51 protein-coding genes and 1 tRNA gene (2 of these 52 only partly in view) are annotated in these 57,376 nt (G+C 64.8%); 30 read left to right on the top strand and 22 right to left on the bottom strand.

The genetic code is table 11. The annotated features are described in order from the left end of the window. Positions 1-1,369: the 3' portion of a CHASE2 domain-containing protein gene (locus P6U31_RS33230; RefSeq protein ID WP_407185826.1), read on the top strand. It extends 863 nt beyond the left edge of the window; the window shows 1,369 of its 2,232 coding nt (coding positions 864-2,232); its start codon lies beyond the left edge, outside the window; the stop codon is at positions 1,367-1,369. Between the two features lie 150 nt (positions 1,370-1,519). On the opposite strand, the gene P6U31_RS33225 is transcribed toward P6U31_RS33230, so the two are convergent. Beyond that, positions 1,520-3,115: an ABC transporter substrate-binding protein gene (locus tag P6U31_RS33225; RefSeq protein WP_407185825.1), complete on the bottom strand. Its 1,596-nt coding sequence runs from the start codon at positions 3,113-3,115 to the stop codon at positions 1,520-1,522. 199 nt (positions 3,116-3,314) lie between these two features. Between P6U31_RS33225 and P6U31_RS33220 the strand changes: the two genes are divergently transcribed. The 13 genes from P6U31_RS33220 (at position 3,315) to P6U31_RS33160 (ending at position 17,658) form a co-directional block, all read left to right on the top strand. Then, entirely contained in the window at positions 3,315-4,976 is a 1,662-nt protein-coding gene (locus P6U31_RS33220) for an ABC transporter substrate-binding protein (RefSeq protein ID WP_407185824.1), read from the top strand. A gap of 199 nt (positions 4,977-5,175) precedes the next feature. After that, entirely contained in the window at positions 5,176-6,129 is a 954-nt protein-coding gene (locus P6U31_RS33215; protein ID WP_128928118.1) for an ABC transporter permease, read from the top strand. 240 nt (positions 6,130-6,369) lie between these two features. Beyond that, a complete protein-coding gene (locus P6U31_RS33210) occupies positions 6,370-7,272 on the top strand; it encodes an ABC transporter permease (RefSeq protein ID WP_407185823.1) in 903 nt (300 codons plus the stop codon). Between the two features lie 187 nt (positions 7,273-7,459). Continuing rightward, positions 7,460-8,521, top strand: a complete 1,062-nt coding sequence (locus tag P6U31_RS33205; protein WP_407185822.1) for an ABC transporter ATP-binding protein — start codon at positions 7,460-7,462, stop codon at positions 8,519-8,521. After that, a complete protein-coding gene (locus tag P6U31_RS33200; RefSeq protein ID WP_407185821.1) occupies positions 8,518-8,715 on the top strand; it encodes a hypothetical protein in 198 nt (65 codons plus the stop codon). Before P6U31_RS33205 ends, P6U31_RS33200 begins: the two co-directional genes overlap by 4 nt. Beyond that, on the top strand, positions 8,712-10,127 hold the full coding sequence (locus P6U31_RS33195; RefSeq protein WP_407185820.1) for an amidase: 1,416 nt from the start codon (positions 8,712-8,714) through the stop codon (positions 10,125-10,127). Before P6U31_RS33200 ends, P6U31_RS33195 begins: the two co-directional genes overlap by 4 nt. Beyond that, positions 10,124-11,101 carry an ABC transporter ATP-binding protein gene (locus P6U31_RS33190; protein WP_407185819.1) on the top strand — a complete coding sequence of 326 codons (978 nt, stop codon included), beginning with the start codon at positions 10,124-10,126 and terminating at the stop codon, positions 11,099-11,101. The genes P6U31_RS33195 and P6U31_RS33190 overlap by 4 nt, the downstream gene beginning before the upstream one ends. 113 nt (positions 11,102-11,214) lie before the next feature. Beyond that, positions 11,215-11,484: a GlsB/YeaQ/YmgE family stress response membrane protein gene (locus P6U31_RS33185; RefSeq protein WP_407185818.1), complete on the top strand. Its 270-nt coding sequence runs from the start codon at positions 11,215-11,217 to the stop codon at positions 11,482-11,484. 324 nt (positions 11,485-11,808) lie between these two features. Next, positions 11,809-13,557: a type I secretion system permease/ATPase gene (locus P6U31_RS33180; RefSeq protein ID WP_407185817.1), complete on the top strand. Its 1,749-nt coding sequence runs from the start codon at positions 11,809-11,811 to the stop codon at positions 13,555-13,557. Continuing rightward, a complete protein-coding gene (locus P6U31_RS33175) occupies positions 13,554-14,888 on the top strand; it encodes an HlyD family type I secretion periplasmic adaptor subunit (RefSeq protein WP_407185816.1) in 1,335 nt (444 codons plus the stop codon). Before P6U31_RS33180 ends, P6U31_RS33175 begins: the two co-directional genes overlap by 4 nt. Before the next feature lie 161 nt (positions 14,889-15,049). Then, positions 15,050-16,519, top strand: coding sequence for an AMP nucleosidase (locus tag P6U31_RS33170; RefSeq protein WP_407185815.1), 1,470 nt, complete (start codon positions 15,050-15,052; stop codon positions 16,517-16,519). Positions 16,520-16,637: 118 nt separating this feature from the next. Continuing rightward, positions 16,638-17,252 carry a tetratricopeptide repeat protein gene (locus P6U31_RS33165; RefSeq protein ID WP_407185814.1) on the top strand — a complete coding sequence of 205 codons (615 nt, stop codon included), beginning with the start codon at positions 16,638-16,640 and terminating at the stop codon, positions 17,250-17,252. Positions 17,253-17,382: 130 nt separating this feature from the next. Then, positions 17,383-17,658 (top strand): DUF1488 family protein, encoded by a 276-nt coding sequence (locus P6U31_RS33160; protein WP_407185813.1) that lies wholly within the window; start codon positions 17,383-17,385, stop codon positions 17,656-17,658. A 164-nt stretch (positions 17,659-17,822) separates the two neighbouring features. On the opposite strand, the gene P6U31_RS33155 is transcribed toward P6U31_RS33160, so the two are convergent. Continuing rightward, complete coding sequence (locus P6U31_RS33155) at positions 17,823-18,305, bottom strand: CinA family protein (RefSeq protein WP_407185812.1); 483 nt, start codon at positions 18,303-18,305, stop codon at positions 17,823-17,825. A 142-nt stretch (positions 18,306-18,447) separates the two neighbouring features. Between P6U31_RS33155 and P6U31_RS33150 the strand changes: the two genes are divergently transcribed. From P6U31_RS33150 to P6U31_RS33140, 3 genes are read left to right on the top strand one after another with little or no spacing between them, the layout of a single operon-like run. Next, the gene (locus P6U31_RS33150; RefSeq protein WP_407185811.1) at positions 18,448-19,506 is read left to right on the top strand and encodes an amidohydrolase family protein; all 1,059 of its coding nucleotides are present in this window, start codon (positions 18,448-18,450) and stop codon (positions 19,504-19,506) included. Between the two features lie 25 nt (positions 19,507-19,531). Further along, positions 19,532-20,641: an amidohydrolase family protein gene (locus P6U31_RS33145; RefSeq protein WP_407185810.1), complete on the top strand. Its 1,110-nt coding sequence runs from the start codon at positions 19,532-19,534 to the stop codon at positions 20,639-20,641. Continuing rightward, a complete protein-coding gene (locus tag P6U31_RS33140; protein ID WP_407185809.1) occupies positions 20,641-21,054 on the top strand; it encodes a Rieske (2Fe-2S) protein in 414 nt (137 codons plus the stop codon). Before P6U31_RS33145 ends, P6U31_RS33140 begins: the two co-directional genes overlap by 1 nt. 239 nt (positions 21,055-21,293) lie before the next feature. Here P6U31_RS33140 and P6U31_RS33135 read toward each other — a convergent pair whose 3' ends face one another. After that, complete coding sequence (locus tag P6U31_RS33135) at positions 21,294-22,193, bottom strand: transcriptional regulator GcvA (protein WP_407185808.1); 900 nt, start codon at positions 22,191-22,193, stop codon at positions 21,294-21,296. A 110-nt stretch (positions 22,194-22,303) separates the two neighbouring features. On the opposite strand from P6U31_RS33135, the gene P6U31_RS33130 reads away from it, so the two are divergent. Further along, the gene (locus tag P6U31_RS33130; protein WP_407185807.1) at positions 22,304-22,507 is read left to right on the top strand and encodes a DUF1127 domain-containing protein; all 204 of its coding nucleotides are present in this window, start codon (positions 22,304-22,306) and stop codon (positions 22,505-22,507) included. 66 nt (positions 22,508-22,573) lie between these two features. After that, complete coding sequence (locus P6U31_RS33125) at positions 22,574-23,197, top strand: GNAT family N-acetyltransferase (RefSeq protein WP_407185806.1); 624 nt, start codon at positions 22,574-22,576, stop codon at positions 23,195-23,197. A gap of 72 nt (positions 23,198-23,269) precedes the next feature. Here P6U31_RS33125 and P6U31_RS33120 read toward each other — a convergent pair whose 3' ends face one another. Both P6U31_RS33120 and P6U31_RS33115 read right to left on the bottom strand, forming a co-directional pair. After that, positions 23,270-24,100 (bottom strand): enoyl-CoA hydratase, encoded by an 831-nt coding sequence (locus P6U31_RS33120; protein ID WP_407185805.1) that lies wholly within the window; start codon positions 24,098-24,100, stop codon positions 23,270-23,272. Positions 24,101-24,217: 117 nt separating this feature from the next. Next, complete coding sequence (locus tag P6U31_RS33115; protein ID WP_407185804.1) at positions 24,218-24,919, bottom strand: SDR family NAD(P)-dependent oxidoreductase; 702 nt, start codon at positions 24,917-24,919, stop codon at positions 24,218-24,220. Between the two features lie 230 nt (positions 24,920-25,149). On the opposite strand from P6U31_RS33115, the gene P6U31_RS33110 reads away from it, so the two are divergent. Together P6U31_RS33110 and P6U31_RS33105 are read left to right on the top strand one after the other, a co-directional pair. Then, complete coding sequence (locus P6U31_RS33110) at positions 25,150-26,934, top strand: acyl-CoA dehydrogenase family protein (protein ID WP_407185803.1); 1,785 nt, start codon at positions 25,150-25,152, stop codon at positions 26,932-26,934. A gap of 174 nt (positions 26,935-27,108) precedes the next feature. Beyond that, complete coding sequence (locus tag P6U31_RS33105) at positions 27,109-28,197, top strand: Zn-dependent alcohol dehydrogenase (protein WP_407185802.1); 1,089 nt, start codon at positions 27,109-27,111, stop codon at positions 28,195-28,197. 101 nt (positions 28,198-28,298) lie between these two features. Here the strand turns inward: P6U31_RS33105 and P6U31_RS33100 are convergent, their stop codons facing one another. The 8 genes from P6U31_RS33100 to P6U31_RS33065 form a co-directional block, all read right to left on the bottom strand. Further along, positions 28,299-29,771 carry an amidase gene (locus P6U31_RS33100; RefSeq protein ID WP_407185801.1) on the bottom strand — a complete coding sequence of 491 codons (1,473 nt, stop codon included), beginning with the start codon at positions 29,769-29,771 and terminating at the stop codon, positions 28,299-28,301. A 90-nt stretch (positions 29,772-29,861) separates the two neighbouring features. Then, positions 29,862-30,392: a cytochrome b gene (locus tag P6U31_RS33095; RefSeq protein ID WP_407185800.1), complete on the bottom strand. Its 531-nt coding sequence runs from the start codon at positions 30,390-30,392 to the stop codon at positions 29,862-29,864. A gap of 26 nt (positions 30,393-30,418) precedes the next feature. Continuing rightward, complete coding sequence (gene mbfA, locus P6U31_RS33090; protein WP_407185799.1) at positions 30,419-31,390, bottom strand: iron exporter MbfA; 972 nt, start codon at positions 31,388-31,390, stop codon at positions 30,419-30,421. 67 nt (positions 31,391-31,457) lie between these two features. After that, positions 31,458-32,606, bottom strand: coding sequence for an alpha/beta fold hydrolase (locus P6U31_RS33085; RefSeq protein WP_407190026.1), 1,149 nt, complete (start codon positions 32,604-32,606; stop codon positions 31,458-31,460). A 70-nt stretch (positions 32,607-32,676) separates the two neighbouring features. Then, a complete protein-coding gene (locus P6U31_RS33080; RefSeq protein WP_407185798.1) occupies positions 32,677-33,546 on the bottom strand; it encodes an MBL fold metallo-hydrolase in 870 nt (289 codons plus the stop codon). 100 nt (positions 33,547-33,646) lie between these two features. After that, positions 33,647-34,258, bottom strand: coding sequence for a glutathione S-transferase family protein (locus tag P6U31_RS33075; protein WP_407185797.1), 612 nt, complete (start codon positions 34,256-34,258; stop codon positions 33,647-33,649). A gap of 168 nt (positions 34,259-34,426) precedes the next feature. Then, entirely contained in the window at positions 34,427-35,269 is an 843-nt protein-coding gene (locus P6U31_RS33070; RefSeq protein WP_128922277.1) for a fumarylacetoacetate hydrolase family protein, read from the bottom strand. Between the two features lie 84 nt (positions 35,270-35,353). Then, entirely contained in the window at positions 35,354-36,202 is an 849-nt protein-coding gene (locus tag P6U31_RS33065) for an MBL fold metallo-hydrolase (protein WP_407190025.1), read from the bottom strand. A gap of 114 nt (positions 36,203-36,316) precedes the next feature. Between P6U31_RS33065 and P6U31_RS33060 the strand changes: the two genes are divergently transcribed. Next, positions 36,317-36,793 carry a DUF3775 domain-containing protein gene (locus tag P6U31_RS33060; RefSeq protein ID WP_407185796.1) on the top strand — a complete coding sequence of 159 codons (477 nt, stop codon included), beginning with the start codon at positions 36,317-36,319 and terminating at the stop codon, positions 36,791-36,793. Positions 36,794-36,961: 168 nt separating this feature from the next. On the opposite strand, the gene P6U31_RS33055 is transcribed toward P6U31_RS33060, so the two are convergent. Then, entirely contained in the window at positions 36,962-37,744 is a 783-nt protein-coding gene (locus tag P6U31_RS33055) for an SDR family oxidoreductase (RefSeq protein WP_407185795.1), read from the bottom strand. Positions 37,745-37,873: 129 nt separating this feature from the next. Beyond that, the gene (locus P6U31_RS33050; protein WP_128928084.1) at positions 37,874-38,386 is read right to left on the bottom strand and encodes a CvpA family protein; all 513 of its coding nucleotides are present in this window, start codon (positions 38,384-38,386) and stop codon (positions 37,874-37,876) included. 108 nt (positions 38,387-38,494) lie between these two features. On the opposite strand from P6U31_RS33050, the gene P6U31_RS33045 reads away from it, so the two are divergent. Further along, on the top strand, positions 38,495-39,256 hold the full coding sequence (locus P6U31_RS33045) for an SDR family oxidoreductase (protein WP_407185794.1): 762 nt from the start codon (positions 38,495-38,497) through the stop codon (positions 39,254-39,256). A 115-nt stretch (positions 39,257-39,371) separates the two neighbouring features. On the opposite strand, the gene P6U31_RS33040 is transcribed toward P6U31_RS33045, so the two are convergent. Both P6U31_RS33040 and P6U31_RS33035 read right to left on the bottom strand, forming a co-directional pair. Then, positions 39,372-40,964: a GMC family oxidoreductase gene (locus P6U31_RS33040; protein ID WP_407185793.1), complete on the bottom strand. Its 1,593-nt coding sequence runs from the start codon at positions 40,962-40,964 to the stop codon at positions 39,372-39,374. Between the two features lie 101 nt (positions 40,965-41,065). Next, entirely contained in the window at positions 41,066-42,442 is a 1,377-nt protein-coding gene (locus tag P6U31_RS33035) for a coniferyl aldehyde dehydrogenase (protein ID WP_407190024.1), read from the bottom strand. A gap of 371 nt (positions 42,443-42,813) precedes the next feature. Here P6U31_RS33035 and P6U31_RS33030 point away from each other — a divergent pair. The 3 genes from P6U31_RS33030 (at position 42,814) to P6U31_RS33020 (ending at position 43,807) form a co-directional block, all read left to right on the top strand. Further along, positions 42,814-42,890 (top strand) — tRNA-Met (locus P6U31_RS33030). 106 nt (positions 42,891-42,996) lie between these two features. Beyond that, complete coding sequence (locus tag P6U31_RS33025) at positions 42,997-43,380, top strand: nucleotidyltransferase family protein (protein WP_407185792.1); 384 nt, start codon at positions 42,997-42,999, stop codon at positions 43,378-43,380. After that, positions 43,370-43,807, top strand: a complete 438-nt coding sequence (locus tag P6U31_RS33020) for a DUF86 domain-containing protein (RefSeq protein WP_407185791.1) — start codon at positions 43,370-43,372, stop codon at positions 43,805-43,807. Before P6U31_RS33025 ends, P6U31_RS33020 begins: the two co-directional genes overlap by 11 nt. Positions 43,808-44,345: 538 nt before the next feature. On the opposite strand, the gene P6U31_RS33015 is transcribed toward P6U31_RS33020, so the two are convergent. After that, a complete protein-coding gene (locus P6U31_RS33015; protein ID WP_407185790.1) occupies positions 44,346-44,837 on the bottom strand; it encodes a hypothetical protein in 492 nt (163 codons plus the stop codon). A gap of 282 nt (positions 44,838-45,119) precedes the next feature. Here P6U31_RS33015 and P6U31_RS33010 point away from each other — a divergent pair, with 282 nt between their 5' ends. The 3 genes from P6U31_RS33010 to P6U31_RS33000 all read left to right on the top strand — a co-directional run bounded on the left by P6U31_RS33010 (position 45,120) and on the right by P6U31_RS33000 (position 50,227). Beyond that, complete coding sequence (locus tag P6U31_RS33010) at positions 45,120-48,173, top strand: ATP-binding protein (RefSeq protein WP_407185789.1); 3,054 nt, start codon at positions 45,120-45,122, stop codon at positions 48,171-48,173. Positions 48,174-48,474: 301 nt separating this feature from the next. Beyond that, positions 48,475-49,692 (top strand): OpgC domain-containing protein, encoded by a 1,218-nt coding sequence (locus P6U31_RS33005; RefSeq protein ID WP_407185788.1) that lies wholly within the window; start codon positions 48,475-48,477, stop codon positions 49,690-49,692. A 46-nt stretch (positions 49,693-49,738) separates the two neighbouring features. Then, entirely contained in the window at positions 49,739-50,227 is a 489-nt protein-coding gene (locus P6U31_RS33000) for a DUF2059 domain-containing protein (protein WP_407185787.1), read from the top strand. Between the two features lie 16 nt (positions 50,228-50,243). Here the strand turns inward: P6U31_RS33000 and P6U31_RS32995 are convergent, their stop codons facing one another. The 4 genes from P6U31_RS32995 to P6U31_RS32980 form a co-directional block, all read right to left on the bottom strand. Then, positions 50,244-51,356, bottom strand: a complete 1,113-nt coding sequence (locus tag P6U31_RS32995) for an ABC transporter permease (protein ID WP_407185786.1) — start codon at positions 51,354-51,356, stop codon at positions 50,244-50,246. A 2-nt stretch (positions 51,357-51,358) separates the two neighbouring features. Beyond that, entirely contained in the window at positions 51,359-54,130 is a 2,772-nt protein-coding gene (gene rbbA / locus P6U31_RS32990) for a ribosome-associated ATPase/putative transporter RbbA (RefSeq protein WP_407185785.1), read from the bottom strand. After that, positions 54,127-55,194: an HlyD family secretion protein gene (locus tag P6U31_RS32985; RefSeq protein ID WP_407185784.1), complete on the bottom strand. Its 1,068-nt coding sequence runs from the start codon at positions 55,192-55,194 to the stop codon at positions 54,127-54,129. The genes rbbA and P6U31_RS32985 overlap by 4 nt, the downstream gene beginning before the upstream one ends. Before the next feature lie 243 nt (positions 55,195-55,437). Next, a complete protein-coding gene (locus P6U31_RS32980) occupies positions 55,438-56,643 on the bottom strand; it encodes an ABC transporter substrate-binding protein (protein WP_407185783.1) in 1,206 nt (401 codons plus the stop codon). Positions 56,644-56,851: 208 nt separating this feature from the next. Between P6U31_RS32980 and P6U31_RS32975 the strand changes: the two genes are divergently transcribed. Continuing rightward, on the top strand, positions 56,852-57,376 hold the beginning of the coding sequence (locus P6U31_RS32975) for an acyl-CoA synthetase (protein WP_407185782.1). Its footprint extends 1,089 nt past the window's final position; 525 of the gene's 1,614 nt are visible here — the first part of the coding sequence; the start codon lies at positions 56,852-56,854; the stop codon falls past the right edge of the window.

Below are 57,376 nucleotides of genomic sequence, written 5' to 3'. Positions count from 1 at the left end.
CTCGATTTATGTCTCGGCAGCCGACGTCCTCGACAACAGCGTGTCGCCGAACAAGATCGCCGGCAAGCTGGTGCTGGTCGGCACCTCCGCCGGTGGGTTGAACGACATCAAGACCACGCCGGTGTCCTCGACCATGCCCGGTGTCGAGATCCACGCCCAGGTCCTGGAGAGCGTGCTGAGCGGCGCGGTGGTTTCCCAGCCGAACAATGCAATCGTCACCGAGCTGCTCGCAGCACTCGTGATCGGCCTGCTTGTCATCGTCTTCACGCCGAATCTCGGGCCCGTGCGCCTCGTGCTGGCGGGCGCGATGTTCGCCGCCATTCTGGTCGGCGTGTCCTGGTTCTTCTATGCGCAGTACCGCTATCTCATCGATTTCACCTATCCGCTGCTGTCGACCACCGCGATCTATCTGACCCTGATCTTCGCCAGCTTCGTGCGCGAGCAGCGCCAGCGCGTGCAGATCCGCGGGCAGTTCGCGCAATACATGTCGCCGGTGCTGGTCGAGCAGCTCGTGCAATCGCCGGAGAAGCTCGTGCTCGGCGGCGAGGAGCGCGAGATGACGATCATGTTCTCCGACGTGCGCGGCTTTACCACGATCTCGGAGAGCTACAAGCACGACCCGCAAGGGCTGATCGCGCTGATGAACCGTTTCCTGACGCCGCTGACGGACGTGATCATCGAGCGCAAGGGCTACATCGACAAGTACATGGGCGACGCCATCATGGCGTTCTGGAACGCCCCGCTCGACGACGCCGAGCACGAGGTCAATGCCTGCGAGGCCGCGATCCGGATGCTCGAGAAGATCGATTTGGTGAACAAGGAGCGCGAGCAGGACGCCGCCGAGGGCGGCCACGTCTACATCCCGCTCAACGTCGGTATCGGGCTCAACACCGGCATCGGCGTGGTCGGCAACATGGGCTCCGACCTGAAGAAGAATTATTCGGTGCTCGGCGACAGCGTCAACCTGGCTTCACGCCTGGAAGGGCAGACCAAGGAATACGGTTTCCCGATCATCGTCGGCTCCCGGACGGCGCTCGCCGCCAAGGACAGGTTCGCGATCCTCGAGCTCGACTTCATCATGGTCAAGGGCAAGACCGAGCCGGAGGTGATCTATGCCATCGCCGGCCGCGAGGACGTGATGCATTCGGGCGCCTTCCAGCGCCTGCGCAACATCACCATCGAGATGCTCAGCTGCTACCGCAGCCGCGACTGGCAGGGCGCACTCGACGCCATCGAGCGCGGCCGCCGAAGCGAGGACGCCGACACGCTGGAGAAGCTGTTCAAGCTCTATGAAGCGCGCATCAAGGATTTCCAGCTCAATCCGCCGCCGGAGGGCTGGACCGGGGCCTACGCGCTGCTGACGAAGTAGCAGCCACGCACTCGCTATCGTCCCGGATAAGCGCGCCTGAAGCGCGCGCCGGCCGGGACCGATCACCAGGGAGGAGTTGTGTGGCGAGCTGGTTACTCCGAGCCTTCGCCACACCTGTGGTTATGGACGACGGCGGCGCCTGCCGCCGCCTCACTCCATCCCGATCGTCGTCAGATCCTGGAACCAGTGCTGGGCCTGCACGAACTGCTTGATCTTCGGCGACAGCGCGTGGGGGTTGGTGTCGTGGACGACCCAGACCAGCGTGGCATCGTCGACGATCAGCGCATGGGCCTGCGCCAGCAGCTCGTCCTGCTTGGCACTGTCGAACGTTTGCTTGGCCTCGTCGATCAGCGCGTCGACCTTCGGGTTCTTGTAGCCACCCCAGTTGACGCCCACCGGCGCGATCTGGCCGGAATGGAAGAAGCGGACGATGGCGTAGAGCGGGTCGGAGGTGACGTAGGCGATGTTGTTGGCGGTGATGCCGGCATTCATCTCGTCCGCCGCGCCCTTGCGCCAATGCGTATAGAGCGTCTCGAGCTCGACGACCTTGAAGTCGATGTCGATGCCGATCTCCTTCAAGCTCTGCTGCAGGAATTCATTCATCGGCAGCGACAGCATCTGGCCGGTGCCGCCCTGCGCGATGATGAAGGTGGCCTTCAGCGGCTTGGCCTTGGAGTAGCCGGCCTCCTCGACCAGCTTCTTGGCGGCGGCGAGATCATATTTCAGCTCGAAGCTCGGCTTGCCGAACCACGGGCTCGACGGATCGACCTGGCCCTTGGCGGGTTTGGCGAGGCCGTTCATCAAGCCGACCACGGCGTCGCGATCGATCGCAAGGTTCAGCGCCTTGCGCAGGCGGATGTCGGTCCAGGGCGAGCCGGGCAGCACGCTGAGATGGTAGTTCCAGACATGCGGCGTGACGTTGTCGACGAGCTTCATGCCGGCCGCTTTCAGCTGCGGCACCGCATCCGGTGCCGGCGTCTCGATCAGATCGACTTGGCCCGCGAGCAACGCGTTGGTGCGTGTCAGCGCCTCCGGCATCGGCACCAGCACGACCTTGTCGGCCCTGGGAATGCGCTTCTTGTTCCAATAGTCCGGATTCTTCGTGAGCTCGGCGAGCTCGCGCGGCACCAGCTTTGTCAGCTTGAACGGGCCGGTGCCGGAGGGCTGGCTGGCGAACTTGTCCCAATCCTTGCCGAGCTTGTCGTATTGCGCGGGGCTCGACACCAGGAACCACAGCATCTGATAGGGAAAGAAGGAGTCGATTGTCTTGGTGGTGATCTCCACCGTGAAGTCGTCGATCTTGGCGTAGCTCGCGACGGAGGGCAGGCGGGTCTTCACCTGCGCGCTCTGCCGCTTGTCGAACTGCGGCGCCTTGTCGTTGAGCACCTTGTCCAAATTCCAGATCACGGCATCGGCGTTGAATTCGCTGCCGTCGTGAAACTTGACACCCTTGCGAAGCGTGAAGCGCCACTTGGTCTTGTCGGCGTCATCCACCTTCCACTCGGTGGCGAGGCCCGGCACCAGCTTGCCGGGCCGATCGGCGACGTCCATCTCCCAGGCCACGAGGGGATCGTAGATCGTGTAGGCCGTGAACTGATAGGCGCCGGCGCCGCGATCGGGTTGCCCCGTGGTCAGCGGGATGTCCGCCATCGAGATGCCGTAGCGCACCACGGTTTCGGCACGCGCCGAGATTGCGGACGACGCCAGTGCAAGCACGGCGAGACAAATCGATAGACGAATACGCATGGTCCAAAGCTCCCAGGGGATTTCGGGACCAAACTTGCAATCTTGATGCCAGAATAGGCAGAGCTGCCGCTTTACCTCGTCGCGATCACAAGGACTTGTCGCCGCAGGGGCAATTTGCAGAAAAAGTTTCTCCTTGGCATAGCCATTGCATACGATTGCATCAAAATTAATCATCGTAAGCCGGAAAGGGATTGAGGCGATGCTTATCAAGAACAAGAAGACACGGGCGGCGCTGATCGCGCTTTTGGCGCTTGGCAGTGCGGCCGCATGGCCGCGCGTGGCAGCTGCGGAAACGGTGCTGCGCATCGGCATGACCGCTGCCGATATTCCGCGCACATTGGGCCAGCCTGATCAGGGTTTTGAAGGCAACCGCTTCACCGGCCTCACCATGTACGACGCGTTGACCGGCTGGGATCTCTCCTCCGCCGACAAGGCGAGCACGGTGATCCCCGGCCTCGCCACCGAGTGGAAGGTCGACGATGCCGACAAGACCAAATGGGTCTTCAAGCTGCGCCCCGGCGTCACCTTTCATGACGGCTCGCCGTTCAACGCGGATGCCGTGGTGTGGAATGTCGAGAAGGTGCTGAAGCAGGATGCACCGCAGTTCGATGCCAGCCAGGTCGGCGTCACCGCCTCGCGCATGCCGACGCTGGCCTCGGCGCGGAAGATCGATGACATGACGGTCGAGCTCACCACCAAGGAGCCCGACAGCTTCCTGCCGATCAACCTTACCAATCTGTTCATGGCGAGCCCGGCGAAGTGGCAGCACTTCTACGACAAGGCTGAAGGCGTCGACGCCAAGGCGAAGTCGCAAGCCGCCTGGACCGCGTTCGCCAAGGACGCCGCGGGCACCGGGCCGTGGAAGATGGCGAGCTTCACCCCGCGCGAGCGGCTCGAGCTGGTCAAGAACGCCAACTATTGGGACAAGGCGCGCGTGCCCAAGATCGACAAGATGGTGCTGCTGCCGATGCCGGAAGCCAACGCGCGCACCGCGGCGCTGCTCTCGGGCCAGGTCGATTGGGTCGAGGCGCCGGCGCCGGACGCACTGCCCGAGCTCAAGCAGCGCGGCTTCAAGCTCTATGCCAACGAACAGCCGCATGTCTGGCCGTGGCAGTTCTCGCGCATCGAGGGCTCGCCCTGGAACGACATCCGCGTGCGCAAGGCCGCCAATCTCTGCGTCGATCGCGAGGGCCTCAGGGACGGCCTGCTCGCCGGCCTGATGGTGCCCGCGACCGGCACCTTCGAGCCCGGCCATCCCTGGCGCGGCAATCCCACCTTCCAAATCAAGTACGACAAGGCCGCCGCCCAGAAGCTCATGCAGGAAGCGGGCTTTGGTCCGAACAAGAAGCTGGTGGTGAAGACGCAGACCTCGGCCTCCGGCTCTGGTCAGATGCAGCCGCTGGCGATGAACGAATATCTGCAGCAGGCGCTCGCCGAATGCTATTTCGACGTGAAGCTCGATGTCATCGAATGGAACACGCTGTTCACCAATTGGCGCCGCGGCGCCAAGGATCCCAGCGCCAACGGCTCCAACGCGACCAACGTCACCTATGCGGCGATGGACCCGTTCTTTGCGCTGGTGCGCTTCCTGCAGTCGGGCATGGCGCCGCCGGTCTCGAACAATTGGGGCTTCATCAACAACCCCAAGTTCGACGAGCTGGTGAAGAAGGCGCGGCAGACCTTCGATCCCGCCGCGCGTGACGCCGCGCTCGCCGAGCTGCATGCAGCCTCCGTCGATGATGCCGCCTTCCTCTATGTCGCGCACGACGTCGGCCCGCGCGCGATGAGTCCGAAGGTGACCGGCGTCGTGCAGCCGAAGAGCTGGTTCATCGACTTCTCGCCGGTGTCGATCGCGCAGTAGTTCGCGCCGCGTACTCGCTGCACCCTCTCCCCTTGTGGGAGAGGGTGGCTTCGCGTTAGCGAAGCCGGGTGAGGGGTCTCTCTCCGCGGAGGGATGCTCGCTCGCTTGAAATGACTGTTACCGCGGATAGAACCCCTCATCCGGCGCGCTGATCGCGCGCCACCTTCTCCCGCAAGGGGAGAAGGAAGAAAGAAGACCTGTGCTCGCCTATACCGCCAGACGCATTGTCTACGTCGTCCCGATCGTCATCAGCGTAGCGCTGGTGTGCTTTCTGCTCGTGCACATCACGCCGGGCGATCCGCTCGTTGCCGTGCTGCCGGCCGATGCGTCGCAGGAGCTCGCGGCGCAGCTCCGTGCCGCCTACGGCTTCGATCGCCCGCTGCCGGTGCAGTTCGGGCTTTGGTTGCTCCGCGCCCTTCATGGCGACCTCGGCAATTCCATCGCGACGGGGCGCCCCGTGCTTGCCGAGGTGATGCGCGCCGTCGGCAACACCGTCACGCTCGCGATCGCCGCCGCCATCATCGGCTTTACCATGGGCATTCTGCTCGGCCTGATCGCTGGCTACTTCCGCGAGACCTGGATCGACAAGGTCGCGACCTCTTTCGCCATCGCCGGCGTGTCCGTGCCGCATTACTGGCTCGGCATGGTGATGGTCATCATCTTCTCGGTGCAGCTGAACTGGCTGCCCGCGGTCGGCGCGGGCCCCAACGGCTCCAACTCCTGGGCCTGGGACTGGGCCCACCTGAAATATCTCGTGCTGCCGGCGATCACGACCTCGGTGATTCCCATGGGCATCGTCACCCGCACCGTGCGTGCGCTCACTGGCGATATCCTCAGTCAGGACTTCGTCGAGGCCTTGCGCGCAAAGGGCCTGCATGAGCGCGGCGTGTTTCGCCACGTCATCAAGAACGCCGCGCCGACCGCGCTCGCCGTGATGGGCCTTCAGCTCGGATACATGCTGGGCGGCTCGATCCTGATCGAGACCGTGTTCTCCTGGCCGGGCTCGGGCTTCCTGCTCAACTCGGCCATCTTCCAGCGCGACCTGCCGCTGCTGCAAGGCACGATCCTGATCCTGGCGCTGTTCTTCGTCTTCCTCAATCTGCTGGTCGACATCGCCCAAGCCGCGATCGACCCGCGCATCAAGCGGGGCTAGCGGGATGAGATCGAGCCCAGCCATAGCCGCGAATTCGGTGCGCTCCCTCCCCCGCTTGCGGGGGAGGGGTGGGGAGAGGGTGTGTCCGCTCGCGAGAACCCCCCAGAGGAGAAAACCCTCACCCGGTGCACGGGACGATGCTCCGCATCGCTCCGAGCACCGACCTCTCCCGCAAGCGGGAGAGGTGCACCGAGCGCGGGGCTTGCACCGATCGCGTCAATGCCAACCGGGAGCCGGCCGATGAGCGAGCTTCCGTTGTCCGCAACCGCCGATGCCGCGCTGCAGGCCGCGCCCGCGACCAAGGCGCGCGGCTATTGGGCGACCGTCGGCCGCCGCATCACGCGCGACAAGGTCAGCATGGCCTGCGCGCTCGTGCTGATCCTGATCTTCCTCTCCGCGATACTCGCGCCGTGGCTGGGACTTGAGGACCCCTACAAGGGCTCGATGATCCGCCGCCTCCGTCACATCGGCACCGCCGGCTATCCGCTCGGCACCGACGAGCTCGGCCGCGACATGCTGGCGCGCCTCGTCTATGGCGGGCGGCTGTCGCTCGTCATCGGCATCCTGCCTGTGATCTTTGCCTTCTGCATCGGCACCTCGCTCGGCCTTGTCGCCGGCTATGTCGGCGGCAAGCTCAACACCGCGATCATGCGCACGGTCGACGTGTTCTACGCCTTCCCGTCCGTGCTGCTGGCGATCGCGATCTCCGGTGCGCTCGGGGCCGGCATCCTCAATTCCATCGTGTCGCTCACGGTCGTGTTCGTGCCGCAGATCACCCGCGTCGCGGAGAGCGTCACCACGGGCGTGCGCAACATGGACTTCGTCGAGGCTGCGCGTGCTTCGGGCGCGGGGCCCTTCACCATCATGCGCGTGCACATCCTCGGCAACGTGCTCGGCGCGATCTTCGTCTATGCCACCAGCCTGATCTCGGTCTCGATGATCCTCGCCGCCGGTCTCTCCTTCCTCGGTCTCGGCACCAAGCCGCCGGAGCCGGAATGGGGCCTGATGCTGAACACCCTGCGTACCGCGATCTACGTCAATCCCTGGGTCGCAGCGCTCCCGGGCGCGATGATCTTCGCGGTCTCGATCTGCTTCAATCTGCTCTCGGACGGCCTGCGCAGCGCCATGGACATCAGGAATTAGAGATGATGATGCGGAAGCAGACTGTCGGGGCGCCTGTGGTGCCACACCTCTCCCGGAGGGAGAGGTCGGATTGCATCGACAGATGCAATTCGGGTGAGGGCTTCCGCTCCATCGAGTTTGCCGCGCCCCCTCACCCGGCGCTGCGCGCCGACCTCTCCCCGATGGGGAGAGGTGGGAGAGCGTGCCCATGAGTGAGAGCACTACATCGGTTGAAATGCTGGAGCCGGTCGAGGACGTTGGAGGCGTCGCGCAGCCGTTGCTCCAGGTCAATGGTCTCACGAAGCACTTTCCGGTGCGCGGCGGCCTGTTTGCCGCCAAGCGCACCGTGCGCGCCGTCGACAACGTCACGTTCACTGTCGCGAAGGGCGAGACGGTCGGCATCGTCGGCGAGTCCGGCTGCGGCAAGTCCACAACCGCACGCCTCTTGATGCATCTGATGCCGCGCGATAGCGGCGACATCATCTATGACGGCATGACCGTCGGGCAGTCGCTGAGCCTGCGCGAGCTGCGCCGCGGCATGCAGATGGTGTTCCAGGATTCCTACGCCTCGCTCAATCCGCGTCTGACCATCGAAGAGTCGATCGCCTTCGGTCCCAAGGTTCACGGCATGGCCGACGGCGCGGCCCGCGCGCTGGCGCGCGAGCTGCTCGGCAAGGTCGGCCTGCGCCCGGAAAACTTCGCGAGCCGCTACCCGCACGAGATCTCCGGCGGCCAGCGTCAGCGCGTCAACATCGCGCGGGCGCTGGCGTTGTCGCCGCGGCTGGTGATCCTGGACGAGGCCGTCTCCGCGCTCGACAAATCCGTCGAGGCGCAGGTGCTGAACCTGCTGGCCGATCTCAAGCGCGAGTTCGGCCTGACCTATCTCTTCATCAGCCATGACCTCAATGTCGTGCGCTACATCTCGGACCGCGTGCTGGTGATGTATCTCGGCGAGGTCGTCGAGCTCGGTCCGGTCGACCAGGTCTGGGACAGTCCTGCGCATCCCTACACCCGCGCATTGCTGGCTGCGATGCCGTCCTCCGATCCCGATCGCCGCACCGAAAAGCCGCCGATCACGGGCGATCCGCCCAATCCGATCGATCCGCCGTCCGGCTGCCGCTTCCACACCCGTTGTCCGTTTGCGGAGCCGCTCTGCGCAAATGCGACCCCAAAGCTCACTGCGCTGGATAAGATGGGCCACGAGGCTGCGTGCTACATGGCGATACCGGGGTCTGGCCATAGCAGTGCGCCCAGGGAGAAGACCACATGAGAAGACCGACACCGAAAGAGATCAAGCCGATCGCGCAAGTTGCCGGCGTGCCCGTGGACGACGAGATCGCAACCCGCATCTCCAATTCCATTGGACCCGCCTTCGAAGGCTTTGCCGCCATCGCCGGCACGCTGCCGTTCGACCTCGAGCCGGCCGGCTATGTGCTTGCGCAGACGCAGAAGGTGGCGAAATGAGCCGTGAGCCCGCATTGATGACGCTGACCGAGGTCGCGCGCGCGATCGCGACGAAGCAGCTGTCCTCGCATGAGGTGACGCGTGCGCTGCTGCACCGCATTGCGCAATGGCAGCCGCACCTCAACGCGTTCATGTCGATTGAGTCCGAGGCGGCTTTGAAGGCTGCGGAAGCCGCCGATTCCGAGCTCGCCAAAGGCAATGTCCGCGGTCCCCTGCACGGCGTGCCGCTCGCGCACAAGGACATGTATTACGACGCGGGCCATGTCGCGACCTGCGGCTCGCTGATCCGCCGCGACTTCGTGCCGACCGTGACGTCCACGGCGCTGCAGCGGCTGAAGGACGCTGGCCAGGTCCGGCTCGGCACGCTGCACCTTGCAGAGTTCGCCTATGGCCCGACCGGCCACAACGCCCATTACGGCCCGGTGCGCAATCCCTGGAACGTCGCCCATATCACCGGCGGCTCGTCGTCGGGCTCCGGTTCGGCGGTCGCCGCGCGCCTGACCTATGCGGCGCTCGGCTCCGACACCGGCGGCTCGATCCGCATGCCCGCGCATTTCTGCGGCGTCACGGGTCTCAAGACCACGGTCGGCCGCGTCAGCCGCGCCGGCGCAATGCCGCTGTCGCAATCGCTCGACACCGTCGGCCCGCTCGCCCGCACCGCCGAGGATTGCGCGCTGCTGCTGGCGCTGATGGCCGGCCCGGATCCCGCCGATTCCACCTGCAGCCACGAACCGCTGTCGGACTATGTCGCCGCGACGAAAGGCTCGCTGAAGGGCCTCAAGATCGGCGTGCCCGCATCCTTCTATGTCGATGATCTCGACAGCGAGGTCGCGCGTGTGCTGGACGAGACCATCGCGGTGCTCAAGCGCGAGGGCGCCGACATCGTCAAGGTCGAGCTGCCGGATCAGCGGCAATTGTCCTCGGCGAGCCAGCTCGTGCTCGCCGCGGAAGCTGCCGCTTTCCACAAGCGCTGGTTGATCGAGCGTCCGCAGGATTATGGCGCGCAGGTGCTGATGCGGCTGCAGAACGGCCTCGCCGTTCCCGCCATCACCTATCTGGAGGCGATGCGCTGGCGCGGGCCGGCGCTCGCGGCCCACAATGCCGCGACGGCAGGCGTCAATGCGGTGATCGCGCCGGCCTCGCCGGTGCCGGCGCCGACCATCGAGGAGAGCGATGTCGGCGGCGGCCCGAATGCGCCGGCCATGGTGCAGCGGCTGACGCTGTTCACCCGCCCAGTGAACTATCTCGGCTTGCCGTCGCTCACGGTGCCCTCCGGCTTCACCCGAAGCGGCCTGCCGGTCGGCATGCAGTTGATCGGCCGCTCCTTCGACGAAGCCACCCTGCTCACCATCGGCGCCGCGTTCCAGCGCGCCACCGACTATCACGACCGAGTGCCGAAACTGCCGTCATGACCAAGCTCGTCGAGATCTCAGGCCTCAACATCCGCTTCACCGGCGAACGCACGGTCTATGCCGTGAACGACCTCAGCCTGACGCTGGGCAATAGCGAGGTGCTGGGCCTGCTCGGCGAATCCGGTTCGGGCAAGAGCGTGACGCTGCGTGCCTTGATGCGGCTATTGCCGAAGAAGCGCACGCAGATCACAGGGACGGTCAACGTCATGGGGCAGGACGTGCTCGCCATGAACGACGAGCAGCTCTCGTCCTTCCGCGGCCAGACCGTCTCGATGATCTTCCAGGAGCCGGCGCTTGCGCTCGACCCGGTCTACACCATCGGCGCGCAGATCGCCGAAAGCGTGGTGCGCCACGAAGGCAGGAGCTTTGCGGAAGGGCGCGCGCGGGCGCTGGAGATGCTCGAGGTCGTGCGCATCCCTTCCGCCAAGCGGCGGCTGGATGCCTATCCGCACGAGATGTCCGGCGGCATGCGTCAGCGCGCGATGATCGCGCTGGCGCTGGCCTGCCGGCCCAAGATCCTGCTCGCGGACGAGCCGACCACGGCGCTCGATGCCACCGTGCAGATCCAGATCCTGCTACTGCTGCGCGAGCTGCAGCGCGAGTTCGGCATGTCCGTGATCTTCGTCACTCACGACATCGGCGTCGCCATCGAGATCTGCGACCGCGTCGCGGTGATGTATGCCGGCCAGATCGTCGAGCAGGGCAGCTTGCGCGACATCGTCCGCTCGCCGGTGCACCCCTATGCCAAGGGCCTGCTTGCCTCCACCATCCACGGAGCCAAGCGGGGGCAGCGCCTCGAGACTATCCCGGGCACGCCGCCCTCACTGGCCGAAAAGCCCCACAACTGCTCCTTCGCCCCGCGCTGCAAATTCGCCGAGCCGCGCTGCCTGGAGCAATTGCCTGCCAACGTGGAGGTCGGCCCGGGCCGGGCGGCCAGATGTGTGCTCGCGGAGCCCGTCACCGCGCCGTCATAGTTTCGGATGCGTTGGACCAAGCGCGCGGCAAGGCGAGGCTCGCCAGTACTCATTCACACCCCATTCATGCCGGTTCCGGTTCCATGCTCCGTTCACGGAAAGGGACCTCACAGATGTACATTTCCAACGAAGGCCTGCTCGTCATCCTGTTCGTCGGCCTCGTCGCCGGCTGGCTCGCGGGCAAGGTCGTGCGGGGTGCCGGGTTCGGCATCATCGGCGACATCGTGATCGGCATCTGCGGTGCGCTGGTGGCGAGCCTCCTGTTTCCGAAGCTCGGCATCCGCCTTGGCACGGGCCTTGTCTCCGAGATCGTCTATTCCGCCATCGGCGCGGTCATCCTGTTGCTGGTGGTACGCCTGGTGCGGGGCGGCGGCCGGCTCTAGTTCTTGTTTTGACGCGTTTTCTCCACGCGAACCGGTGTCCATCTCGCTCGAAAACGCTCTATCGGCCGTCCCGGTTCGCACGGTCGGAACTTGCCGCCGCGCCAGAGTTGGGGAAGGGGCGGCGTCTCAGCACCAAAAAGCCGCAAAGACTGTGAAATACCGGACTTGCGTATGGGGGCATCCCGAGTAGATGTGGCCCACAGGGTTCTGGATGATCCCGGCCCGCGTTGGACGCAGCGCCAACATGATGTTAATCCGGGGCGAGTACCCTGAATTGCCCGTGAAATCAGGGGCTTTGGCCCCCACCTGAAAGAGATCAGACTGATGGCAGCCGGTCCCGGCGTCCGCCGTTCAGAGCTCGGTGACGCCTTGCGCGCGTGTCGCACGGCGTTTGTCGGCGTCGGCTTGATGAGCTGCATGATCAACCTGCTCTATCTGACCGGGTCGATCTTCATGCTGGAGGTCTACGACCGGGTGCTGCCGAGCCGCAGCGTCCCGACCCTGGTCGGCCTGATCATCCTCGCCAGCTTCCTCTACATGGCGCAGGGCGTGCTCGACATGATCCGCAACCGGATCCTGGGACGGATCGGCACCGCGCTCGATGAGGCCCTCAACAAGCGCGTGTTCGACACCATCGTGCGGCTGCCGCTCCTGGTCGGCAACCGCAACGAAGGTCTCCAGCCGCTGCGCGATCTCGACAATGTCCGCTCCTTCCTCGGCGGCATGGGCCCGAGTGCGTTCTTCGACCTGCCCTGGCTGCCGCTGTACCTCGCCATCTGTTTCGCCTTCCACGTCATGATCGGCGTCACCGCCTTGGTCGGCGCCATCATCCTGGTCGGGCTGACGCTGGTCACCGAGTTCATGTCCCGCCAGCCGGCGAAAGAGGCGATGGGCCTTGCCGCCCAGCGCAACGATCTCGCCCAGGCCAGCCGCCGCAACGCCGAAGTCATGGTGTCGATGGGCATGGCCGGCCGGATGAACCAGCGCTGGAGCGAGGCCAACGAACGATATCTCGCCGGCAATCAGCGCGCGAGCGACGTCGCCGGCGGCCTAGGAGCGGTCGCGAAGGTGCTGCGCATGATGCTGCAATCGGCCGTGCTCGCGGTCGGCGCCTATCTCGTCATCCACCAGGAGGCGACCGCAGGCATCATCATCGCCGGTTCGATCCTGTCCGCCCGCGCGCTGACGCCCGTCGATCTCGCCATCGCGCATTGGAAGTCCTTCGTCGCCGCACGCCAGAGCTGGCAGCGCCTCACGCGTCTGCTGGAGCAGATCCCGGCGCAGGCCATTCCGACCCAGTTGCAGGCGCCCTCGAGCCGGCTCTCGGTCGAAGGCATCGCCATGGTGCCGCCCGGCGACCAGCGCCTCATCGTGCAGGACATCACCTTCGCGCTCGCCGCGGGCAACGGCCTCGGCGTGATCGGCCCGAGCGGCTCCGGCAAGTCCTCGCTGATCCGCGCGCTGGTCGGGGTCTGGCAGCCGGTGCGCGGCAAGGTGCGGCTCGACGGCGCGGCGCTCGATCAATGGTCGTCCGACATGCTCGGCCGGCACATCGGCTATCTGCCGCAGGACGTCGAATTGTTCGGCGGCACGATCGCGCAGAACATCAGCCGGTTCGATCCCGCGGCCACGTCCGAGAGCATCATCGCGGCGGCGAAGCAAGCCGGCGTGCACGAGATGATCATCAAGATGCGCGAGGGCTACAATACGCAAGTCGGTGAGCAGGGCGCGGCGCTGTCGGCAGGCCAGGCGCAGCGCGTGGCGCTGGCGCGCGCGCTCTACGGTGACCCCTTCCTGATCGTGCTCGACGAGCCCAACTCCAATCTCGACACCGAAGGCGATGAGGCGCTGACGCGTGCCGTCCGCTCGGCGCGCGAGCGCGGCGCCATCGTCATCGTGGTGGCGCACCGTCCGATCGGCGTCGAGGCGGTCGACCAGATCCTGGTGCTGCGCGACGGCCGCATGCAGGCGTTCGGTCCGAAGGAACAGGTGCTCGCCCAGGTGCTGCAGCCGCGTGCGACGCCGCCGGCACCGATCAAGATCGTCAGCGAAGGCGGAGTAGCCAAGCCATGAGCACGATGGCCATCGGCGGCCCGAAGTCTGCCGCGAAGAAGACCGTGCGCGAGTCCATCAGGTTTCACCTGCTGCTCGGCCTCGGCATCGTGCTGGTGCTGGCGGTCGGTCTCGGCGGCTGGGCCTCGACCGTGCTGATCTCGGGCGCGCTGATCGCGCCGGGTCAGATCGTGGTCGAATCCAACGTCAAGAAGGTGCAGCATCCGACCGGCGGCGTGGTCGGCGAGGTCCGCGCCCGTGACGGCGACCTGGTCAAGTCCGGCGACATCGTGGTGCGGCTCGACGACACCGTCACCAGGGCCAACCTTGCCATCGTCACCAAGAATCTCGACGCCGCGCAGGCGCGTGCGGCGCGATTGCAGGCCGAGCAGCGCGGTGTCGACAGAATAGAATTTCCGCAATCGCTGCTCGAGCGCGCCAGCGATCCCGACGTCAAGCTGCTGCTCTCCGCCGAAACCAAGCTGTTCGACGTCCGCGTCAACGGCCGCACCGGACAGAAGGCGCAGCTGCGCGAGCGCATCACGCAGCTCAACGAGGAAATCGCGGGTCTCAGCGCCCAGGAGAAGGCCAAGGATCAGGAGATCGCGCTGGTGCAGAATGAGCTCACCGGCGTGCGCGAGCTCTACGACAAGCGCCTGGTGCAGATCTCTCGCCTGACCCAGCTCGAGCGCGACTCGGCCCGCCTCAATGGCGAGCGCGCGCAGTACATCGCCTCGCGCGCCCAGGCCAAGGGCAAGATCACCGAGACCGAGCTGCAGATCATCCAGGTCGACAAGGACGTGGTCAGCGAGGTCTCCAAGGATCTGCGCGAGACCAATGACAAGATTGGGGAGCTGATCGAGCGCAAGGTCGCGGCCGAAGACCAGCTTCGCCGGGTCGACATCCGCGCGCCGCAGGACGGCATGGTGCTGCAGTCGACGGTGCACACGGTCGGTGGCGTCGTCACCGCCGGCGACACCTTGATGCTGATCGTGCCGCAGGCGGACGATCTCCAGGTCGAGGCCAAGGTCAATCCGGTCGACATCGACAAGCTCCAGATCGGCCAGAAGACGCTGCTGCGCCTCTCCGCGTTCAACCAGCGCACCACGCCCGAGCTCAACGGCCTCGTCAGCCGCGTCTCGCCCGACGTCACCACCGACCAGCGCACCGGCCAGAGCTACTACACCATCCGCGTCTCGATGCCGGCCGAAGAGGTCGCCCGTCTCGGCGATGTCAAGCTGATTCCCGGCATGCCCGTGGAAGCCTTCGTCCAGACCGGCGACCGCACCATGCTGTCCTACCTGATGAAGCCGCTGCACGACCAGCTGATGCGCGCGTTCCGCGAGAAGTGACGCGCGATAAGCGCGTCATCTTTCCCCGTCATTGCGAGCAGCGAAGCAATCCAGAGCGTCTCTGCGGCGAGTTTTCTGGATTGCTTCGCTGCGCTCGCAATGACGATTTCGCTGCGATCCTGCTATAATGCGCTTGTTTCAAGCAAAGCGGCGGTCGACCCATGCAGTCCCCACCCCCCATCACCACCGAATCCTTCTCCGATGCGTCCGCGGCCGTTGCCCGCCTCGAAGAGATCTACGAGCGCAACACCAAGTTCCTGCGCGATCGGTTCGAGGCTTATGTCAATGGCGAAGCGATCACGACGCGGGTGCGGGCCCATTATCCCTTCGTGCGTATCACGACCGCGACGCATGCGCGGCTGGATTCGCGGCTTGCCTACGGTTTCGTCGCCGGACCTGGCGTGCACGAGACCAGCGTGACGCGGCCGGATCTGTTCCGGAGCTATCTCACCGAGCAGATCGGCTTGCTGCTCCAGAATCACGGCGTGCCCGTCGAGATCGGCGAGTCCAATGAGCCGATTCCGATTCACTTCGCCTACCGCCGTGACATCAATATCGAGGCTGCCATCACCACCAGCGAGAACTCGCAGGTGACGCGATCGCTGCGCGATGCCTTCGACGTGCCTGATCTCGCCACCATGGACGACGCCATCGCCGACGGCACCTTCGAGCTGCGGCCGGGTGCGCCCGAGCCGTTGTCGCTGTTCCGCGCCGCCCGCGTCGATTACTCGCTGCGCCGGCTCTATCACTATACCGGCACCGATCCCGAATATTTCCAGAACTTCGTGATCTTCACCAACTACCAGTTCTATGTCGACGCCTTCGCGCAGCTCTGTCAGCAGCGGCTGCAGTCGGGTGAGGCCGGCCTCGACGCCTTTGTCGCGCCGGGGAATGTCATCACGCGCAGCGGCGGCGCCACCAGCGGCGCCGCGCCGATGCGCGTGCCGCAGATGCCGGCCTTCCATCTGGTCGCGCCCGGCTATCGCGGCATCACGTTGATCAATATCGGCACCGGTCCCTCCAATGCGCGCAACGTCACCGATCACGTCGCCGTGCTGAGGCCGCATGCCTGGCTGATGCTCGGTCATTGCGCGGGCCTGCGCAACACGCAGCGGCTCGGCGACTACGTGCTCGCGCACGGCTATGTCCGCGAGGACCACGTGCTCGATCGCGAATTGCCGCTGTGGGTGCCGATACCGGCGCTCGCCGAGATGCAGGTTGCGCTCGAGGAAGCGGTCGAGGATGTCACGGGACTGGAAGGCTTCGAGCTCAAGCGTCTGATGCGCACGGGAACGGTAGCGAGCGTCGACAACCGCAATTGGGAGATTTCCGGGCCTGAGGTGATCCGCCGCCTGTCGCAGTCGCGTGCGGTTGCGCTCGACATGGAATCGGCGGCGATCGCCGCCAACGGCTACCGCTTCCGCGTGCCCTACGGCACCCTGTTGTGCGTCTCCGACAAGCCGCTGCACGGCGAGATCAAGCTCGCGGGCATGGCCAGCGAATTCTACCGCCGCCGCGTCGGCCAGCATCTCGAGATCGGCCTCAAGGCACTGGAGCGTCTCAAGCAGCAGGAATCGGAGCGGCTGCATTCGCGAAAGCTTCGCAGCTTCGCCGAGGTGGCCTTCCAATAAAGGTCACCGGAGCTGCCGTACGAACGCTGGTGCCTCCGCAAGCGCAGCGTCCCGGAATAATGCCGCCGAGGCAGGGTTATCAATTCGTCCGGGGCCGCTTGAAACAATAGAGGCAGACATGATCGCAGCGATGATCAGACGCGCCGTATTGAGTGCATTCGCGGCCGCCGTGTTGAGTTCGCCGGCATTGGCCGCGGGCGGAGGCGGTGGTGGAGGAGGAGGGGGCGGTGTCAGTTCCACCGATCCGTACGCCGGGGCCTATTCGGATCAGAAGCCGCAGCCGGCCTATCCGAAGCGACCGGGTGCCAAGGCGAGCCAGAAAGGCAAGAAGCCGAACAACCAGTCCGGCATCGGCGATCCCGCATTTGCGGCCGGTTATCGCACGGCCTATGATACCATCTACGAGCGCAACGACTATGCGGCCGCGATCGCGCAACTGAGGTCGCTCGGCCATGACGACCATCCGAACGTGGCCAACCTTATCGGCTACTCCTATCGCAAGCTCGGTGACTACGAGCAGTCGCAGCTCTGGTATGAGCGCGCATTGAAGGCGGACCCGAACCACGTGCTGACGTGGCAATATTACGGCCTGTGGCAGCTCGAGCGCGGCAATCGCGAGCAGGCGCTCTATCATCTCGAGCGCATCGCATCCATTTGCGGCACGAATTGCGAGGAGTATCGATCACTGGCCGCGGCGCTCGACAGGCCGACCGGCACGGCGCTCGTCTATTGAAGCCGGAGAGCAGCGCTTCATCGAGACACGCTGTCAGGGTGTTTCGGATGGCCGCAATGTTCATGCGCGCATAGTGACAAGGCGTCAGTTTTTCAGCATTGTCCCGTTCGGGGGCGAACGGGACAATTGGATGCCGCTGACGCGCGACAGGATTATCGGTCACGACCGCGAAAGGCTGGCGTTTCGCTTCACCATGCTGAACGACGACGAGGTCGTGCAGTGTCAGATCAGCGACGCCGCGATGGACGAGCTCGCGGGCATGCAGGGAACCGAAAGCAGCGCGCGGCAGGCGCAGTTCCTGTCGCTGCGCGAGACCATCGAGCGGATCGCGTCGGATCTCTACGACGAAGCACCGCGATTTCAGGGCTATGTGGTGCGGATCTTCATGCGGCATTTGGGAAGGTGAGATTGAAGTGGGCCGCGGGCACAAATCTCTCATCGTCACCCTGAGGTGGCCGCTTCTTCAGCGGCCCTCGAAGGGCGACGGCCCGGCAGCATCTCGGCCGTCCATCCTTCGAGGCTCGCCACCTGGCGCGCTGCGCCACGTGTTTCGCACCTCAGGATGACGGATCACCCCTCCAGCTTCCTCAGCAACAATTGCAGCGCCGTCGCCGCGAACAGCTGCATGTTGCCGAGCCGGTCGTTGCTGGCCGTCTCCAGCGTCATCACGTCTGATGTGGGTCCCGCAACCGCCATGCAGCTGTGGCCGGCGGCATCGCCATAGCGGTTGCCGGTGGGGCCGGCTGCGCCGGTCTCGGACAGCCCCCAGTCGCTGTCGAAGCGCGTTCGCATCCGCTCGGCCAAGAGTTGCGCATAGCGCTCCGACGAGGAGCGAAAGCCCTTCATTCCTTCGTCCGAAATATCCATCAGCACGCGCCTGGCATCGCGGGTGTAGACCACCGCACCGCCGAGGAAATAGGCGGATGCGCCGGGCACCGCGAGCAGGCTGGCCGCGATCAGGCCGCCGGCGGAGGATTCGGCAACGGCGATGGTCTGCTTGCGCGCGATCAGTTTGGCGGCGACCTGTTCCGCAATGCCGACGAGCTCTTTCATTTCGCAACCCCTCATTCCTTCGCAACCGAGCTCAGCCTTCCTAGCATATGACAGGACGCTTGGCCGAGTTGCGGGCGGCGGGCAGGCCTGCTTCAATGGCGGGGACAAGACTAGACATACGAGGAAACGTGAAGGAGACGTGATGGCGTCCCTGATCGCCGGCGGCGTGGATTGCGATGTGCATCCGGCCGTGCCGCATCTGACCAGCCTGCTGCCGTACCTGAACGATTATTGGCGCGATCAGGTGACGACTCGCGGCATGATCGACCTTGTCTCGCAATCCTATCCGCAGAATTCGCCGATCACGGCGCGGCCCGACTGGCGCCCGGAGCGCGGCAAGCCCGGCGAGAGCCTGGCGGACATGCAGCGCCACGTGCTCGATGCCTTCAAGTTCGAATACGCCATCTGCAACCCGCTCTACGGCGTGCAGATGGTCTTTTCGGAAGACATGCAGGCCGCCTTCTGCCGCGCGCTGAACGACTGGCTGGCAAAGGAATGGCTCGACCGCGACGCGCGGCTGCGCGGCTCGATCGTGATCCCGACCCAAAGCGTCGAGAAGGCCGTCGCCGAGATCGAGCGCTGCGCGCAGGACACGCGCTTCGTTCAGGTGCTGGTGCTGGTCATGGGCGACACCCCGCTCGGCAAGCGCGCGCTCTGGCCGATCTATGAAGCCGCGGAACGGCTGAATCTGCCGGTCGGCATTCACGCCGGTTCCGCCTATCACAATCCGCCGACCGCCGTGGGGTGGGGCTCCTACCATATCGAGGACTATGTCGGCCAGGCCCAGGCGTTCCAGACCCAGCTGACCAGCCTGATCGTCGAGGGCGTGTTCGCCAAATATCCGCGCCTGAAAATGGTGCTGCTGGAGTCGGGCGTCTCCTGGATCTCGCCTTATCTCTGGCGGCTGCACAAATTCTGGCGCGGGGTGCGGATGGAGACGCCGTGGGTGGATCGCGCGCCGCTGGACATTGTGCGCAGCAACATCCGCTTCTCGTTACAGCCATTTGATGCGCCGCCGAACGAGGCGACATTAAATCGCCTGTTTGATCATATGCAGTCCGACGAATTGGTCCTATTCTCCACGGACTATCCGCACTGGCAGTTCGACGGCCAGGACGCGCTGCCCGAAGGTCTGTCCCCCGATCTCGTGCGCAAGATCATGATCGACAATCCGCATGCGACCTATCCCCGCCTGACATGAGCCCGCTGCCAAAGGAGGCAAGGCGATGAATATCCAGTTCCGCGAGAACCAAGAAGCCGCTTCCCCGCTGACCGTCAAAACCGCAATCGCGGACTGCGACATTCACCCGGCGCGCGCCACCCGCACCGAGCTCTATCCCTACCTTGCCAAACGCTGGCAGCATCATCTCGAAGTCTACGGCGTCCATGCCTATCAGGGCATGATGGAAGGCCCGCCCTATCCGAAGGCCCAGCCCAATGCCTCGCGCCGCGATGCGTATCCGCCAGAGGGCGGACCGCAGGGTTCCTCGCTGTCCTTCATGCAGAAGCAGCTGCTCGATCCCAACAACGTGCAGCTGGGCGTGCTCAATCCGCTCAACACCGGGCAGGGCATCCGCAATCACGAGCTCTCGGCCGCTTTGTGCTCGGCGATCAACGACTGGCAGATCGACAAATGGACCAGCAAGGACAAGCGGTTGAAGGCCTCGATCGTGGTCGGCAATGAGGACGGGTTGTCGGCCGCCGCCGAAATCCGTGAGCGCGCCGGCGACAAGAATTTCGTGCAGGTGCTGCTGCTCAGCCGCAACGTCGAGCCGCTCGGCCAGCGCCGCTATTGGCCGATCTATCAGGCCGCGGAGGAAGCGGGGCTCCCGGTCGGCGTTCATGCCTTCGGCTTCGGCGGCAACCCGATCACGCCGTCGGGCTGGCCGTCCTACTACATCGAAGAGATGGTCGGGCATTCGCAGTGCCAGCAATCGGCGCTGGCGAGTCTGGTCTTGGAGGGAGTGTTCGAGCGCTTCCCGAAACTGAAGATGGTGATGATCGAGGCCGGCTTCGGCTGGGCGCCGTCGCTCTGCTGGCGGCTCGACAAGGCCTGGCAGCGGCTGCGCAGCGAGGTGCCGCATGTGAAGCGGCCGCCGTCGGAATATATCCGCGAGCAGGTATGGTGGACGACGCAGCCGATGGAGGATCCGGAGCGGCGCGAGGATCTGTTCGACGTGATCAACTGGATCGGCTGGGACCGTCTCCTGTTCGCCACCGACTATCCGCATTGGGACTATGACGAGCCCTCGCGCGTCTTGCCGGCCGGCGTCAGCGAAGCCAATCGCGAGGCGTTCTATCTCGGCAACGCGAAGAAATTGTACGGCGTTTCCTGATGGCAAGACACGTCATCGCGCCGGTCGACGAGCTTCCGCCGGGCACGCGAAAATTTCTGGAGATTGATGGACGGCCGATCGCGGTCTTCAACATCAAGGGCGAATATTTCGGCCTGATGAACCGCTGCCCGCATCAGGGCGCGGCGCTGTGCCAGGGGCCGCTGATCGGGCTCGCGCAATCAAAGGATCCCGGCGAGATCGAATACACCAAGCTCGGGGAGATCATCCGCTGCCCCTGGCACGGCTGGGAGTTCGACATCCGCACCGGCCAGTCCTATTGCGATCCCCGCCGTTTCCGCGTGAAGGCCTATCCGGCCCATGTCGAGCCCGGCGCCAGCGTGGTGAAGGGACCGTATGTCGCCGAGACGATTCCGGTAAAGATCGAGAGCGACTACGTGGTGGTGGAGCTGTAGTCGCGCCTCATCCTTCGAGACGACCGCTTCGCGGTCTCCTCAGGATGAGGCTAAGCGGCATCGGAGCCCGTCGAAACCAGCGAAACGCACTCGGTCCTCATCCTGAGGGCCCGCCAACGGCGGGCGTCTCGAAGGATGGCCGCACGCGACATCACTCTCACATGCGATAGCCCTGCCTGGAGGGGAAGGGTAAAGGGGGGCGACAGCGGCAGCGCTTTTGCGGAGGAAGTTGGCGATCTTCACGCCTTGTTCTGTGCCGCTGCGACCACCCATTGCCGGAACGCAGCCAGCTTCGGCGGCTCCCGATGGCCTTCCGGTGCGACTAGGTAGAAGCCGGCGTCCGCGGGCAGCGCGATCTTGAAGGGAACCACGAGCCGGCCCTTGGCGATGTCGTCCTGGACGTAGGAGGTCCGCCCCATCGCGACGCCGATGCCGTCGATCGCGGCCTGGATGGTCATGAAGATCATGTCGAAGGTGATGCCGGGATGCCGGGCGATGTCGGCCGGCAGGCCGGCCGCGGTGAGCCATAGCCGCCAGTCGTCGCTGTTGGCGTTCGAGGTGTGCAGCAGAGCGTGGTTGCGCAGATCTTCCGGCCAGCGCAGCGGCTTGTCGCCGCGCAGCAGCGAAGGACTGCACACCGGAAACAGCTCATCCGCCATCAGCCAGTCGGCGCGCAGGCCCGGCCATTGGCCGCGGCCGTAGCGGATCGCAGCATCGACGTTGTCGCGCTGGAAGTCGACCAGGCTTGTCGAGGTGGTGATGCGGACGTCGATGCCGGGATGTTGCTCCTGGAAATCCGCCAGCCGCGGCAGCAGCCATTTCGCGGCGAGCGAGGCCAGCGTCGAGACCGTCAGCACCTTGTCGTCGTCCTTGCGCAACAGCCGGTCGGTCGCAAGGCGCAGATCGTTGAAGGCGGCGCGGACGCCCGGGAGGTAGTCGCGCGCCTCCGGCGTCAGCGCCAGCGCGCGATTCTGCCGGATGAACAGGCGGATGCCGAGCTCCTCCTCGAGCCTTCGGATCTGATGGCTGATCGCGGTCTGCGTCACGTTCAGCTCGCTGGCCGCCAGCGTGAAGCTGAGGTGGCGCGCAGCGGCCTCGAACGCCCGCAATCCGTTCAGGGACGGCAATCTGGCAGTCATTTGGCAACAGGATACATGACGTTATTTCATGCGAAAAGGTACAAATTGTCGTTTGTCGCAGTGCACTAGGAAGCAGATATTAGCGGCCAGGTTAGCTCCAGGAGCTGAAAATGTCTACTTTGACCCACAACTCGATGACAAATCATCATGTGCCAGGGCTGATCGAGCAGATCGGCGAGACGCTTCACGTCTGGCATGAGCGCTACCGGACCCGGCGCGAGCTCACCCAATGGACCGCGCGCGATCTGCACGACGTCGGACTGTCCTGGTCCGATATCGCCTTCGAGGCCGACAAACCCTTCTGGCGGGCCTGATTGGCCGCCAGGCCGGCGCCGCCTGATTTCAGGGGCGCCGGCGGTCCCTTTCCGCACGGCAGTGTCATGAGCACCCTTCGCCTCGAAGACCTGAAGCAATATTCGGACGAGCTGCGGACCCGCGACGGCACGGCGCTCAACGTCCGTTTCGTCGAGCCGCGCGACGCCGACGAGCTGCAGCACTATTTCCGCTCGCTCTCGACCCGCTCCCGCTACAACCGCTTCTTCGGCGCCATCAGCGAACTGCCGAAGGGCCTGCTGCACGATTTCCTCGAGGTGGGCGAGCGCGACCGCTTCACCATCGTGGCGACCATGATGGTCGACGGCTTCGAGACCATCGTCGCCGAAGCGCGCTATGCGCTGCATGCGGAAACCGCGACGCTCGAATTCGGCCTGTCGGTCGACGACCGCTGGCAGGGCCATGGCATCGCCACCGCGCTGATGAAGAATCTCGAATGCCGCGCCGCCGCGCTTGGCGCCGAGCACATGTTCGGCGACACGCTGCGCTCGAACGATGCCATGGTCTCGCTCGCACGCAAGTCCGGCTTCGCCTTCGTCAATCATCCCGACGATTGGAAGCTGGTGCGCTTCGACAAGGAGATCGCGGTCGCACCGAAAGACATTCCCTGCGCGAGCTGGCGCCTCGCCGCCCTTTCCCGTCAGGCCGAACGCCCCTCAGCCTCGGCCTGACACACTGCAAGCCCGGCCTGGTCACCCAGCGCCGGGCATTTTTTTCGCTTGGTCCGGGCTACGGACCAACGTCTACTTCCCCGTAAAGACCGCCTTGCGCTTCTCGATGAAGGCCTGCACCGCCTCCTTGTGGTCGGCGGTCGTGGTCAGGCGGACCAGCCGCTCGGCCTCGTGGTCGCGCGCGGTCTCGAAGTCGAACAGCAGGGCCTCGTCGAGATTGTCCTTCATGTAGCGCAGCGCCAGGCGCGGACCTTCGGCGAGCGATTTGGCCAGCGCGAACGCCTCGGTCTGCAGCTTGTTATTGGGCACCACGCGGTTGACGAGGCCGATCGCTTCGGCGCGGGCGGCATCGACGCGATCGCCGGTGAACATCAATTCGCGGGCCCGCGCGGTGCCGACGAGGCGCGTCAGCAACCAGGCGATGCCGTAATCGCCTGACAGCGCGATGCGGGCATAGCCGGTGGCGACGAAGGCCGATTGCGCGGCGATGCGGATGTCGCAGGCCATGGCGATGGCGAGCCCGGCGCCGACCGCCGGGCCGGGCAGCGCCGCGATGGTCGGCTTGCGCACCGACACCAGCGCGCCGGTCAGTAGCCGCTGCCGTTCCTGGAGGTCGGCGATGCGATCGTTCAGCGACATCTCCAGCTTCTTGGGGTCGCGATGCGCGCCCATGCCCTTGACGTTGCCGCCGGCACAGAAGGCTTCGCCCGCGCCGGTCAGAAGCAGCGCGCCGACCTCGGGGTTCTCGCCGCAGCTCCGGATCATGCTGCGCAGCGCCGGCGTCAGCGCGTCCGACAGCGAGTTGCGCGCTTCCGGCCGGTTCAGCGTGATGATCGCGACACGGTCGCGGACGACGCAGAGCAGCTCGTTGGTGCCGGTATCGATGGTGGTTTCTGTGGTCATGCTGCCTTCCTCTCTTTCGTCATTGCGAGCGAAGCGAAGCAATCCAGTCTGCTTCCACGGAGACATTTCCGGATTGCTTCGCTTCGCTCGCAATGACGGTGTTGCTACGTTGTCGCCTCAAAACGTCTCCACCCAGGGCCGCAGCTCCAGCTCCCAGCTCCAGGCGCTGCGGGGCTGCTGCAACACGTTCCAATAGCTCAATGCGATCGCATCGGGGTCGAGCATCGAATCCGGCTTGTCGGCTGCTTCCGTGCGCGTCGCGCTACGAATGCCGCCGTCGATCACGAAATGCGCGACATGGATGCCCTGCGGCGACAATTCGCGCGCCAGGCTCTGCGCCAGCCCGCGCAACGCGAACTTGCCCATCGCGAACGAGGCGGACTGCGCATAGCCCTTGACGCTGGCCGAGGCGCCGGTGAACAGGATCGCGCCGTGCCTGTTCGGCAGCATGCGTTTTGCGGCCTGCTGCGCCACCAGGAAACCGCCATAGGCGCTGACCGCGATCGCATTGGCGACGTCGGCCGGGACGAGATCGACGAACGGCCCGCGCGTGCGGCCGCTGGCGTTGTAGACGACGAGGTCGGGCGTGCCGATCTCGCGCTCGACCAGGCCGAACAGGCGCTCGACCTCGTCAGGCTCGGTGGCGTTGCAGGCATAGGCTTTCGCGCCGGTCTCGCTGCAGAGCGCGCCGAGCTTCTCGATCTTCCGCGCGGCCAGCGCAACGCGAATGCCTTGGGCGGCAAGCAAGCGCGCCAGGGACGCGCTCAGTCCTTCGCCGGCGCCGACGATGAGGGCGATCTTGTATTTGGGATGTTCCATGGCAGGTCTCTCGGAAACAGGGAGCCGTTGATCTATGCATGCCTACGCGAACAACCAGCCGGCGCGATCAAAATTCCGCACAGCGAATTGCTCCGTCCCGGCAATCATGCCTCCCTGACAATTTGCGGGCTTTATCGCGCTTCCTGACTGGAGCATGATCGACATCATCCAACGCGGCAAGCGCCAAATCAGCGCAAATGTCCGCAAGGCGGAAACGATAGAGGACGATCATGCACAAGCCGGCCACTGCACAGCCGAAAAACATCGCGGCCGAGCCATCCGGCCTGCTCGCGCCCGACACCACCGGCATGAACTTCTATCGCGCCGATCCGGCGCTCACGGACCTGCTCCGCATCCATCTGCCGGAGAAGCTGTTCCGCCATATCGAGCCGCATCTTGACCGCCTTGGCGAGCTCGCCGGCGGCCGTCTCGACGAGTGTGCGCGGCTCGCCGACCGGCACACCCCGGTGCTGCATCAGCGCGACAAGTTCGGCCGCGACGTGCAATGGATCGAATATCACCCGGCCTATCGCGAGCTGGAGAACGCCGCGTTCGGCGAGTTCGGTATCCATGCGCTCTCGATCCGCAAGGGCATCATGGGCTGGCCGGACAAATATCCCGTCGTCGCCAAGCACGCCTTCACCTTCCTGTTCAACCAGACTGAATTCGGCATGGGCTGCCCGATCAACGTCACCGACGGCTGCGCCAAGCTCCTGGCGAATTTCGGCAGCGAGGCGCTGAAGGCGAAATATCTCGACGGTCTGACCTCGACCAACATGAGCAAGCTCACCCAGGGCGGCCAGTTCATGACCGAGAAGGAGGGCGGCTCCGACGTCGGCACGCTGACCACGCGCGCGGTGCAGGAGGGGGACCATTGGCGCCTCTACGGCGAGAAATGGTTCTGCTCCAACGCCGACGCGAAAGTCGTGATGCTGCTCGCGCGGCCCGAAGGCGCCGGCCCCGGCACGCGCGGTGTCGGCCTGTTCCTGATGCCGCGCTTCCTCGACGACGGCGCGCAGAACCACTACCGGATCGTGCGTTTGAAGGACAAGCTCGGCACGCGCTCGATGGCCTCAGGCGAGATCAAGCTCGAAGGCGCGATCGCCTATGCGGTCGGCAAGCTCGATCGCGGCTTCGTGCAGATGGCCGAGATGGTGAACTCGTCGCGGCTCTCCAACGGCGTCAAGTCCACCGCGCTGATGCGCCGCGCCTATCACGACGCCATGACGGTGGCGACCAACCGCGTGGTGTTCGGCAACCGCATCATCGACCTGCCGCTCGGCCGCCGCCAGATGCTGAAGATCATGCTGCCGGTCGAGCAGGCGCTGTCGATGAGCTTCCTCACCGCGGACGCGCTCGACCGCGCCGAAGCCGGCAGCCAGGATGCCGCGGCGTTGCTGCGCATTCTCACCCCGACGTTGAAATTCCGCGCCACTCGCGATGCCCGAAAGGTCTGCGGCGACGCGCTCGAGATGCGCGGCGGCATCGGCTATATCGAGGAGTTCGCCACGCCCCGCCTGTTGCGCGATGCGCATCTCGGCTCGGTCTGGGAAGGCACCGGCAACATCGTCGCGATCGATGCGCTCCGCCGCGCGATCGGCCGCCACGGCGGGGAGTCCGCGCTTGCGGCCGATCTGCACGCGCGGCTCGACGACAGCGCCTCGGTGCCGCAGGCCTGGCGCGATCATCTGCGCGGCCTCACCGATCGCGCGGTCGGTTTCGCGCGCGAGGTCGCGGGCAAGTCGGAGAACGAGGCCGATGCGCGCCGCGCCACGAGCGTGCTCTATCACGTCGCGAGCGCAGTCGCGCTCGCCTGGGAAGGGCATCGCATCCACGAGATGCGCGGCGATGCACGCCGGCTGCTGTTGTCGCGGCTCGTGGTCGACCATCGCGTATCGCCGAGCGATCCGTTCCGGCTGACGGAAAATCCGGCGCAAGCCAAGATCGCCGCGCTGCTGCTCGGCGATCGCGCGGCCGGCATGAGCGAGGTTGGCGAACTGGTTCTGGCAGCGTAGGCTGTTGCTTCACCTCTCCCACAGGGAGAGGTCGATTTGCGCAGCAAATCGGGTGAGGGGCTCAGATCCCACGAGGAAGCGTAATCCCTCACCCGGCGCTTCGCGCCGACCTCTCCCGATGGGAGAGGTGGAGTCCCTGCACGCGACGACAATCAGAACAACGAGGAAACACCGATGAAGGCCGCCGTCCTCTATGAAGTCAACCAGCCGCTCGTCATCGAGGATATCAGCCTGCCGAAGCCGGGGCCGCGCGAGGTCCTGATCCGCACGGCGGTCGCCGGCCTCTGCCACTCCGACCTGCACTTCATGGAAGGCCTCTATCCGCATCCGCTGCCGGCGGTGCTCGGGCACGAATCCGCTGGAATCGTCGAGCAGGTCGGCTCCGATGTCACGTACGTCAAGCCTGGCGATCACGTCGTCACGTGCCTGTCGGTGTTCTGCGGCACCTGCGAGAACTGCACCACGGGTCGCACCGTGCTCTGCACCGACACCACGGTGAAGATGCTGCCGGGCGTTTCGAACCGGATGCAATGGTCGAAGCCCGAAAAGCTGCACCAGTTCCTCAATCTCTCCTCCTTTGCCGAGCAGATGCTGGTGCACGAGAACGCGATCGTCAAAATCCGCAAGGAGATGCCGCTCGATCTTGCCGCGCTGATCGGCTGCGGCGTCATCACCGGTTATGGCGCGGTGGTGAACACCGCGAAGGTGACGGCAGGCGAGACCGTCGCGGTGATCGGCTGCGGCGGCGTCGGCATGGCCGCGATCAACGGCGCGCAGATCGCCGGCGCCGGTCGCATCATCGCCATCGACACCAATCCGGCGAAGCTCCAGCTCGCAACCAAGCTGGGGGCGACCGACATCATCAATCCCGCCGATGGCGACGTGGTGAAGCAGGTGCGCGACCTCACCAATGGCGGCGTGCATCATTCCTTCGAGGTGCTCGGTCGCAAGGAGACGGCCGAGCAGGCGTTCGGCATGCTCGCCTCCGGCGGCACCGCCACCATCGTCGGCATGATCCCGTTCGGGCAGAAGATCGAGCTACACGGCTTCGATTTCCTGCGCGAGCGCAAGATCCAGGGCTCCTCGATGGGCTCAAACCACTTCCGCGTCGACATGCCGCGGCTGGTGGATTTCTATCTGCGCGGCCGGCTTCACCTGGAGGACTGGATCTCGGCCAAGCTGAAGCTCTCCGAGATCAACGAGGGCTTTGCCAACATGAAGGCCGGCAAGACGCTGCGCAGCGTGATCGTGTTCGACAGCTAAGCGGTCCTGCCTCCGTCATTGCGAGCGCAGCGAAGCAATCCAGAAATGTCTCTGCGCATGCGGTCTGGATTGCTTCGCTGCGCTCGCAATGACGATCAAGGCTAATCGGCAAATAGTGGCGGTGGCACGAATCCACCAAATTCGCGCTCGATCAGCTCGGCGAGCTTGAGCGGCGTGCGGTCCTCGAGGAAGGGGCCGATGATCTGGACGCCCACCGGCAGGCCGTCCTTCGACAGGCCGAGCGGAACGGCCGTGGCCGGCAGGCCCGTCAGCGTGGCGATGCCGGGCCAGGCAAGCTGGTCCGGGTAGGCATGATCCTTGCCGTCGATATTGATGCGCCGCTTCTCTTGCTCCGGCGAATGATCGTGCGGATAGGCGGGAGTCGGCATGATCGGGCAGATCACGGCATCGAATGTCTTGAACAATTGCCGCCACTGCGCGCGCAGCCCGGCGCGCGCGCCCTCGTCGAACACCCAGGCCTGATGGGTGCTGGTCATGCCGCGCAGCCGCTCCGCGGCGAGGCTCTTGTCGTCGGGTGAGAGCTGCGCCGCGCCGGCCCGGGCGCCGGCGAGAATGTCGGGCGGAAAGAACGCGCCGAGAAAGCTCATCAGCATGCGCATGTAGAGGCGCGAGGCTTCGCGGAAGTCCGGAAACAGCGGGCTTTCGCGCGCGACGGTCGCGCCGAGGTTCGTCAATTGCCCGGCCAGCTTCTCGATCGCGCCGCGGATCTCGGCATTCGCCGGCAGCAACGGATGGCTGTCGATCACCAGCAGGCGGAAATCCTTTAGCCGGGCGTGGCGTGCGTCGGGCAGCGCGAGCTTGTATCCGACGCCGAGGTCGAGCGGGTCGGGGCCGGCCATCACGTCCAGCAGCAGCGTGAGATCGGCCGCGCTGCGGGCCATCGGTCCGATCACTGCCATGTCGCGCTCCATCGGAATCGCAGGAAATGGCGGCGGGGTATGGCCGCGCGTGGGACAGAGATTGTAGGTCGGCTTGTGCGCGTAGACGCCGCAATGGAATGCCGGCACGCGCAGCGAACCGCCAATGTCGGACCCGAGCGAGAGCGGACCGTAGCCGGCCGCAAGCGCTGCCGACGAGCCGCCCGATGAGCCGCCGGGCGTGCGGCCGAGGTCGTACGGATTGTTCGTCGTGCCGTAGATGTCGTTGTAGCTTTGCCAGTCTCCCAGCCCCACGGGAACGTTGGTCTTGCCGACAATGACGCCGCCGGCGTTCTTCACCCGGCTGATCGAGAGCGCATCCTCCGCCGGCCTGAAATCCTTCTGCGGAAGCCAGCCCCAGGTCGTCGGCAGGCCGGCGACGTTGTAGGATTCCTTCACCGTGACCGGCAGGCCGAGCAAGGGCTTTCGCTCGCCGCGCGCCAAGGCGGCGTCCGCATCGCGTGCCGCGCCGAGCGCGCGGTCGAAATCGCGCACGCAGATCGCGTTGATCTTGCCGTCGTGACGCTCGATGCGGCCGATGGCATCCTGCGTGAGCTCGACCGCCGAGACCTTCTTCGCGGTCAATGCGGCCGACAGCTCGACCGCGCTCTTGAAACTCCATTGCGATTTGGTCACAGCATTCTCCTGCGCTTCTGCGAGCCTATGATGCGCAGTTTTGCACGATGTCACAACCACCGTTTGATCGTGGTTGACCTGGTCGGAATGCTAGCCCGGCAGCATTCGTTGCATCACGCGGTCGCGATAGATGAAAATGTGCACGAACGCGGCGGCCACATGAACCCCGACGGTGACAAGAAGCGCCCATTCCATCGCCTGGTGCAAGCCATCGATGGCGCGACCGGCAGCTGCATTGTCGGACGCCAGCATCGGCAGGGGCATGGAATAAAAGAACGACACCGACCATCCCCGGAACGACGCGAACAACCAGCCGGAAATCGTCGTCGCAAGCACGAGCACATAGAGCAGCCAATGCACGGCTTCCGAACTCAATCGCTGCCAAGCGGGGAGGGAACTCTCTGGCGCGACGGGATGGGTGAGGCGCCAGACGAGGCGAAGGGCCGTCAGCGCGAGGATGACAATCCCGACCGAGATGTGGAAGGTCATCCCGACGCCCGGCGTCATGCCGCGGTGAATATCAGGCATCAGCCAGCCGATCGGATATTGCACGGCGAGCAGGGCCACAATGAGCCAGTGCAAACACTTGGCGGGTTTGCCGTACTGCAATTGAGCCGTCATGGGTTCGAACCTGCTGTTGCGCCAGCCTACGCCGCCCCGATCAGGATTCCCACCGCGAGCACGATCGCGCCGCCGAGCACGATCTGGAACACCGCCTGCAGGAACGGCGTGTCCATGTAGCGCGAGCGGATGAAGGCGATCGCCCACAATTCGAAGAACACCACGACGCAGGCGATCGCCGTCGCGATCCAGAACGCGTTGGCCCAACGATCCGGCACGAGATAGGGCGCGGTGTGGCCGAGCCCGCCGAGTGTCGTCATCGCGCCGCAGGTGACGCCGCGCAGCCAGGGCGAGCCGCGTCCCGTCAGTGAACCGTCGTCGGACAATGCCTCGGCGAAGCCCATGCTGATGCCCGCGCCGATCGAGGCGGCAAGGCCGACCAGGAACGTCTGCCAGTTCTGGTGGGTGGCGAAGGCCGCGGCGAACAGTGGCGCCAGCGTCGAGACCGAGCCGTCCATCAGGCCGGCGAGGCCCGGCTGCACATATTGCAGCACGAACATCCGCCGGCGCGTGCGGTCCTCCTCGGCGCGCACGTCGGGCTTCAGGATCTCGTCGGTCAGCCTGGCGGCGGTGTGCTCGTGGCCTTTCTCGGCTTCGGCGAGGTCGCCCAGCAGCCGGCGCACGTTGACGTCCTCGGCCTGCTCGGCAGCCTTCGCATAGAAGCGCTCCGCCTCGAGCTCCATGGTCTCGACTTCCCGGCGGATGGTGTCGAGCGGCAGGTTCTTGGTCAGCCAGATCGGGCGGCGGCGCAGAAAGCCCTTGACGTCCTCGCGGCGGATCGGCGGCAGATGCTGGCCGAAGCGCTGCTCGTAGAGCTCCAGCAGCATGTGGCGATGGCCGCGCTCCTCCTCGGCCATCTGTTCGAACAGCTTGGCCGAGTCCGGGTAGCGTTCCTTCAGATCCTCCGCGAAGGTCATGTAGATGCGGCTGTCCTCCTCCTCGGAGGAGATCGCCACAGCCAGCACCTCGCGCTCGGTCAGTTCGGCAAAAGTCTTCACGGCGGCCCTGTCACACTAGTTTAGAATCATTCTAAACTATATAGGGCGCCGCCCTTTCCGGGTCAAATCAGGCGGTGCCGGCCTTTGCGAGGAAGTCGAGCAGCAACCGGCTGACCTCGGCCGGCTGTTCCTGCTGCACCCAATGGCCGGCGCCGTCCACGAGATGGCAGCCGAGCAGCTTCGTGCACGCGCGCCCCTGCATCGCCTCGAACACGCCGGGGCGTTGATAAGTGCCCCAATCCTGCTTGCCCGAGATGAAGCAGGACGGCACGTCGATGCTGCGGCCTGCGAACAGCTGCATCTCGCTGTTCAGCATGCCCGACGTGCCGTAGCGGTACCATTGCAGCCCGCCCTGGAATCCGGTGCGGCGATATTCAGCGCTGTAATAGGCGAGCTCGCTGTCCGGCAGCCATCGATTGGCGGCAATCTCGGCTGGCGAAGGCATTTCTTTCGCGACCGTTTCCGCCATGGTCTCGCCGGCGTCCATCACGTAATAGGTCGGCAGCTTTGCAAGCTCGCCGGCGGACCATGACTTGAGCGGATACGGCTTGTTGTCGGTCCAGTCCGCACTCTTGTGGTGATAATAGGCACGCAGGAAATCATGCAGGCCCTGTGCTGCCTGCTGCATGTCGGCATTGGCTTCGCGTGTCGAATAGTACCATTGATAGTGCTTGCGCGGCCGCGGCAGCGCGGCGAGCTCGCGATGCACGGGGTCTTCGATCGCAGGCTTGGCTGGGGCCTCGACCGTGCCGAACGGCAGCGGCGGCGCGCCGCCGAACGGCGCGCTCATCAGCGTCACCGAGCGAAACACGTCGGGTCTTATCAGCGCGCACCAGGCTGCGACCGGGCTGCCGAAATCATGCCCGACGACATCGACCTGCCTGTAGCCGAACGCCGACACCAGAGCGAGCGCATCGCGCACCAGGTTGAGCAGCGAGAACGGTGCGAGATCGCCGTCGTAATCTGCGGTCCATCCCGTGGTGCGGCCATAGCCGCGCAGGTCCGGCGCGATCACGTGATAGCCGGCCGCGGCGAGCGCCGGCATCACCTTGCGCCAGGAGAAGGCCAGCTCCGGAAAGCCGTGCAGCAGCAGGATGCAGGGGCGGCCCTTGCTCTCGAAGCCGGCCTCGAGCACGTGCATGCGCAAGCCGTTGATGCCGTCGACATAGCGCGAGCGGATGCCGGCGGGGAGGGGAATATCGGGGAGTGATGTCATCATTTCCTCCGTCGTAGGGGCCTCTCCCCCTCCAGGGGAGGATGGGAGTTCGCGATGCAACCGCCTTACATCACACCGTCTCACACACGAACGCATTGCCCTTGCGCCGGATCTTCCCCACCGATGGCGAAGGGAAATGCGCCGTGCAGCATAGCGTGCCGGTGTCGCAATAGCGCTCCAGGAAGCCGCGACGCGTCGTTGCGGCCATGGCCGGATCGACGTCGAACTTGATCGACAGCTCCGGATAAAGCGTCTGCAACGGCGTGTGCATCAGATCGCCCGAGAACACGGCGTCGTCCTTGCCGCGCCCCATGATGATGGCGATATGGCCCGGCGTGTGACCGGGGGTCGGCAGGATGCGGATATGATCGCCGATCTGATGATCGTTGCCGACGAGCTCGTGCCTGTTGGCCTCGACCACCGGCAGCACGCTGTCAGCGAAAGGCGGGACTTCCGCCTTCGCATTCTGCACGGTCCAATGGTCAAATTCCTGCTTCGCGAAGACGTAGCGTGCCTTGGGGAAGGTCGGCACCCAGCGGCCGTTCTCCAGCCGCGTGTTCCAGCCGACATGGTCGACGTGCAAATGCGTGCACATCACGAAATCGATGTCGTCGACCGAGAAACCGGCGGCACCCAGAGCACGCAAGTAAGTGTCGTCGGTCTTCATGTTCCATTTCGGCCGATTGGGCCGTGGCTTGTCGTTGCCGATGCAGCTATCGACCAGGATGGTGTGGTGCGGCGTCTTCACGACGTAGGACTGGAAGCACAGCAGCAGAACGTCCTGCTCGTCCAGCGCCTTCGCCTCGCGCATCCAGGCCCGGTTCTCGGCCAGCACCTCCGCGGTCAATCCCGGCAGCATCTCCAGCGCCGGGACGAACGAGGTCTCCTGCTCGATGATGCGATGGATGGTGAGATCGCCGACCGAGAATTTCAGGCTCATGAGGACTCCCGCGATTACAGCATGATCCGGAAAAATGTGCAGCGTTTTTCCGACAAGATCATGCTCAAACAAGAAGCTAAAGCGCGACGATTGCCGCGCTTTAGCTGGCCGGCGGCACCGAGATCTTGACCGAGGGCCGCTCCAGCATCTTCTGGTGGAAGGCATCGAGCTTCGGATAGGCCTTGCGCCAGCCGCAATCGGCGAAGCGGAAGTCGGCATAGCCGAGCACGCAGATGAGCCCGATCTGCGAGATGTCGAACGGACCGTTCAGAACCTCGGGCATGTTCTCGAAGCGCGCCATGCCGGTCCATGCCCTGTTCCAGTGATCGTCCGACCAGGCCTGCCATTGCAGGCCCTGCGGCCGCACCATCTTCTCGTAGCGGCACAGCAGCATGGAATCGAGCATGCCGTTGATCAGGGAGTGGTTGGTCTTGGCCTTCCAGCGCCGCGGACCGTAGTCCGGGATCAGGCTGCCGCCGGCCATCTCGTTGAGATATTCGACGATGACATAGGAATCCAGGATCACGTCGCCGTCATCAGTGATCAGAACCGGCAGCTTCTTCAGCGGCGTGATCTTCGAATAGTCCTCATTGGCCGTGCCCGGCGCGACCGTTGCCGGCGTGAGCTCGATCTTGTCGATCAGCCCGAGCTCCATCGCCGCAATCCGCACCTTGCGGGCAAAGGGCGAGGCGGGGGAGAAGGTGAGTTTCATGGCGAGCATCCACTATTGAACGTTTGCTTCGTCATTGCGAGGAGCGAAGCGACGAAGCAATCCAGAGTGTCGCCGCGGAGGGATTCTGGATTGCTTCGCGGAGCCTGTCATCGGGCCGCGCTCTGCGCGGACCCGGTGGCTCGCAATGACAGGAGAGGGCGGGAGCATTTACGCCGCGATGATCTCCTGGCGCTGCTCGCCGAGGCCCTCGATGCCGAGCGTGACGACGTCGCCGACATTGAGGAAGGTCGGCGGCTTCATGCCGAGGCCGACGCCGGGCGGGGTGCCGGTCGTGATGACGTCGCCGGGCAGCAGCGTCATGAACTGCGAGACATAGGAAATGCACTTGGCCATGGAGAAGATCATGGTCTTGGTCGAGCCGGTCTGGCGGCGCTGACCGTTGACGTCCAGCCACATCGACAGGTTCTGCACGTCCTTGATCTCGTCCTTGGTCGCGAGCCACGGTCCGAGCGGGCCGAACGTGTCGTGCGACTTGCCCTTGGTCCATTGTCCCAGGCGCTCGATCTGGAAGGCGCGCTCGGAGACGTCGTTGCAGACGCAATAGCCGGCGACATGGTTCAGCGCGTCGGCTTCCGAGACGTACTTGGCGCGGGTGCCGATGATGGCGGCGATCTCGACCTCCCAGTCGAGCTTGGTCGAGCCGCGCGGCTTCTCGACCGGATCGTTCGGCCCGGACAGCGAGGTGTTCGCCTTCATGAAGATGATCGGCTCGCTCGGGATGTCGGCGCCGGTCTCTTTGGCATGGTCGGAATAGTTGAGCCCGATGGCGACGAATTTCGAGATGCCGGTGACGGGGGCGCCGAACCGCGGCTTGCCGGACACCGCGGGCAGCGAGGCGGGATCGAGGCCTGCCAGCTTCTTCAGGCTCTCAGGCGAATAAGCCTCGCCCGTGAGGTCCTTCACGTGTGCGGACAGGTCGCGCAACTGTCCGGATTTGTCGATCAGGCCGGGCTTTTCCGCACCCTTCTCACCATAACGAACAAGCTTCATTCTCGTTTCTCCCTAGGAATGGACCGATCGGTTAACAGCTTCATGGAGCAGGGCGGCGGGAAATTCAACCGCTCAAAACGGAGGTCACCCCAGCGCTACGAACCTGAACGCGTCGCCGTCCCGCTTGATGTGTCCGGCCGAGAAATGCCCGCCGACCACCAATGTCGGCGTGTCGGCAAAGCGGCCGAACAATTGGCGCCGCGTTTCGGCGGATTGCGTCTGGTCGGAATCCGCGGTCGAGGACCAGTCGAGATGCGCCATCTGGCAGGGATGATGGGCGACGTCGCCGGTGAGCAGGCCCTGCTCGCCGTCAGACTGGATCAGGATGCTCATATGGCCGGGGCTGTGGCCCGGGGTCGGGATCATGCTGACCTCCTCGCAGAGCCGGTGGTCGCTCGCGATCAGCTCGGCCCGGCCGGCATCGACGATCGGCTTGACGGAATCATTGAACACCGCCGCCTTGTCCGGCTCTGTCGAATGGTCGCGCCAATGCGCGTATTCGGTCCTGCCGAAGACGTAGCGCGCCTTCGGAAATGTCGGCAGCCATTTGCCGTCGACCAGCTTCGTATTCCAGCCGACATGATCGACATGGAGATGCGTGCACAGCACGGTGTCGATGCTGTCGGGGGGAAAGCCTGCCGCAATCATCGTCTCGAGAAATGGCGTGCTGCGATTATTCCAGGTCGGCACGTTGCGGCCCTGCTTGTCGTTGCCGAGCCCGGTGTCGACCACGATCCGGCGCGTCGGAGTCTCCACCACAAGCGAATGGATCGACATCTTCAGTCGGCCTTCTTCGGTGGCGAAATGCGGGATCAGCCAGGGCAGCTTCTGGATCTCGGCGTGGTCCGCGCGCGGAAGGATGAAGCGGGTCGAGCCGACCGTCTCCAATTCCACGACTCTAGTGATTTTGACCTTTCCCACCTTCCACTGCATCCGGCGCCCTCCCATGGTCTTGTTTTGGTGCCGAAACATGCGCACTTTCCGTATCTTGGCGCAATGGATCATCTGACGCGATGCGGCGTTATCGCGGGAACCGGAGGAGGAGCCATGCCAGAGCTTGCAATATCCGCTGAAAAGGTCGCCTTCATCATCGAGAAGGCGCGCGAATTCGACGTAAAGGAGGGCGATTCCGATCCGGATTCCGGCTCGAACCCGAGCGATGACGATGCGCTCGATGTCCTCGAGGATGGCGGCTCCGATCCTGTCGTCCAGGAGCTCGGAAGCTTCATGATCGCCTTGAACGAGGACGAGCAGATCGATCTCGTGGCGCTGACCTGGCTCGGTCGGGGCGACGGCACGATCGACGATTGGGACGATCTGCGCGCCCGCGCGGTGGAGGCGCGGAGCGAGTATCGCAGCCCGCGCCGCGAAACCGTGCACTATCTGCTCGGTGAGCCGATGCTGGGCGACCTGCTCGCGGACGCGCTCGACGCATTCGGCATCGACTGGACCGACGAGCGCACCACCGCCGATTCCTCCGGTCCGAGCCAGCAGGACGAGGACGAGCCGACCAAGCAGCGGTGAGTTTGTTGCCTCTCCCCGCTTGCGGGGAGAGGCCGGATTGCATCGAAGATGCAATCCGGGTGAGGGGGAGTCTCCGCGAATCCGACTGTCACCGTGCTTGCGGAGAGAGCCCCTCACCCCAACCCTCTCCCCGTAAGAACGGGGCGAGGGAGCGCACCGCAATCGTGGCTACAGCGTCCCCGGGAACGCACCGCCGTCCAGCAGAATGTTCTGCCCGGTGATGAAGCCGGCCTTGGCGCCGCACAGGAAGGCGCAGGCATAGCCGAACTCGTCGGGCTGGCCGAAGCGGCCGGCGGGGTTGAGCTTGGCGCGCTCGGCCAGGATCTGCTCCGGCGTCACGCCGCGCTTGTCGGCCTCGGCCTTGGCGGTGCCGGTGAGACGGTCGGTCTCGAACGGGCCCGGCAGCAGGCCGTTGATGGTGACGTTGTTGATCACGGTCTTGCGCGACAGGCCGGCGATGAAGCCGGTGAGGCCGGCGCGCGCGCCGTTGGACAAGCCGAGAATGTCGATCGGCGCCTTCACCGCGGCCGAGGTGATGTTGACGATGCGGCCGAACTTGCGCGCCATCATGCCGTCCACGGTCGCCTTGATCAGCTCGATCGGGGTCAGCATGTTGGCGTCGATCGCCTTGATCCAGTCGTCGCGGGTCCAGTTGCGGAAATCGCCGGGCGGCGGGCCGCCGGCATTGTTGATCAGGATGTCGGGCTCGGGGCACGCCTTCAGCACTGCTTCGCGGCCGGCGGGCGTCGTGATGTCGCCGACGATCTCGGTGACCTTCACGGTCGGATAGGCTTTCCGGATCTCGTCGGCCGTCTTCTTCAGCGCCTCGGCGCCGCGCGCGGTCAGTGTGACGTCGACGCCGGCCTCCGCCAGCGCGATGGCGCAGGCGCGGCCGAGGCCCTTGCTGGATGCGCAGACGATGGCGCGGCGACCTTTGATCCCAAGATCCACTGTTTCACTCCCGAAATTGCAGGCAGGTTTTGGACAGCGGCCAGTTTAGCCAATCGTGACGCGGCTGATAAGGGAGACGCTCGCACCAAAATGCATGCGCCTCGCCGCCAGCGATGCAAATGCGCCTGATCAGATCCGCCGCTCCTGCTTGAGGCGCTCGATCGCGGCGGCCGCCTCCGGCGGCAGCGACTTGAAACCCATCTGCCCGACGGTGGAGAACAGCGGCCGCAGATGCGAGCCGGCGAGAAACGGCGGCTGGCGGTTGGCCGGCACGATCTTGTCGAACACCAGGACCAGCGTGGTGGCGACGAGGCCGACCCTGATGGCGCCGAGCGCGGCGCCGCCGAGCCGGTCGCCGATGCCGGCTTCGCCGATCGTGTCGTTCAGCGCGATGCGGCCGATATGTCCGAACAGCATCCCGACCACGACGAAGATGCCGAACAACCAGATCCAGTTCTGCAGCAGCGGCGAATTCGGGTCGCCTGCAATCTGCGGCACGATCAGCGGCATCAGCGCAACCGCAATCGGTGCGGCGACAAGATAGGCGAGGATGGTCATGGCGCTGCGCAGCAGGCCGGTCCGGAAACCGAAGCCGATCGCGATGGCGAGCGCGGCATAGACGGCGAGATCGAAACTGTTCATGAGCAAAACCCTGCCTCGACGGAGCGAATGAACGCCGGACCGATCATTCCGGTTTCAGATCGATAAAATCGTCTGTATTGATGGCTCCAGAAGTCCAGGGATATGCGAATGTCAGACCTATTCGACGTCAGTAAAGAAACCATCCTCGTCACCGGCGCAAGCCAGGGCCTGGGGCGGCAATTTGCCCGCGTGCTGGCGGCCCATGGCGCGGCCGTTGCGCTCGCGGCGCGGCAGACCGGCAAGCTGAAGAGCCTAGAGGAGGAGATCCGCGGCAAGGGCGGCCGCGCCGCCGCGGTCGCGCTCGACGTCGCCGACACGGCCTCGATCGCCGGGGCCGTGGATGCCGTGGAAGCGACGCTCGGTCCGGTCACGGTGTTGATCAACAATGCCGGCATCGCCATCGAGAAGCTGGCGACCGAGCAGACCGAGGCCGATTGGGACGCGGTGATCGGTGCGAATTTGAAGGGCGCCTATTTCCTGGCGACCGAAGTTGCGCGGCGCATGATCGCGCGCAAGCAGCCCGGCAACATCGTCAACATCGCCTCCGTGCTCGGCACCGGCGTTTTGAAAGCGGTGTCGCCTTACGCGATCTCCAAGGCCGGCATCATCCAGGCGACCAAGGCGATGGCTCTGGAGCTCGCCGGGCAGAACATCCGCATCAACGCGCTGGCGCCCGGCTACATCGATACCGAGATGAACCACGCCTTCTGGTCGACACCCGCAGGCGAGCGCCTCGCCAAACGCATCCCGCAGCGCCGTGTCGGTGCCGAATCCGATCTCGACGGCGCGATCCTGCTGCTGGCATCAAACGCGTCGCGCTACATGACGGGGAGCGTGGTGACCGTGGATGGCGGGTTCCTGCTGAATTGAGCCCACACGCACTGCTCTATCCACGCCGTTACTGCGAGGGCGAAGCAATCCAGAATCCCTCAGCGGAAAGACCCTGGATTGCTTCGCTGCGCTCGCAATGACGGAAGAGCGGGAACTAACGCATCTCCGCACGGATCATATCCGCCGCCTTCTCCCCGATCATGATCGTCGGAGCGTTGGTGTTGCCGCCGATCAGCGTCGGCATGATCGAGGCATCGACCACGCGCAATCCCCCGACGCCGTGCACCTTCAGCGCAGGGTCGACCACGGCCATCGCATCCGTCCCCATCTTGCAGGTGCCGACGGGATGATAGACCGTGTCGACGCGCTCGCGCAGAACGCTGCGGATGTCGTCGTCGGTTCGCACGTCGGCGGTGAACATGTCCTTCTTCTGCAGCGCGCGCAGTGTCGGCGTCTCCATCAGCCGTCGCGTGGTCTTGAAGCCCGCGACCATCCTCTCGAGATCCTCCTCCTCGCCCAGGAAGTTCGGGTCGATCATCGGCGCTGCGAGCGGATCGGCGCTCTCCAGCCATACGCTGCCGCGGCTCTTCGGGCGAAGCAGGCAGACATGGCAGGAGAAGCCCGCCTCCTTGTGCTTCTTGCGGCCGTGGTCGTCGAGCATCGCGATGACGAAGTGGAGCTGGATGTCCGGCACGTCGAGGTGGGGCTGCGTCTTCAGGAAGCCGCCACACTCGGCGAAATTGGTGGTCATCGGGCCGCGTCGCTCGCTTCGATACCGCTGGATGGCACGGAGCAGGGATGGCAGCCGGCTGATCGACGAGTGAACGAAGTGCGGATAGTCGGAGGCGTAGACGAACACGAAGTCAGGATGGTCCTGCAGATTGCGCCCGACGCCCGGCAGATGATGCACGACGCCGATGCCGTGCGCGGCAAGCGCAGTGCCGTCGCCGATGCCCGACAGCATCAGGAGCTGCGGGGACTGAAAGGCGCCGGAGGCGAGGATCACCTCGCGGCGAGCGCGCAGCTGCTTCCTCTGCTTGCCCTGCACATATTCGACGCCGACCGCGCGGCCACCTTCGAGCAGGATCTTCGTTGCCTGCGCTGCCGTCTCGACCCGCAGATTGGCGCGCTTGCCCAGGTGAGGATCCAGATAGGCGCGCGCCGCGCTCCAGCGTTCGCCATTATGCTGCGTCACCTGGTAGCTGCCGAGCCCCTCATGGTCCTCGGCATTGAAGTCGTCGCGGATGCGGAACTGCGCCTCGCGCGCGGCCTGCTGGAATATCTCATGGATCGGATTGTCCGAGCGCAGCCTGTTGACATGCAGCGGGCCGCCCTTGCCATGATACGCGCCGTCGAAATCGACGTTGTTCTCCGAACGCTTGAAATAGGGCAGCACGTCGGCATACGACCAGCCGGCATTGCCGAGCGAGGCCCAGTGGTCGTAGTCCCATTTGTGGCCGCGGATGTAGACCATGGCGTTGATTGCCGAGGAGCCGCCGAGACCCTTGCCGCGCGGTTGATAGCCGATGCGGCCGTTCAATCCCTTCTGAGGTACGGTATCGAAGGCCCAATTGGCCGCCTTGTAGGGCAAGGCGAGCCCGAATGGCGTGGTGATCCGCCAAGTGTCGTTCCGTCCGCCCGCATCGAGCAGCGCGACGGATGTCCCCACATCCTCCGACAGCCGCCCTGCAACGGTGCAGCCGCCGGAGCCCGCGCCCACGACGACGAAATCGAATGTGTCGGTCAATGTTGTTTCCCCCTTCTTTTCGTCATTCCGGGGCGATGCGGAGCATCGAACCCGGAATCTCGAGGTTCCGGGTTCGCTTCGCGCCCCGGAACGACCTGCCCTTACGACATGAACCGCATCAGCTTCTCCAGCCGCGCGATCTTGCCGCCATAGGGTGGGTAGAGATCGGCAAGGCGGTTGAACTTGGAGCGGTAGAACACCGGTTTCAGCTTGCTAAAGGTGCGAAAGCCCCATTCGCCGTGATAGGCGCCGGTGCCGGATGCGCCGACGCCGCCCATCGGCTGGTTGATTTGCGTGAAGTGAAACAGGCAATCGTTGATGGTGACGCCGCCGGAGATGGTGCGCGTCAGCACCTCGTCGCGCGCGGCAGCGTCCTTGCCGAACCAGTACAGCGCCAGCGGGCGGTCGCGATGGTTGATGAAGGCGATGGCCTCCGCCGGATTGCGATAGGAGAGAACGGGCAGCACCGGCCCGAAGATCTCCTCCTGCATCGCCGCCATTGCTTCGGTTGCGCCGACGATCAGCGTCGGCGGGAATTTGCGGTGCGCCTTCCAGTTCGGATCGTCCGCCTTCGCCGGTTGCAGGATCTTGGCGCCGCGCTGCGCCGCATCGGCGACGAGACCTTCGAGCCGCGCATAGTGCCGGTCGGAGATGATCGAGGTGTAGTCCTTGTTCGCGGGATCGGTGCCGAACATCCGCCGCATCTGGGCGCGCACCTTCTCGGCAAAGGCCTGCAGCGACGGCTCCGGCACCAGCACGTAGTCGGGCGCGATGCAGGTCTGCCCGGCATTGAGCAGCTTGCCATAGGCGATGCGCTCGGCGGCTTCCTCGAGGTCGGCCGAGGCGTCGATGATCGCTGGCGACTTGCCGCCGAGCTCGAGCGTGACCGGCGTCAGGTTACGCCCCGCGGCTTCCGCGACCAGCCGCCCGACCCGGGTCGAGCCGGTGAATACGAGGTGATCGAACGGCAGGCGCGCAAAGGCCTCTGCAATATCGCCTTCGATGCCGGTGACGAGCAGCTCGGCCGCATCGAACCTCGCAGAGACCGTCTCCTTCAGTAGGCCTGCGAAATGCGGCGTGAGCTCGCTCGGCTTGATGAGAACGCGGTTGCCGGCGGCGAGAGCGCCGATCGCGGGCGCGAGCGTGAGCTGGAGCGGATAATTCCACGGCGCGATGATGCCGACGACGCCGAGCGGCTGCGGCATCAGCCGGTTGCGCGCGGGGAGGAATTGCAGCGCGGTTGCGATCCGCTGCGGCGCCATCCAGGCCTTCAGGTGCTTGGTGGCATGCCGGATCTCGGAGAACAGCAGCATGGTCTCGGCGATGGTGGTCTCGACCGCGGAGCGGTGGCCGAAATCGACCGAGATCGCCTGGCGAAAGCGCTCCTCGTTGTCGGCGACCACGCTGCGCAGCCGCGCCAGCCGGTCGAGCCGCTCGGCCAGGGCCGGTGCCGGCTCGTCCCGCGACCGTGCGACCATGGCGTGGAAGGCCGCCTCCAGCGCTCCGACCGGGGCGCTCGTCAGGGATTTGTCCACGGCGTTCCTCCCTCGGGCGCGAGTTTTGAGCCTTAATCTTGTTGCCGCAAGCTGGCCCTTTGTGGAACTTCTGGCAAGAGCGCGGGGAATGCAGCCGAAATCCGTCGACTGCCCTGTCATAAAGTCGAAAAAAACGTTCCCGCAGCCCTTTCCAAAGCCACCCTGCCTTGATACATACGCCCCGCACCCGACGGGCTTTGCCCCGGGATTGCCTTCCAAGGAAGCCTTTGGGACGGACCAGAAGAGCCACGCGAACCGCGCAGGCCTCAACCGACCGTCCCCGGGATCTTACTGAAGGCAAAGCAAGTGTTTAACGCGGGGTGGAGCAGCCCGGTAGCTCGTCAGGCTCATAACCTGAAGGTCATAGGTTCAAATCCTATCCCCGCAACCAAATAAGCCTCTGATTTATTGGAGCTTTAGAACGCCGCCCCTCGGGGCGGCTTTCTTGTTTTCGGGGCGGTCTCTGCGCCACCACCTATCAGGCGCGATCCCTGCGCTTGCGGAGTCTCATCGAAGCTTTGGTGCGACGATTTGTAATGTGTATTCTCATCCCTCCTACGGAGATTGGCATGCACACGGAGATCGAAAAGCACCGGCAGGCATTGACGGCGCTGTGTCAGCGATATGGCGTGGTGCGGCTCGAAGTGTTCGGTTCGGCCGCACGCGGCGTCGATTTCGATCCAGCAATAAGCGATGCCGATTTCCTCGTCGCATTCGGCGGCGGCGGGGGCCTCTCGGCGTTCGACCAATTTCTCGGCTTCTCCGAAGCGTTGCAACGGCTGCTCGGACGGCCTGTCGATCTCGTGGAAGCTTCGGCCGTGAAAAATCCCTACGTGCGCGCAACGATCGAACGGTCGAGAGAGCTGATCTATGCAGCGTGATCCGCGCGCCTGTCTCTGGGATGTGCAGCAGGCTGCCGCGGCGATCACCGAGTTCACGGCTGGCTTCGATGCCGCAGCCTACCGGGAGAGCCCGTTGATCCGCTCGGCAGTGGAGCGACAGTTCGAGATCATTGGCGAGGCGCTGAACCGGCTATCGAAGGAGGCGCCGGAAGTCGCCAGCCGAGTGCCCGACCTACGGAAGATCATCGCTTTCCGCAATCTGCTGATCCACGGCTATGCGGTGATTGACGACGGACGAGTGTGGGAGATCGTCACGACCATGCTGCCGTCCTTGCGCGCGACCGCAACGCGCTGCTGGCAGGGCTCGGGCCGCCGGAGGAATGAACGTAGCGCATGCTCGCGGATTGATTGCACTGTCACCGAAATTTCGAAAGTCTTATCCGCTGTTCGACGCTTCGGACGTTAAGTACAAGCAAGATCCGGAGGCGCCCCTGAGCCGCCCGCAAGATCGTTAAGACGATGATTGCGACCATCAGCAACGCCAAAGATGTCCGTTGATCTTTGATAGGAAACTCGGCTCGACAGTGACCGGCCATCGCTTCTCACGATCTCTTCCAAGAATTCGTCGAGGCCATTCCCGAAACGCCAAGCGTTGCGGGTTTTCCATGCCATTTCTCGCGTCAGAATTTGTGACGAAGGCAACGGAAAATTTCAGCATTTGACAAGCGTTCGTTCGCACAAATCCGGCGCTAAATTGGCGTATCTGACTTTAATCATTAAAAATTTTTGATAAATATCCATCTCATAATCTGAAGGTCATAGGTTCAAGTCCTATCCCCGCAACCAAATTCGGATTGACCGGATCCGAGACGAAAATGGCCCGCTTGATGCGGGCCATTTTTGTTTGGGGGAGTTCTGTCGCAGCGCTCCCTCTGACCAGCGCGAGCCGCGTGCGAGGCGGTTGTTGCATCGGCTGCAAGGCGTTCGCGGGAGCAGGGTGATGATCAGTCCCTGTACGGACAGACCATCGTCAGATTGAGCAGCGTCGGCTTGTCCGAGCCCTTCTTGTACTGCCACTCCAACCGGATCTCGTGCCGGTGGGCATAGGCGTCGTTCGGCGCGTGGACGATGATGTTGGTCTTCATCGGGATCGGCGGTTCGGAGTTGAAGCACTTCCGAACGCAGGCATCGAGCAGGTCGCATCGGGTCAGCGGAATGACACCGGGCTCGTCCCTGGACAGCGGGACCGTGTTCGGCTGGGTGCTGAGGTCGAGACGGGCCCGGCCCTTCTCCTTGTGCCAGTATTTGGCGCTTCCCTGCGGCCACTTCGAGGCCGGCGTCAGAATCAGATGGTACTGACCGTATTCAAGGGTCGGCAGGTCGATGTCATCCGACGCCTTGAGCTTGGCCACGCTCTTCTTCATGTTCGCCAAAGGGTAGTAATTGCTGTTCATCAAGTCCCGAAATGCCTTGCCGCTATATGTCCTGCCGCCCATCGCCTTGTCCTTCGATCCAATCCAATCAATGAGGGAAACGTGCAGCCCAGCAAGGTTCGTTGGCTAGAATGAAAGCCCCGGTGTCCCCCAGAATGCGCGGCCCCATCTCGCGCGCGCAAACGCTATCACTCGAAATTGTGTTTCGTCCAGAGAGATGCAGACTGGCGATGCCGCCACGCTTGCGTGCAAGTTCGATTGCCATGAATCGTCCGATAGGTAATCTTGCGTCAGGCTCCTCGCGCGCGCCGGAAGGATGGTGCTGCTATTTTTGAAGGCACGGAAATGCATTGTGCCGCGTGTCAGTCGGCGATCGACCCAGGCCATAGCTGGTGCTCCAAATGCGGGATGGCCGTGCGGCGCTCCGAACCGGACAGCGAACGGCGGTTCGTGACGATTCTCCGCGCCGACGTCGTGGACTCGACCGAACTCGTTGCCGATCTCGATCCTGAGGAGGCAGTCTCGCGCCTGGAGCCGGCGCTGGCTGCCATGAGGGCCGCGGTGCGTCAGTTCGGGGGCATTGTCAGCAAGGAATTGGGCGACGGGCTCTCTGCGGTGTTCGGTGCTCCGATCGCGGACGACAATCATGCACCCCTGGCTTGCCACGCGGCGATCGAGCTGGTCCGACGCGTTGCAAGCCTCGGTGATCCCGGACTTCAGGTCCGGGTCGGCCTCCACTCCGGCCATGTCGTTGCCTACATGGTCGCCAGTGAGTTTTCCAAGGTCTACGAGATCGGCGGGGCTGCCCAGCATCTGGCTGCCCGGCTGGAGGCCGCGGCCGAGGCCAATCAGATCTATGTGTCGAAGGCCTGCCAGGAGCTCGCCGAAGGGCACGTCCGATTCGAGTTTCTGGGGGGCAAGCTGCTACGCGGCTTCAACCAATCCGTACCGGTCTACCGGATCGTGGGAGCGAGTGATCTGTCGAGCTGGCGGGTGCGGCGCGCGCGCAGCGTCTCGCGGTTTGTTGATCGGACCACCGAGCGGGCATTGCTGGCCCGTGCAGTCGAGAGCGCCGGAACGGGCCGGCAGACAGTTCTGCTGCTGGGCGATGCCGGCATCGGCAAATCCCGGCTGGCGCATGAGTTTGTCCAGGAGCTCAGGTCCGACGGCTGGCGCCTGATCGATGCCGAGTGCAGCCCGAATCTCCAGGGAGCTCCGTTCAGCACGCTCAAGCGTCTCTTGCTCTCGGCTCTGGAGGCGGCCACCAAGGAGGCCGACAGCCCCTCAGATCCCCGGAAAGATCTGGACGAGATTCAGCGTTGCGCCCTCGACGCCGTGCTCGATCTTCCGATTGCGAATCCGCAGTGGAATGAGCTCGAGCCTCCCGCCCGGGGGCGGGCCATCCTCGAGGTAAGCTGCGCTATCGTCGAGACCATTGCTCGTCGCCAGCGAACGGTGCTGCTGCTCGAGGATCTGCACTGGATCGACCGGGCCAGCGATACGGTCGTGGCCGCGATCGCTTCGCTTCAGGCTCCCGGTCTTCTCGTGCTCCTCACGTCCCGGCCCAACGGCATGCCGGTATGGATCGCGCGCTGCCGCGCCGAGGTCGTTGCGCTTCAGCCCCTCGACGACGATTCGGGGCTGGCCATGTTGGCCGATATGCTCGGTCCTTCCACCGCGAACGACGATTTGAAGCACCGGATCATTTCGCATACGGCCAATGTCCCTCTGTTCATCGAGGAGGTCTGCCGCGGGCTTCGGGACAGCGGAACGCTCCGCGGCCAATGGGGCGATCTGGCGTTGATGCGGCCGATCGAGGAGCTCGGCATTCCCTCGAGCATTCAGGGCGTGATTGCCGCGCGGCTCGATCGCGTGTCGCGGCAGGAGCGGTCCGTCTTGCAGGTCGCGGCTGCGCTCGGCCCACGATCGAGCGTTGCCGTGCTGCGCACGCTGCTCGATCTGTCCGAGGACAGCCTGCAGGATTGCCTTGCGGCGCTCGATCGCGCCGAATTGCTGGTGAGGATCGACAGCGAGTTGGGCGACATGCTCGAGTTTCGGCACGAGATGGTCCGTCAGGTGACCTATGATTCGATGGTCGAGAAATTGCGCGAAGACATTCACGCGCGCATTCTTGCAAGGCTGGAGAGCGACGAGGCGGGCGCGGATGAGCCCGACGCGCTGTGCTATCACGCGGTGCGCGCCCGCGATTGGCTCAAGGCGTTCAGCCACGGCAGGAGCGCGGGACGAAAATGCTTGGCCCGCTCGGCGTTTTCGGACGCGGCCAGCTATTTCGAGATCGCGATGAGCTCGCTCGACAAGACGCCGATGACGCCTTTGCGGGAGATGGAAGCCGTCGATTTGCGGACGGAAGCGCGGGCGGCGTTCATCGCGTCCGGCCAGGTGACCGAGTGGCTGGATCTCGGAAAGGAGGCTGAGCGGCGGGCGGGTGCGATCGACGACATCGGACGCAAGGTCGCCGCCATGACGGTCCGGGCCGGCGCACAAAACTTCTTCGGAGCGCCCGTGGAAGCGGTCGCAGTTTCGGAAGAGGTGGTTCGCCTTGCGGAAGAGTGGGGCCATGCGGGGTGGCTCAATCTCGCGCGTTACGGTCTCGGGCAGGCGTATTTTCTCGCCGGCCGCTACCGCGAAGCAGCGCGGACGTTGGCCGTGGCCTACGCCCAGTTGGAGGGGCCGCAAGCCAGCGCTCCGATCGGCACCACACCGCGATCTCTCCTTCTCCTCTGCTGCATGATGAAGGGTTTCACCCACACCGTGATGGGTGAGCTCGAGACCGCCGAGCAGCTCCAGCACCAGGCCGCCACAATCGCGGAGGAGACGGGCCGTCCCTACGACCGCGTCGCCGCCGCCTATAGCGGCGGCTGGCTGAGGCTCGGCCGGGGCGACGCGGCCGCGGCTGCGGCCATCCTCGAAGACGGTTTCGTTCTGGCGCAGAAGCACGGCATCCGGCTGTTCGTGCCGGTGCTCGCCTGCCACCTCGGCATCGCCTATCTGGAGCAGGGGCTGTTCGACCGCGCGCGCAGCATGCTGACGGAAGCGCGCGAGGAGGCGAGGGTGGTCGGCTACACCTCCGCTGTGCTGCGCAGCTCGATCTACCTCGCGCTCGCGACATGGCGCCTCGGCGATGCCATGGCCGCGCAGAACATGCTGCGCGAGGCGCGCAACACCGCCCGCCAGCAGGGGTTTTCCGGCCTCGAGGCCGAGGCCCTGGTCGGCGAAGCCGTCGTGACGCCCGTCACCGGCAACGATAACAAGGCGGCCATCCTGGCGTCGCTGCGGGCGGCGATCGCGATTACCTCCGAAAGCGGCGCGCGGCCGCTGCAGCACAAGGCCGAGACGATGCTGAACGAGGTGCTGGCGCGCGGCGGCGAGTTGATCTGACGCTGCGCTCGGTCGGTTCGTCGATCGGCGCTCGAAGAAGCCGTCGACGGTCCAAATGTCAAAAAATTTCTGCAAATAACACAATGGGTTAGCTACTGTGCATGGGGTTGTTTTTCGATATTTTGATCTAGCTGGCCGTGAGGAGCGGCCGGACTACCGCAATGACGAGCCCCTTGCACGCAGGCCAAGCTGGGCTACCGTTGCTACCAGCCGCAAGGCCAGGTGACTTTTGACAAATGTTTTTTAGCATCCGATTTGCCGGCGCCGCGATGGCGCGACGCCCAGCGAGAGAGGCGGGGCCATGATCACCCGGGACCAGTCAGCTCTGTTGGCGCCGGTCGAGCGCGACCTGCGGCTCGATCTCTTCCGTGGCATCGGCCTGTGGATGATCTTCCTCGACCACATCCCACAGGACGTCGTGGCCTGGCTGACGCTGCGCAATTACGGCTTCAGCGACGCCGCCGAGTTCTTCGTGTTCATCTCGGGCTACCTGGTCGGCTGGATCTACGGGCCCGTCATCGCCGGCGGCTGGTTTCTCGCGGCCGCCAAGCGGCTGTGGCGGCGCGCGGCTGAATTATATGTCGCCCACATCATGCTGTTCCTGCTTTTCACGGCGCAGATCGCGCGAACCGTGCGCCGCTTCGACAATCCGATGTACGCGCACGAGTTCAACGTGTTCAATTTCCTCGCGCATCCGGACGAGCTGATCGGGCAGGCGATCGTGTTGAAATATAAGCCCGTGAACCTCGACGTGCTGCCGCTCTACATCGCGCTGGTGATCGCCTCGCCCTTCGTCGTGTGGTGCCTGGTGCGCCGGCCGAACCTGACGCTTGCCGGCTCCGTCCTGCTCTACGTCCTGGCGCGCTGGTTCGACTGGAACATCGCCTCCTACCCGCCCGGCACCAAATGGTATTTCAACCCGTTCTGCTGGCAGCTCATGTTCGTGCTCGCCGCCTGGTGCGGCATCGGGCAGATCGACACCATCGCAAGATGGGTCTGGTCGAAGACGACGATGGTCTTGGCGGCGGCCTGGCTGGTCTTCGCCTTACTCATCGTGATGACCTGGCACATCCATGCGCTCGAGGCCCTGATTCCGAAATGGATGATCAAGGCGATCTACCCGATCGACAAGACCAGCCTCGACATGCTGCGCTTCACGCATTTCCTTGCATTGGCGATCTGGGTCACTCACTTCCTCTCGCGCAAATGGTGGGCGCTGCATGGGATCTGGCTGCGCCCGATCATCCTCTGCGGCCAGCATTCGCTGCCGATCTTCTGCCTCGGCGTCTTCCTGTCGTTCTCGGCGCACTGGATCCTGACGCAGTACACCAAGGGAATCTGGGAGCAGCTTGCCGTCTCCGCCCTCGGCATCGTCATCATGATCGGTGCGGCCTGGCTGCTCGACCGCGCCGAGCGCGTGCCGAACCTGTTCGTGAAGGTGACCGAGGTCGAGGAGCAGGACGCGGCCCCGGACAGCGCGCCGGCGGCAGCCAGCGCCGCGGCGCCCGCGGCGCATTGAGCATCGCCGGCCGGTAGTCTCGCGGAGAAGTCCAACGGAGAGATCCATGTCCAGACGTGCATTGACGATCGCCGGCATCTTCCTGCTCATGGTGTGCGGCGCCTCCGCGCAAGCACCCGCACCGGAGGCGATGACCGCAGCCCGCAAGCTCGTCCTCACCCTGGGAATCGCGAACCAGTATCGCGCGCAATTGCCACAGCTCATGCTCAGGCTTCGGCCGGTAGTCGCGCAGGACCGGCCGGAGATCGAGCGCGACTACGACGCGATGACGGCGCCCGGCGCCGAGATCTACGCCCCGTTGCTGGCATCGATGATCGATCAGATCGCGGCGCTCTATGCCCAGAACTTCAGCCTGGACGAGCTGCGCCAGATCGAGGCGTTCTACGCTCAGCCGGTCGGGAAGAAGGTCTTAGAGAAGTCGGATGCGCTGGCACAGGCCAGCGCGCAAATTGGCCAGGAGGTCAGCCAGAAGGCGGCCGACGAACTGAAGCAGCGCCTGATCGAGGCGCTGCGCCAGAAGGGCCACAAGCTCTGAAGTCGCCAGGCGCGCCTCAGGCCAGGAACGCGCGGAACCGGCGCTGGGCGATCACGAAGAAGACGCCGCCGATCCCGGCAAGCGCGACCAGCTGCGGCCACACCGCCTCGAGGCCCGCGCCGCGGAACAGGATCGCCTGAGCCAGCATCACGAAATGGGTGTTGGGCGCCGCCAGCATGATGTCCTGGACGAATTGCGGCATGCTTTCCCGCGGCGTCATGCTGCCCGACAGAGTCTGCAGCGGCAGCAGGATCATGATCAGGAGGATGCCGAACTGCGGCATCGATCCGGCGACGGTCGCAAGAAAGATGCCCATGCTGGTGGTGGCAAACAGCTGCAGCGCGGCGCCGAGGAGGAAGAGCGCGAGCGAGCCGTCGATCGTGACCTCGAGCCATCCCTTGACGACAAAGGCGATCGACAGCGCGGAGGCGATCAGCACGACGGCTCCCATCGACCAGACCTTGCTCACCATGATTTCCAGCGGCGTGACCGGCATCACCAGGAGGTGCTCGATCGTGCCATGCTCGCGCTCGCGGATCAGCGCCGCGCCGGTCAGGATGATCGAGAGCATCGTGATCGAAGTGATCACGTGGTCGATGGCGCCGAACCAGGATTTCTTCAGCTCCGGATTGAATCGCGCCCGCAGCGCCAGCTCGATCGGCACGGTCTGGGCACCGCGTGTGCGCGCCAGGAATTCGGCAATTTCCGCGCTGACGATCTGCTCGATATAGCCGCCGCCGTTGAATGCCTGCGAGATGCGCGTCGCATCGACGTTGAGCTGGATCGTGGGCGATTTGCGCGCCAGCAGGTCGCGCTGGAAGTCGGGCGGAACGTCCAGCGCGAAAGTGTCGAGGCCGGCGTCCATCCGCCGGTCCATCTCGTATTGCGAGATCAGGCGCGGCTCGGAGAAATAAGGCGCCGTGAACGCCATCTCGATGCGGGTCGAGATCGGCGAACGGTCTTCGTCGACGACCGCGATCGCGGCGCGGTTCAACGTTTCCGGCAGCGCCTTGGCGCCGGCATAGACCGCCAGGGTGAAGGAATAGACGATCAGCACGAGCAGCATCGGATCGCGGACGAGACCGCGCAGTTCCTTGATGCCGAGCTGAAACACGTTGTCGAAGCGCATGGTCAGCGGGCCTGTTTCTTCAGCAGCATCGCACCTGCAATCACCAGGACCGGGACCATGATGGCAAGCGCCAGGAGATCGTTGTGGAGGGTGTCGAACGCCAGCCCCTTGGAGAAGGTGCCGCGCGAGATCGTGACGAAATAGGTAGTGGGGTAGATCCGCCCGATCAGGGCACCCAATCCCTGGAGCGATGAAACCGGCTCGATCAGGCCGGAATACTGAATGGCCGGAATCAGCGTGACCAGGACGGTGCCGAACAAGGCCGCGATCTGGCTGTTCATGAAAGCCGAGATCACCAGTCCCATGCCGGTCGTCGCCGTGACGTAGAGCAGTGCTGCAAGGGCGTAGGTCGGAAAGCTCCCGGTGAAGGGAACGCGGAACACGACGAGGGCAAAGCCGACGAGGAGGAGGAAGTTGCCGAAGGCGAGCACGATATAGGGCAGTTGCGTGCCGAGCAGGAATTCCAGCCGCGTCACCGGCGTCACGTAGAAATTGACGATCGAGCCGAGCTCCTTCTCGCGCACGACGGCGAGCGCGGCGAGCACGGCCGGAATCATGACCAGCAGCAGCGGGATGATGCCGGGTGCCATGGCGACGACGCTGATGACATCGGGATTGTAGCGATAGCGCAGCTGGAGCTGGAAGGCGCCGGCGATCGCCGCCTCGCCATAGAGCTCGCGGCCCTTTTGCGCGAGCCAGGAGGCGTGGATCGCCTGGGCGTAGGAGCGCAGCGTCTCGACCCGCGTCGGATTGGCGCCGTCGACCCAGGCGCCGACCTCGACATGGCGGCCGCGGCTGACGTCGCGGCCGAAGCCCGGCGGCAGCTCGATGGCGAGGCCGATCTCGCCGGCGCGCATGCGGCGGTCGAGATCGGCATAATCGATGATCGGGGATTTCTCGGTGAAATAGCGCGAGCCTGCGATCTGAAGGCTGTAGTCGCGGCTGATCGCGCTGTCGTCGCGGTCGAGCACGGCGAAGGTCAGGTTCTCGACGTCCATGCTGATGCCGTAGCCGAGCACGAACAGCAGCAGCACGCTGCCGAGGATCGCGAGCGTGGCGCGGATCGGATCGCGCCGCAGCTCGAGCGCTTCGCGCCGCGAATAGGCCAGCATGCGGGTCGGGTTGAACGCCATGCCGCGCTTGCGCGGCGCCGCCGTCGGCTCGGCCGGCACGGCCGTTGCGGCCGCCGGCTGGCCGGCGGCATCCGCAGTGCCCGCGATCGCCTCTTCCAGGCAGGCGATGAAGGCTTGCTCCAGCGTCGTGGTGCCGCGCGCAGCCACGATCGAAGCGGGCGTGTCCGAGGTCAGCACCTTGCCGGCATGCATCAGCGAGACCCGGTCGCAGCGCTCGGCCTCGTTCATGAAATGCGTGGAGACGAAGATGGTGACGTTGTCCTTGCGGGAGAGCCCGGCGAGGATCTGCCAGAAGTGGTCGCGCGCGATCGGATCGACGCCGGAGGTCGGTTCGTCGAGGATGAGGATGTCGGGCGCATGGATCATGGCGACCGCCAGCGACAATCGCTGCCGCAGCCCGAGCGGCAGCGCATCGGGCAGGGCGTCGGCGACGTCGGCAAGCTCGAACCGGGCGATCATCTCGTCGATGCGCGGGGCGATGGTCTCCGCCGGCAGCTCGAACAGCCGCGCATGCAAGTTGAGATTTTGCACGACCGTGAGCTCCGAATAGAGCGAGAAGCCCTGCGACATGTAGCCGATGCGCCGCCGCACCGACATGTCGCCGGCATCGATGGTGTGGCCGAACAGCCGTGCAGTGCCCTCGCTCACCGGCAGGAGGCCGGTGAGCATCTTCATGGTCGTTGTCTTGCCGCAGCCGTTCGAGCCGAGGAAGCCGAAGATCTCGCCCTTCCTGATGCGGAAGCTGACGTCGTCGACGGCCACGAATCCGTTGAACCGCCGGGTCAGGTGGTCGGCCTCGATCGCGATCTCGTCATGGTCCTCGGCGCGCGGGGGGATGACGACGTCGGCATGGTTGCTACGATCCGCATCGGGCAAGAGGCGGATGAAGGCCTCGTCGAGCGTCTCGGCTCCGGTCTGCCGCTTGAGTTCGGCGGGCGTTCCGGTCGCCAGCACGCGGCCGGCATTCATCGCGATCAGGAAGTCGAACTGCGCGGCCTCTTCCATGTAGGCGGTCGAGACGATCACGCTCATGCCCGGCCGACTGTCGCGGATCGAGCTGATCAATTCCCAGAACTGGCGGCGCGACAGCGGATCGACGCCGGTGGTCGGCTCGTCCAGGATCAGGAGCTCGGGATCGTGAATCAGGGCGCAGCACAGGCCGACCTTCTGCTTCATGCCGCCGGAGAGATTTGCCGCCGGCCGGTCGGCGAAGGGCGTTAGTCCGGTGTCGCGCAGCAGGCCGGCGATCCGCCTGTTGCGTTCGGCCCTGTCGTGTCCGAACAGGCGGCCGAAGAAGTCGATATTCTCGAACACCGACAGCGTCGGATAGAGATTCTTGCCGAGCCCCTGCGGCATGTAGGCGATGTCAGGACATACGTTGCGGCGGTGGTGCGAACTCGCCATGTCGCCGCCGAGCACGTGGACCCGTCCCTGCTGGATCGCACGGGCTCCGGCGATCAGCGAGAGCAGGCTCGATTTGCCGACGCCATCGGGGCCGATCAGTCCGACCATGCAGCCGGATGGCAGGTCGAGCGTGATGGCATCCAATGCGCGGGTCTTGCCGTAGCTCAGGCCTACGTCCTCGAGGCGCACCACGCTGCCGCGCGCGGCAGGTAGCTCGGCTGCGGGCGTCGTGCTCATCTCGTCAGCTTGATCTTGAGCGTGTCGGGCCATTGCGCGGCCGGATCGAGCTGCACATAGGCCATGCCGGGCAGGCCGGTCTTCACTTGCTCGATGTGCTGGCGCAGCAGATCGGGCGCGATATGCGCCTTGACGCGGAACATCAGCTTCTGGCGTTCCTCCTCGGTCTCGACCGTCTTGGGCGTGAACTGCGCGACATCGGCGACGAAAGTGGCCTTGGCGGGGATCACATATTGCGGAATCGCGTCCAGCACGAGCCGGACCTCTGCGCCGATCGCGACGCGGCCGGCCGCCGCTGTCGGCAGGAAGAACGTCATGTAGACGTCACCGAGGTCGACCATGTTGAGAACGCGGCCGCCGGCGGCGAGCACCTCGCCAGGCTGCGACACGCGATACTGCACGCGGCCGTCGCGCGGCGCCTTCAGCACGCTGTCATTGAGGTCGGCATTGATGCTTTCGATCGCGGCTTTTGCGGCGTCGACCGCGGCGCCGGCGTCGATCACCATGGCGCGGGAGGAACTGATCGCCGCTTCCGATGCCGCGACCTGGGCCTGGGCCGCGGCGAGCGCCGCCTTTGCCGTGGCGTTGGCCGAGCGGTCGTCGTCCAGCACCTGCTGCGACACCGCGCTGGTCTTGATCAGCTGCTCGGACCGATCGAGCTTGCGACTCGTGGTGTCGAGCTGGGCCATGCGCTGGTCGACCACGGCCTCGGCAGCCCTGCGTTCGGCTTCGCGCTGGTTCACCAGGCTCTTGGCAGTCTCGACATTGATCGTTGCGCGCTGAAGCTGCGCGTCGGCCTGGCGGCGCTGGGCCTGTAATTGTTCGGTGTCCATGCGGGCCAGAATCTGGCCGGCGCGGACGAAATCGCCTTCGCCAACCAGGATCTCGCGAATCCGTCCCGGCGTCTTGGTCGCGATGTCGATCTCGACCGCCTCGATGCGGCCGTTGCCGCGGGCGAAGCCTGCCGGCAGCGCGTTGGAATCGCGGTGCTGCCAATAGTAATAGCCGCCGCCCGCGAGCAGGACGGCGATCGCGGCGACGATCCGACCGGGTGTAAAGTTCATCTGTTCATCGCGCCATGCGGCGGCGCCCACTGTTGAAACGCGCCCCGCCGCTGATCGCGCGGAAGGGGCGGTCTCAACATTGCAGCGAATTTTGCACCGCAACTTGATGCAGATCAGACGACGGCGCGAAGCGTTCCTGCCGCTATTTTGGGCTATGTGTCGTCGCCGCTCGTCCGCCCTGATTGGCCAGGCGGACGAGCGAGGTTTGCGGAACCGATTGCTGTCGGCGCGGTCAGGGCCGTCTCACTTCACCAGCGGGCAGCCGCCGTCCTTGAGTGGGCGGAACGCCTGGTCGGCCGGCACCTCGGCGAGCAGCTTGTAGTAATCCCACGGCCCCTTCGATTCCTCCGGCTTCTTCACCTGGAACAGGAACATGCTGTGCACCATGCGGCCGTCCTCGCGCAGCACGCCGTTGTCGGTGAAGGCGTCGCGCACCGGCAGCTCGCGCATCTTCGCCATCACCGTCTTGGTGTCGCGGGTGCCGGCGGCCTGCACCGCCTTGAGATAATGCAGCGTCGCGCTGTAGGTTGCCGCCTGGTTCATCGTCGGCATCCGCTTGACGCGCTCCATGAAGCGCTTGCCGAAGCCTCGGGTCTTGTCGTTGAGATCCCAATAATAGGCTTCGGTAATGATCAGGCCTTGCGCGAGCTTCAGCCCTAAGCTGTGCACGTCGGAGATGAACATCACGATCGCGGCCAGGTTCTGGCCGCCGGCGACGATGCCGAACTCGCCGGCCTGCTTGATCGCGTTGATGGTGTCACCGCCGCCATTGGCGAGGCCGATGATCTTGGCCTTGGAAGCCTGGGCCTGGAGCAGGAACGAGGAGAAATCCGCCGTATTGAGCGGATGCTTGACACTGCCCAGCACCTTGCCGCCCGCGGCCTTGACGACATCGCCGGTATCGCGCTCGACCGAATGGCCGAACACGTAGTCGGCGGTGAGGAAAAACCAGGTGTCGCCGCCGTTCTTGACGATGGCGCTGCCCACCGTGTGCGCGTTGGCATAGGTGTCGTAGGTCCAGTGCGCCGTATAGGGCGAGCAGGATTTGCCGGTGATATCGGAGCTCGCCGCGTCCGTCACGATCATCACCTTCTCGTACTGCTTCGACAGCTCCATCACCGCAAGCGCGGTTGCCGAGGTCGGCAGATCGATGATCATGTCGACACCTTCGGTCTCCCACCATTTGCGCGCGATGGTGGAGGCGACGTCGGGCTTGTTGAGCACGTCAGCCGAGACCATCTCGATCGGCTTGCCGAACATCTGGCCGCCGAAATCCTCGATCGCCATTTTGGTGGCCTCGACATTCCCCATGCCGCCAATGTCGGAATAGACGGAGGAGAAGTCGGAGAGCACTCCGATCTTGAGCGGCGCCTGCTGGGCGAGGGATGGGTTGAGCGCGAGCGATGCGAGCCCTGCCGCGAAGGCAGCACGCATAATAATCCGGCACATGGCATTTCCTCTAATTCTCTAATTGATGCGCCGGTTAGATTGCCCCGGCGCATCGGCAATTCTTGCGTAACGACGTCGCGCATGCGAGCCGAATTGACGCGGCCGATCGCCCCGACTACGTTTTGCGCAAACATCGGAAGCCCGCAAGTGCAACGGCCTGGCCAATGCTCCGCGGATAACCGGAAGATCGCCAATTCGGGGGACGGAAATGACCGGAGACACCGCAGCCACCATCGCCAAAGCCCGCGAGCATTCCATCGGCGATCTCCTGCGCCGGTCGGCGGGCCGCGAGCCGAACAAGCTCGCGGTGAGCTGTGGCAGCGTGAGCTGGACCTTCGCCGAGATGGATGCGATCTGCAACCGGCTCGGCCGCGGTCTGCTCGGTCTCGGCGTCAAGAAGGGCGATCGCCTCGCGGTGCTCTCGCGCAACTCGCATGCTTTTGCGGCGTTGCGTTTTGCGGTGGCGCGGATCGGCGCGGTGCTGGTGCCGATCAATTTCATGCTGAACCCGGACGAGATCAGTTTCATCCTCAAGAGCTCCGGCGCCAAACTGCTCGCGACCGGTCCTGATTTCGTCGAGCCGGCGAAGGCCGCAAGCGCCAAGGATTGTACGGTCGAGAAGATGGTCTGGCTGCCGGGGGAGGATCCAGCCACCCCGCCCGCGGGCCTCACCACTTTCGACGATCTGCTTGATGCCGACGGCTCGTTCCTGGAGGCGTCGGTCGACAGCCGC

This window comes from Bradyrhizobium centrosematis, assembly GCF_045571495.1.
GTDB classification, from domain to species: domain Bacteria; phylum Pseudomonadota; class Alphaproteobacteria; order Rhizobiales; family Xanthobacteraceae; genus Bradyrhizobium; species Bradyrhizobium centrosematis.
The sequence above is the reverse complement of the archived record's forward strand: the minus strand, read 5'-3'. Positions and strand labels throughout refer to the sequence as shown.

Coding starts and splice junctions, on each gene's coding strand:
- P6U31_RS33225 (WP_407185825.1), bottom strand. CDS start 3,115: ATGCGTATTCGTCTATCGATTTGTCTCGCCGTGCTTGCACTGGCGTCG.
- P6U31_RS33220 (WP_407185824.1), top strand. CDS start 3,315: ATGCTTATCAAGAACAAGAAGACACGGGCGGCGCTGATCGCGCTTTTG.
- P6U31_RS33210 (WP_407185823.1), top strand. CDS start 6,370: ATGAGCGAGCTTCCGTTGTCCGCAACCGCCGATGCCGCGCTGCAGGCC.
- P6U31_RS33205 (WP_407185822.1), top strand. CDS start 7,460: ATGAGTGAGAGCACTACATCGGTTGAAATGCTGGAGCCGGTCGAGGAC.
- P6U31_RS33200 (WP_407185821.1), top strand. CDS start 8,518: ATGAGAAGACCGACACCGAAAGAGATCAAGCCGATCGCGCAAGTTGCC.
- P6U31_RS33195 (WP_407185820.1), top strand. CDS start 8,712: ATGAGCCGTGAGCCCGCATTGATGACGCTGACCGAGGTCGCGCGCGCG.
- P6U31_RS33190 (WP_407185819.1), top strand. CDS start 10,124: ATGACCAAGCTCGTCGAGATCTCAGGCCTCAACATCCGCTTCACCGGC.
- P6U31_RS33185 (WP_407185818.1), top strand. CDS start 11,215: ATGTACATTTCCAACGAAGGCCTGCTCGTCATCCTGTTCGTCGGCCTC.
- P6U31_RS33180 (WP_407185817.1), top strand. CDS start 11,809: ATGGCAGCCGGTCCCGGCGTCCGCCGTTCAGAGCTCGGTGACGCCTTG.
- P6U31_RS33175 (WP_407185816.1), top strand. CDS start 13,554: ATGAGCACGATGGCCATCGGCGGCCCGAAGTCTGCCGCGAAGAAGACC.
- P6U31_RS33170 (WP_407185815.1), top strand. CDS start 15,050: ATGCAGTCCCCACCCCCCATCACCACCGAATCCTTCTCCGATGCGTCC.
- P6U31_RS33165 (WP_407185814.1), top strand. CDS start 16,638: ATGATCGCAGCGATGATCAGACGCGCCGTATTGAGTGCATTCGCGGCC.
- P6U31_RS33160 (WP_407185813.1), top strand. CDS start 17,383: ATGCCGCTGACGCGCGACAGGATTATCGGTCACGACCGCGAAAGGCTG.
- P6U31_RS33155 (WP_407185812.1), bottom strand. CDS start 18,305: ATGAAAGAGCTCGTCGGCATTGCGGAACAGGTCGCCGCCAAACTGATC.
- P6U31_RS33150 (WP_407185811.1), top strand. CDS start 18,448: ATGGCGTCCCTGATCGCCGGCGGCGTGGATTGCGATGTGCATCCGGCC.
- P6U31_RS33145 (WP_407185810.1), top strand. CDS start 19,532: ATGAATATCCAGTTCCGCGAGAACCAAGAAGCCGCTTCCCCGCTGACC.
- P6U31_RS33140 (WP_407185809.1), top strand. CDS start 20,641: ATGGCAAGACACGTCATCGCGCCGGTCGACGAGCTTCCGCCGGGCACG.
- P6U31_RS33135 (WP_407185808.1), bottom strand. CDS start 22,193: ATGACTGCCAGATTGCCGTCCCTGAACGGATTGCGGGCGTTCGAGGCC.
- P6U31_RS33130 (WP_407185807.1), top strand. CDS start 22,304: ATGTCTACTTTGACCCACAACTCGATGACAAATCATCATGTGCCAGGG.
- P6U31_RS33125 (WP_407185806.1), top strand. CDS start 22,574: ATGAGCACCCTTCGCCTCGAAGACCTGAAGCAATATTCGGACGAGCTG.
- P6U31_RS33120 (WP_407185805.1), bottom strand. CDS start 24,100: ATGACCACAGAAACCACCATCGATACCGGCACCAACGAGCTGCTCTGC.
- P6U31_RS33115 (WP_407185804.1), bottom strand. CDS start 24,919: ATGGAACATCCCAAATACAAGATCGCCCTCATCGTCGGCGCCGGCGAA.
- P6U31_RS33110 (WP_407185803.1), top strand. CDS start 25,150: ATGCACAAGCCGGCCACTGCACAGCCGAAAAACATCGCGGCCGAGCCA.
- P6U31_RS33105 (WP_407185802.1), top strand. CDS start 27,109: ATGAAGGCCGCCGTCCTCTATGAAGTCAACCAGCCGCTCGTCATCGAG.
- P6U31_RS33095 (WP_407185800.1), bottom strand. CDS start 30,392: ATGACGGCTCAATTGCAGTACGGCAAACCCGCCAAGTGTTTGCACTGG.
- P6U31_RS33085 (WP_407190026.1), bottom strand. CDS start 32,606: ATGACATCACTCCCCGATATTCCCCTCCCCGCCGGCATCCGCTCGCGC.
- P6U31_RS33080 (WP_407185798.1), bottom strand. CDS start 33,546: ATGAGCCTGAAATTCTCGGTCGGCGATCTCACCATCCATCGCATCATC.
- P6U31_RS33075 (WP_407185797.1), bottom strand. CDS start 34,258: ATGAAACTCACCTTCTCCCCCGCCTCGCCCTTTGCCCGCAAGGTGCGG.
- P6U31_RS33070 (WP_128922277.1), bottom strand. CDS start 35,269: ATGAAGCTTGTTCGTTATGGTGAGAAGGGTGCGGAAAAGCCCGGCCTG.
- P6U31_RS33065 (WP_407190025.1), bottom strand. CDS start 36,202: ATGCAGTGGAAGGTGGGAAAGGTCAAAATCACTAGAGTCGTGGAATTG.
- P6U31_RS33060 (WP_407185796.1), top strand. CDS start 36,317: ATGCCAGAGCTTGCAATATCCGCTGAAAAGGTCGCCTTCATCATCGAG.
- P6U31_RS33050 (WP_128928084.1), bottom strand. CDS start 38,386: ATGAACAGTTTCGATCTCGCCGTCTATGCCGCGCTCGCCATCGCGATC.
- P6U31_RS33045 (WP_407185794.1), top strand. CDS start 38,495: ATGTCAGACCTATTCGACGTCAGTAAAGAAACCATCCTCGTCACCGGC.
- P6U31_RS33035 (WP_407190024.1), bottom strand. CDS start 42,442: ATGGTCGCACGGTCGCGGGACGAGCCGGCACCGGCCCTGGCCGAGCGG.
- P6U31_RS33020 (WP_407185791.1), top strand. CDS start 43,370: ATGCAGCGTGATCCGCGCGCCTGTCTCTGGGATGTGCAGCAGGCTGCC.
- P6U31_RS33015 (WP_407185790.1), bottom strand. CDS start 44,837: ATGGGCGGCAGGACATATAGCGGCAAGGCATTTCGGGACTTGATGAAC.
- P6U31_RS33010 (WP_407185789.1), top strand. CDS start 45,120: ATGCATTGTGCCGCGTGTCAGTCGGCGATCGACCCAGGCCATAGCTGG.
- P6U31_RS33005 (WP_407185788.1), top strand. CDS start 48,475: ATGATCACCCGGGACCAGTCAGCTCTGTTGGCGCCGGTCGAGCGCGAC.
- P6U31_RS33000 (WP_407185787.1), top strand. CDS start 49,739: ATGTCCAGACGTGCATTGACGATCGCCGGCATCTTCCTGCTCATGGTG.
- P6U31_RS32995 (WP_407185786.1), bottom strand. CDS start 51,356: ATGCGCTTCGACAACGTGTTTCAGCTCGGCATCAAGGAACTGCGCGGT.
- rbbA (WP_407185785.1), bottom strand. CDS start 54,130: ATGAGCACGACGCCCGCAGCCGAGCTACCTGCCGCGCGCGGCAGCGTG.
- P6U31_RS32985 (WP_407185784.1), bottom strand. CDS start 55,194: ATGAACTTTACACCCGGTCGGATCGTCGCCGCGATCGCCGTCCTGCTC.
- P6U31_RS32980 (WP_407185783.1), bottom strand. CDS start 56,643: ATGTGCCGGATTATTATGCGTGCTGCCTTCGCGGCAGGGCTCGCATCG.